41 protein-coding genes, 9 tRNA genes and 1 riboswitch are annotated in these 57671 nt (G+C 46.3%); of the genes, 22 read left to right on the top strand and 28 right to left on the bottom strand.

Going from position 1 to position 57671, the window contains the following annotated elements:
- Window positions 1–338 precede the first annotated feature (338 nt).
- The 5 genes from MD588_RS02570 (at window position 339) to MD588_RS02550 (ending at window position 6864) form a co-directional block, all read left to right on the top strand.
- Window positions 339–2582, top strand: coding sequence for an acetyl-CoA hydrolase/transferase C-terminal domain-containing protein (locus MD588_RS02570; RefSeq protein WP_265695232.1), 2244 nt, complete (start codon window positions 339–341; stop codon window positions 2580–2582).
- Window positions 2583–3163: 581 nt separating this feature from the next.
- A complete protein-coding gene (locus tag MD588_RS02565; protein ID WP_265695230.1) occupies window positions 3164–3772 on the top strand; it encodes a LysE family translocator in 609 nt (202 codons plus the stop codon).
- 298 nt (window positions 3773–4070) lie between these two features.
- Complete coding sequence (locus MD588_RS02560) at window positions 4071–4328, top strand: hypothetical protein (RefSeq protein ID WP_265695229.1); 258 nt, start codon at window positions 4071–4073, stop codon at window positions 4326–4328.
- A gap of 501 nt (window positions 4329–4829) precedes the next feature.
- Window positions 4830–5186: a diacylglycerol kinase gene (locus MD588_RS02555; protein ID WP_265695228.1), complete on the top strand. Its 357-nt coding sequence runs from the start codon at window positions 4830–4832 to the stop codon at window positions 5184–5186.
- A gap of 28 nt (window positions 5187–5214) precedes the next feature.
- Window positions 5215–6864 carry a phosphoethanolamine transferase gene (locus MD588_RS02550; protein WP_265695227.1) on the top strand — a complete coding sequence of 550 codons (1650 nt, stop codon included), beginning with the start codon at window positions 5215–5217 and terminating at the stop codon, window positions 6862–6864.
- An 80-nt stretch (window positions 6865–6944) separates the two neighbouring features.
- Here MD588_RS02550 and MD588_RS02545 read toward each other — a convergent pair whose 3' ends face one another.
- Window positions 6945–8744, bottom strand: a complete 1800-nt coding sequence (locus MD588_RS02545) for an oxygen-binding di-iron domain-containing protein (RefSeq protein ID WP_265695226.1) — start codon at window positions 8742–8744, stop codon at window positions 6945–6947.
- A 351-nt stretch (window positions 8745–9095) separates the two neighbouring features.
- Between MD588_RS02545 and MD588_RS02540 the strand changes: the two genes are divergently transcribed.
- Both MD588_RS02540 and MD588_RS02535 read left to right on the top strand, forming a co-directional pair.
- Complete coding sequence (locus tag MD588_RS02540; protein WP_265695225.1) at window positions 9096–9980, top strand: GGDEF domain-containing protein; 885 nt, start codon at window positions 9096–9098, stop codon at window positions 9978–9980.
- 254 nt (window positions 9981–10234) lie between these two features.
- Window positions 10235–10732, top strand: coding sequence for a hypothetical protein (locus tag MD588_RS02535; protein WP_265695224.1), 498 nt, complete (start codon window positions 10235–10237; stop codon window positions 10730–10732).
- Between the two features lie 103 nt (window positions 10733–10835).
- On the opposite strand, the gene MD588_RS02530 is transcribed toward MD588_RS02535, so the two are convergent.
- The 6 genes from MD588_RS02530 to MD588_RS02505 all read right to left on the bottom strand — a co-directional run bounded on the left by MD588_RS02530 (window position 10836) and on the right by MD588_RS02505 (window position 17085).
- Entirely contained in the window at window positions 10836–11372 is a 537-nt protein-coding gene (locus tag MD588_RS02530; RefSeq protein WP_265695223.1) for a methyltransferase domain-containing protein, read from the bottom strand.
- A gap of 128 nt (window positions 11373–11500) precedes the next feature.
- Window positions 11501–12811, bottom strand: a complete 1311-nt coding sequence (locus MD588_RS02525) for a rhodanese-like domain-containing protein (protein ID WP_265695222.1) — start codon at window positions 12809–12811, stop codon at window positions 11501–11503.
- A 111-nt stretch (window positions 12812–12922) separates the two neighbouring features.
- Window positions 12923–13249, bottom strand: coding sequence for a hypothetical protein (locus tag MD588_RS02520; RefSeq protein ID WP_265695221.1), 327 nt, complete (start codon window positions 13247–13249; stop codon window positions 12923–12925).
- Between the two features lie 35 nt (window positions 13250–13284).
- Window positions 13285–13881, bottom strand: a complete 597-nt coding sequence (locus MD588_RS02515) for a cytochrome b/b6 domain-containing protein (RefSeq protein ID WP_265695219.1) — start codon at window positions 13879–13881, stop codon at window positions 13285–13287.
- A complete protein-coding gene (locus tag MD588_RS02510) occupies window positions 13878–15524 on the bottom strand; it encodes a tetrathionate reductase family octaheme c-type cytochrome (RefSeq protein ID WP_265695217.1) in 1647 nt (548 codons plus the stop codon). Before MD588_RS02510 ends, MD588_RS02515 begins: the two co-directional genes overlap by 4 nt.
- A gap of 661 nt (window positions 15525–16185) precedes the next feature.
- Complete coding sequence (locus tag MD588_RS02505; protein WP_265695216.1) at window positions 16186–17085, bottom strand: AraC family transcriptional regulator; 900 nt, start codon at window positions 17083–17085, stop codon at window positions 16186–16188.
- Window positions 17086–17252: 167 nt separating this feature from the next.
- Window positions 17253–17423, top strand: a riboswitch (Lysine riboswitch).
- An 89-nt stretch (window positions 17424–17512) separates the two neighbouring features.
- Between MD588_RS02505 and dapA the strand changes: the two genes are divergently transcribed.
- The 5 genes from dapA (at window position 17513) to MD588_RS02480 (ending at window position 23426) form a co-directional block, all read left to right on the top strand.
- On the top strand, window positions 17513–18439 hold the full coding sequence (gene dapA / locus MD588_RS02500; protein WP_265695215.1) for a 4-hydroxy-tetrahydrodipicolinate synthase: 927 nt from the start codon (window positions 17513–17515) through the stop codon (window positions 18437–18439).
- Window positions 18424–19194 carry a 2,3,4,5-tetrahydropyridine-2,6-dicarboxylate N-succinyltransferase gene (locus tag MD588_RS02495; RefSeq protein WP_265695214.1) on the top strand — a complete coding sequence of 257 codons (771 nt, stop codon included), beginning with the start codon at window positions 18424–18426 and terminating at the stop codon, window positions 19192–19194. Before dapA ends, MD588_RS02495 begins: the two co-directional genes overlap by 16 nt.
- Window positions 19194–20402, top strand: coding sequence for a PLP-dependent decarboxylase (locus tag MD588_RS02490; protein WP_265695213.1), 1209 nt, complete (start codon window positions 19194–19196; stop codon window positions 20400–20402). The genes MD588_RS02495 and MD588_RS02490 overlap by 1 nt, the downstream gene beginning before the upstream one ends.
- A 142-nt stretch (window positions 20403–20544) precedes the next feature.
- Window positions 20545–21651, top strand: a complete 1107-nt coding sequence (locus MD588_RS02485; protein ID WP_265695212.1) for a succinylglutamate desuccinylase/aspartoacylase family protein — start codon at window positions 20545–20547, stop codon at window positions 21649–21651.
- Window positions 21652–22244: 593 nt separating this feature from the next.
- Entirely contained in the window at window positions 22245–23426 is a 1182-nt protein-coding gene (locus MD588_RS02480) for a DUF3103 domain-containing protein (protein WP_265695210.1), read from the top strand.
- A gap of 158 nt (window positions 23427–23584) precedes the next feature.
- Here the strand turns inward: MD588_RS02480 and MD588_RS02475 are convergent, their stop codons facing one another.
- Together MD588_RS02475 and MD588_RS02470 are read right to left on the bottom strand one after the other, a co-directional pair.
- Window positions 23585–23896: a hypothetical protein gene (locus tag MD588_RS02475; RefSeq protein WP_265695209.1), complete on the bottom strand. Its 312-nt coding sequence runs from the start codon at window positions 23894–23896 to the stop codon at window positions 23585–23587.
- A gap of 41 nt (window positions 23897–23937) precedes the next feature.
- Entirely contained in the window at window positions 23938–24618 is a 681-nt protein-coding gene (locus MD588_RS02470; RefSeq protein WP_322784222.1) for an FMN-dependent NADH-azoreductase, read from the bottom strand.
- Window positions 24619–24950: 332 nt separating this feature from the next.
- On the opposite strand from MD588_RS02470, the gene rbsD reads away from it, so the two are divergent.
- From rbsD to rbsB, 4 genes are all read left to right on the top strand, one after another.
- Window positions 24951–25370, top strand: a complete 420-nt coding sequence (gene rbsD / locus MD588_RS02465) for a D-ribose pyranase (protein WP_265695208.1) — start codon at window positions 24951–24953, stop codon at window positions 25368–25370.
- A gap of 40 nt (window positions 25371–25410) precedes the next feature.
- Window positions 25411–26925: a ribose ABC transporter ATP-binding protein RbsA gene (rbsA, locus tag MD588_RS02460; protein ID WP_265695207.1), complete on the top strand. Its 1515-nt coding sequence runs from the start codon at window positions 25411–25413 to the stop codon at window positions 26923–26925.
- Window positions 26922–27893 (top strand): ribose ABC transporter permease, encoded by a 972-nt coding sequence (gene rbsC / locus MD588_RS02455; RefSeq protein WP_265695206.1) that lies wholly within the window; start codon window positions 26922–26924, stop codon window positions 27891–27893. The genes rbsA and rbsC overlap by 4 nt, the downstream gene beginning before the upstream one ends.
- An 84-nt stretch (window positions 27894–27977) precedes the next feature.
- On the top strand, window positions 27978–28856 hold the full coding sequence (rbsB, locus tag MD588_RS02450; protein WP_265695204.1) for a ribose ABC transporter substrate-binding protein RbsB: 879 nt from the start codon (window positions 27978–27980) through the stop codon (window positions 28854–28856).
- 277 nt (window positions 28857–29133) lie between these two features.
- On the opposite strand, the gene MD588_RS02445 is transcribed toward rbsB, so the two are convergent.
- From MD588_RS02445 to MD588_RS02400, 10 genes are all read right to left on the bottom strand, one after another.
- Window positions 29134–29207 (bottom strand) — tRNA-Cys (locus MD588_RS02445).
- A 29-nt stretch (window positions 29208–29236) separates the two neighbouring features.
- Window positions 29237–29323: transfer RNA gene (locus MD588_RS02440), tRNA-Leu, on the bottom strand.
- Window positions 29324–29409: 86 nt separating this feature from the next.
- Window positions 29410–29483, bottom strand: a tRNA-Cys gene (locus MD588_RS02435).
- A 29-nt stretch (window positions 29484–29512) separates the two neighbouring features.
- Window positions 29513–29599 (bottom strand) — tRNA-Leu (locus tag MD588_RS02430).
- A gap of 139 nt (window positions 29600–29738) precedes the next feature.
- Window positions 29739–29814: transfer RNA gene (locus MD588_RS02425), tRNA-Gly, on the bottom strand.
- 19 nt (window positions 29815–29833) lie between these two features.
- Window positions 29834–29907 (bottom strand) — tRNA-Cys (locus MD588_RS02420).
- A gap of 263 nt (window positions 29908–30170) precedes the next feature.
- Window positions 30171–31304: a carboxynorspermidine decarboxylase gene (gene nspC, locus MD588_RS02415; RefSeq protein ID WP_265695202.1), complete on the bottom strand. Its 1134-nt coding sequence runs from the start codon at window positions 31302–31304 to the stop codon at window positions 30171–30173.
- A 175-nt stretch (window positions 31305–31479) separates the two neighbouring features.
- Entirely contained in the window at window positions 31480–32724 is a 1245-nt protein-coding gene (locus MD588_RS02410; protein ID WP_265695201.1) for a carboxynorspermidine synthase, read from the bottom strand.
- Between the two features lie 91 nt (window positions 32725–32815).
- Window positions 32816–35704, bottom strand: a complete 2889-nt coding sequence (locus MD588_RS02405; protein WP_265695200.1) for a pyridoxal phosphate-dependent class III aminotransferase — start codon at window positions 35702–35704, stop codon at window positions 32816–32818.
- 297 nt (window positions 35705–36001) lie between these two features.
- Window positions 36002–36205 carry a hypothetical protein gene (locus MD588_RS02400; RefSeq protein WP_265695198.1) on the bottom strand — a complete coding sequence of 68 codons (204 nt, stop codon included), beginning with the start codon at window positions 36203–36205 and terminating at the stop codon, window positions 36002–36004.
- Between the two features lie 501 nt (window positions 36206–36706).
- Between MD588_RS02400 and MD588_RS02395 the strand changes: the two genes are divergently transcribed.
- Window positions 36707–37729: a PTS sugar transporter subunit IIC gene (locus MD588_RS02395; protein ID WP_265695197.1), complete on the top strand. Its 1023-nt coding sequence runs from the start codon at window positions 36707–36709 to the stop codon at window positions 37727–37729.
- 91 nt (window positions 37730–37820) lie between these two features.
- On the opposite strand, the gene MD588_RS02390 is transcribed toward MD588_RS02395, so the two are convergent.
- Together MD588_RS02390 and MD588_RS02385 are read right to left on the bottom strand one after the other, a co-directional pair.
- Window positions 37821–39833: a CocE/NonD family hydrolase gene (locus MD588_RS02390; RefSeq protein ID WP_265695196.1), complete on the bottom strand. Its 2013-nt coding sequence runs from the start codon at window positions 39831–39833 to the stop codon at window positions 37821–37823.
- A 21-nt stretch (window positions 39834–39854) separates the two neighbouring features.
- The gene (locus tag MD588_RS02385; protein ID WP_265695195.1) at window positions 39855–41141 is read right to left on the bottom strand and encodes an ATP-grasp domain-containing protein; all 1287 of its coding nucleotides are present in this window, start codon (window positions 41139–41141) and stop codon (window positions 39855–39857) included.
- Window positions 41142–41393: 252 nt separating this feature from the next.
- Between MD588_RS02385 and ftsH the strand changes: the two genes are divergently transcribed.
- Both ftsH and MD588_RS02375 read left to right on the top strand, forming a co-directional pair.
- Window positions 41394–43268, top strand: a complete 1875-nt coding sequence (gene ftsH / locus MD588_RS02380) for an ATP-dependent zinc metalloprotease FtsH (protein ID WP_265695194.1) — start codon at window positions 41394–41396, stop codon at window positions 43266–43268.
- Window positions 43269–43512: 244 nt separating this feature from the next.
- Complete coding sequence (locus MD588_RS02375) at window positions 43513–43932, top strand: hypothetical protein (protein WP_265695193.1); 420 nt, start codon at window positions 43513–43515, stop codon at window positions 43930–43932.
- A gap of 170 nt (window positions 43933–44102) precedes the next feature.
- Here MD588_RS02375 and MD588_RS02370 read toward each other — a convergent pair.
- The 6 genes from MD588_RS02370 to uvrY all read right to left on the bottom strand — a co-directional run bounded on the left by MD588_RS02370 (window position 44103) and on the right by uvrY (window position 47854).
- A tRNA-Cys gene (locus MD588_RS02370) sits at window positions 44103–44176 on the bottom strand.
- A 29-nt stretch (window positions 44177–44205) separates the two neighbouring features.
- Window positions 44206–44292: transfer RNA gene (locus tag MD588_RS02365), tRNA-Leu, on the bottom strand.
- Between the two features lie 84 nt (window positions 44293–44376).
- Window positions 44377–44450, bottom strand: a tRNA-Cys gene (locus MD588_RS02360).
- A 308-nt stretch (window positions 44451–44758) separates the two neighbouring features.
- Complete coding sequence (gene pgsA / locus MD588_RS02355) at window positions 44759–45316, bottom strand: CDP-diacylglycerol--glycerol-3-phosphate 3-phosphatidyltransferase (protein ID WP_265695192.1); 558 nt, start codon at window positions 45314–45316, stop codon at window positions 44759–44761.
- A 43-nt stretch (window positions 45317–45359) separates the two neighbouring features.
- Complete coding sequence (gene uvrC / locus MD588_RS02350; protein WP_265695191.1) at window positions 45360–47210, bottom strand: excinuclease ABC subunit UvrC; 1851 nt, start codon at window positions 47208–47210, stop codon at window positions 45360–45362.
- On the bottom strand, window positions 47210–47854 hold the full coding sequence (gene uvrY / locus MD588_RS02345) for a UvrY/SirA/GacA family response regulator transcription factor (protein ID WP_265695189.1): 645 nt from the start codon (window positions 47852–47854) through the stop codon (window positions 47210–47212). Before uvrY ends, uvrC begins: the two co-directional genes overlap by 1 nt.
- A 974-nt stretch (window positions 47855–48828) precedes the next feature.
- Between uvrY and MD588_RS02340 the strand changes: the two genes are divergently transcribed.
- From MD588_RS02340 to MD588_RS02330, 3 genes are read left to right on the top strand one after another with little or no spacing between them, the layout of a single operon-like run.
- On the top strand, window positions 48829–49380 hold the full coding sequence (locus MD588_RS02340; protein ID WP_265695188.1) for an ECF-type riboflavin transporter substrate-binding protein: 552 nt from the start codon (window positions 48829–48831) through the stop codon (window positions 49378–49380).
- A gap of 3 nt (window positions 49381–49383) precedes the next feature.
- Window positions 49384–51081, top strand: a complete 1698-nt coding sequence (locus MD588_RS02335; protein WP_265695186.1) for an ABC transporter ATP-binding protein — start codon at window positions 49384–49386, stop codon at window positions 51079–51081.
- Window positions 51078–51917 (top strand): energy-coupling factor transporter transmembrane component T family protein, encoded by an 840-nt coding sequence (locus MD588_RS02330; protein WP_265695185.1) that lies wholly within the window; start codon window positions 51078–51080, stop codon window positions 51915–51917. Before MD588_RS02335 ends, MD588_RS02330 begins: the two co-directional genes overlap by 4 nt.
- Window positions 51918–52253: 336 nt before the next feature.
- On the opposite strand, the gene MD588_RS02325 is transcribed toward MD588_RS02330, so the two are convergent.
- Window positions 52254–57671 (bottom strand): cadherin domain-containing protein (locus MD588_RS02325; protein WP_265695184.1); only part of this gene is annotated, 5418 nt, incomplete at its 5' end.

The raw sequence follows: 57671 nt of genomic DNA, 5'->3' as shown, positions 1-57671 counted from the left end.
GAGCCAAATCCTAACAATAATAATTAGATCAATCTTTCTAATCTTTATCATTCGGTGTTACCAAGATCACGCAGCAACAACAAAAGCATTAATAACGAATAATATCAACAACTTACAGGTAGCTCACTATCACCAACCAAAAATTAGAACACTCAACCTAATCACATTTTTTTTATAAAAAATATTATCACTGTGACTAACTTCAATTTATTGAAACAAAACAATCCTCAAATTAGATAAATAGAGTGAGGGCTCTATTCTCAAAATGGACAATGCTTAAACAATAATAATAAAAAAAAGCTTACTACCAATAATAAATATTGAACAAGGAATGCGAAATGTCAGTATTAGAGTTAGTTGATACCAGTATAACTACGTCCCCGATTAATGCCGCTGCTTCACAGGCAAAACCTGCCGCCACAACATTCTCTGAAGCCGACAAATTAGTTGATCGTATTATTGAAGTTGTGGGTAAGGAAATCGTCTTAGGTGCTCCTCTTGCTATTGGTAAGTCTATCACATTTATCAATGCGCTATATCAACGAGCAAAAGCTGATCCGAGCATCACACTGCGCATCGAAACAGGGATTACGTTAGAAAAGCCGGTTGGGAAAAGTCAGCTAGAAAAGAATTTCTTAAAACCTTTTGTTGAGCGCGAATTTGCAGGCGTTCCAGATATTGACTACATCATGGATCTCAGAAAAGGTGTAGTACCAAGCAATATCACCATCAGCGAGTTCTTCTTCAAAGCGGGTAGTTTTATGAATAGCCCGCAGCAGATGAACTACACCAGTACCAACTACACCCATGCGGTGCGTGATTTATTGGACAAGGGGGTTAACGTGGTAACCCAACTTGTCGCCAAACGCACCATTAACGGGGTAACCACCTATAGTCTGTGCAGTAATTCTGATTTGGCGCTCGACTTTGCTCCTATCTTGAGAGAGATGCAAGAGAGTGGCACGCCTGTAGCCATGGTTGCAGAAGTAAACACAAACATGCCATTTATGCAAAATCATGCCGAAGTCGCTGACAACCTGTTTGATTTTGTACTCGACCAGAATTCAAAGCCTGAGCATAAAGACTACCCGTTGTTCGCCGCGCCACATGCAAGTATTTCTCCTGAAGATCATATGATTGGCTTCTATGCCAGTACCTTGATCAAAGATGGCGGCACCCTTCAGGTCGGGATTGGTTCTTTGAGTAGCGCTCTAATTTACAGTACGTTACTTCGCCATCAGGATAACAGCACTTATAACCAGATCATGAACGATCTGAATGTGGCCAAGAAGTTCCCAATCTGCCGTACTGTCGGTGATACCGGTATCTTCAACGAAGGTCTCTACGGCTGTAGTGAGCTAATGGTAGATGGCTTCGTGAATCTCTACAAGGCCGGCATTTTGAAGCGTGAAGTGTTTGAGGATCTTACCGTTCAAACATTGCTGAATAGAAAAAAAATTACCACTGATGTCACTGTTAGCACCCTACTGACCCTGCTTGAGTACGGCGCAATACAGCAACAACTAACATCACAGAATGTTGACTACCTCAAGCGCATTGGGGTGTTCCTGCCATCTGTCGAGTTTGCTAACGGTCAACTACAAGTTGAGCAACAAACCATGTCTGCCAATCTTGGAGATGCAGAAGCGTTGCAATGGATAACCAAGCACTGCCTGGGCGATAAACTTTGTGGCGGTGTCGTTATGCACGGTGCTTTCTTCATTGGTCCGAAAGACTTTTATGACGCACTCAATAACATGAGCGATGAAGATCATAAGAAATTCTGCATGACTAGCGTTAACTACGTAAATGATCTTTATGATCACTTCATTGGCAACCAGCAATTAAAACAAGCACAACGTAAACATGCACGTTTTATCAACTCAGCAATGATGGTTACTCTTAACGGCTCAGCCATTTCAGATGCACTAGAAAATGGCCAGGTTGTTAGCGGGGTTGGCGGCCAGTACAACTTTGTAGCTCAGTCACATCAAATTCAAGACTCTCGCTCTATCATGAAGCTACGTAGTTGCTCATATAGGAATGGGAAACTGAAATCAAATATTCTGTTCAACTACGGCCACACAACGATCCCACGTCAGTTACGCGACATCGTTATTACCGAATACGGCATCGCCGATTTACGTAGTAAGCCCGATCATGTTGTATACACTGAATTGATCAAAATCGCGGATTCCCGCTTCCAGCAGCAGCTGCTCGATCAAGCTAAAGCCGCTGGCAAAGTTGCGAAAGACTATACGATCCCGGTCGAGTTTGGCAACAATACACCTCAAGCGCTACGCGAGTCTTACCAAAAATATGCGAAACAAAATATTTTTGGCCCATTCCCGTTCGGCTGTAGCTTTACTGACGAAGAATTGCAATTAGGAAAAGCATTAAAGGCACTGAAAGCGAAAACAGCAACTCCAAAAGGAAAAATCACCTGTATTCTAAAAGCGCTGAAGGGACCAAAAGCGGATCAAAGCATGCAGCCATTACTAGAACGTATTGGCTTAAATGAACCTAAAAGCTTACAAGACCGTATAACTCAACGTCTTTTAATCGCAGAACTTAGAGGCTGATAAACAGCCCATTCTATGTGAGCAAAGCAGAAAGAGGTAATTCATGACAAAGAAAAACAAGGAAATGGCATTATGTCCCTACGCCGCCATTTGGGGATGTCCCAAATGCCCGGTCAGGAAGGTCTGTCCGGGGAAAACCACAATTGGCGATCAACCACTTAAGCCAAAAGTGAATAAGGCTCAGGATTAATAAGACTGTAGCTAACCTCATTCACAGTTCAAGAAAGAAAGCCTCCGCGCTTTCTTTCTTTTTTCCGCCCTCCCCCGAACAAATATCTGTATTTAGGTATATTGCGGCTACTCTGGCCATTGAGCCGCTCGTTAAGTACCCACTAATAAAATTGTGTATTCAATCCCACTTCTGCAAAATCAATTATTATGCAAAATAAATGCAATCACACTGCATAATGAATCACTTCATTATAAAACCACTAATTTCAACCTTATTATTTTTAATAGTTTTAAACAGCTTATGACTGAAAATTTATTCGAAAATAAACAAGAAATCATATGTGGCACATTAATTCCAACCATGACTATGCTTTATTTAGACGCTCATTTTAAGTTGCCTTGGAGGGCTTATGGAAGTAGTCAAAGCATTTCTGTTTGGCCTAATCTTATCATTATCTATCGGACCTATTGCTATCCTCATCCTCAATAATGGTATCCAGCACGGATACACAGTTGCAGTAAGAAGTGCTATTGGCGCTGCTCTTGCTGACTACTGTTACGCTTTGGTCAGTTTTATGATCGGCACATGGATTATCACCACTTTTGCCCAATTCCATTACCAGATCATTTTACTCTCATCATGGGTACTCATCTTCGCCGGCTTCTATATGATGTTTGGTGCCCTGCAGAACACCAAGCTCCTTGCCAACTTTAAACGACCGACCAAGAAACTCGGCTTTCGTGCAACATTCTATTTAACCATGGCTAACCCCATCGCGGTAATTGCATTATCGGCCTTTATCGGACATTCAACCAGCCATCTAGACTTACTATTTGCCCTACAACTTGCAGGTGCTATTTTCATGGGAAGCTTACTCATTCAATGTGTACTAGCAATTTCAGGTTCAATATTTAAAAGCCACTTTGAGACGCTCACCTTCCCGTTTTACTTACAGCTTCTCGGAGGGTTGATGATCTGCTTGTTCGGTGTATATAACTTCGTCGAATTGGCAAATTAAGGGGATTTACAGTTTATTTGCAACAAAACACATATAATAACAATGAGCAACCAAGTTCATTATAAAGCGTTATCAAAACGATCAATAAAAGTTACAAACAGCAGAATAAACGTTTGCGTAATCGCTAACGCTCCCTTTCCGTAATTTTGCCGGTTCACCCTCACATTCACGATTGTTATAGTTGCAGCATAATTTATATACAAGACCATTCGGGGCAAGGAATCTCCCCCTTTATATCAATCGCAGAATTGATAACAGACTCATGATGAGGTGATTGGCAAAACTAGAGGGTAACATTATGGAATTCAACACGGTTGAACTATTGGGCTATGCATCATCACTAATGGTGGCAATTTCACTTATGATGAAAGACATTGTATGGCTTCGTATTCTAAACTTTGTTGGCTGTGTACTATTCACTACATACGGTTTTATGATCGACGCAATGCCAGTAGTAGTAACGAATGGTTTTATCGCCTGCGTAAATATTTATTTCTTGGCAAAAATGCAACAAGAGCGCTCCAAGCAAGCTAATCTTTCTTGTGAAACCGCTTAGCGAATAGCTAAAATACACTGCCATCAAAAGCCGACAATCTGCCTGTCGGCTTTTTTGTATCCAAAATTTTAACTCTCTGAATCATATTTGGAGGCATATTCTATATAGCCAAACACCTTGGAGTCACTAGGCTACATATCATATAGCTTTTGCTCTTTCTCCAGTAACACCCACCCTTTATTTGGCATATTAAGGATAAGTCGCCCTTCAGCATATAATTCAAACATCCCATATCTCCGTCAGATAGGATGTGGCGAGCCGTCGTTATTACCGTGATTTTACATAACAGAGTCTTACCCAATACATTCGCTTACATTTAGCTGTTCGCTTCCTACATACACAGACAATCTGCTGATTTATTAACGACCGGCACTCCTTTTTAATATTCATCGCTAATTCATGTCAGTCTTGTTTTCACTTTTTATTCACCTGACTGAACTTACCATTACTCAGTCTTAAATAAGACTTACCTTGTACAATGACAATGACAATGAGATAAATATGAAACCAGGAGCAAAAGGGATAACTCGTGTTATTCACGCCACAGGTTATTCGATAAAAGGGCTTCAAGCCGCTTGGAAATATGAAGCCGCATTTCGCCAAGAACTGATCTTATTGCTGTTACTCTCTGCAGCCACCTTTGCCCTTCCAGTTAATAAACTCGAACAACTCGCATTAGTCGGTAGCCTTATTCTGGTGGTGATTGTCGAACTCATAAATTCCGCAGTAGAAGCCGTTGTTGATCGCGTTGGCTCTGACTGGCATGAATTGAGTGGCCGTGCAAAAGACATTGGCTCGGCGGCGGTTTTCATTGCACTTTCTTTCGCAGCTCTGACCTGGGCAGTGATCCTGCTTTAATCTCTTCTTCGCTTTTAGAATAACTATCATGAACAAAATTAAACACTTTATTTCTTCTCGGGAGCTCACTTTAATCAGTTTCCCGCTGTTGCTTGCTGTATATTTCACCCTTGTTGTTAATTTGCCGCTCCTCTCTGAGCTAAGCGCAATTTTAAGCAAACTGGAAAGCGTAAAAATCGGTTTTGTTCTTTCAATACCACTTTTCTTTCTGGCTGCGTTTAACTTTATTTTTAATCTATTTTGCTGGCCGTACTTTGCTCGCCCTTTTTTCATTGTACTGCTTATCGTCTCAAGCATGGTCAGCTACGCAATGTACAACTACGGTGTTATCTTCGACTACGGGATGATTGAAAATATTTTTGAAACGGATACCAGTGAAGCCACATCCTATCTGAGTAGCTACTCGGTAGTATGGACAACCCTGATGGGCTCTTTACCTGCCCTATTTATCTGGAAGGTCAAATTCAAAACCAGTTACGGCCCGATGAAGCTTGTCCTATTCAAACTTATTTCGATGCTGGTATCACTGGTCGTTATCGCAATTATTGCTTTCTTTTTCTATAAAGACTACAGCTCTGTTGGCAGAAACAACAGCTACCTGAAGAAAATGATCATCCCAACCCACTATGTATATAGTGCTGTTAAATATGTCAATAACACATACTTCTCTGAACCAATCGAATACCAACAAATTGGCCTCGATGCAAAACAAGCAGACTCAGCACTGGCTTCGTCAGAAAACAAACCCACCTTATTTGTATTTGTGCTCGGTGAGACCGCGCGTTCACAGAATTACGAGCTTAATGGCTATAATCGTCCAACCAATCAATATACCCGCGATCTTGATGTCATCTCGTTCCAGGACGTCAGCTCATGCGGAACAGCTACAGCGGTCTCTGTTCCCTGTATGTTCTCCGCAATGCCAAAACGTAATTACAGCAAACCCATCGCCAACAACCAAGATAACTTTTTGGATATTATGCAACGAGCGGGAATCTCGTTGCTGTGGAAGGAAAACGATGGCGGCGATAAAGGTGTCGCAAAGCATATTCCAATGCAGAAGATCGAGCGCAAAGAAAAGAATGAGTATTGTAATGGCAGCACCTGCTACGACATGGCGCTATTAGACAACTTCGAAAATGATATCGAAGCCATGCAGGGGAACCGCATGTTGACAATGCATCTTATCGGCAGCCACGGACCGACCTATTATCAACGTTACCCAGAGGATAAGCGCTTCTTTACCCCTGATTGCCCGCGCAGCGATATCGAAAACTGCGGCGTTGATGAAATTATTAACACTTACGATAATACCATCTTGTATACCGACTATGTACTCAGTGAAACAATTGCCAAGCTGAAGAAGCTTGAGTCCCGCTACAATACCGCGCTACTGTACATTTCAGATCACGGTGAGTCACTGGGTGAAAATGGCCTGTTCCTTCATGGGACACCATATAGCCTTGCACCGGAGTACCAAACCAAGGTCCCGATGATGGCTTGGTTTTCCGAAGGCTTTAAGCAAAGTAAACATATTAATGCCTCATGCTTGAAACAAGCAGCGAAGCAAAACAGTTATTCTCAAGATAATATCTTTCATTCCATGCTCGGCATTATGGATGTTGAAACAGATGTTTATCAGGCCGGTATGGACGTATTCAGCACCTGTCGCAGCTAATTAACCATTAGATACCAAGCGGTTTTGCTTAAACATTGCCGCTTGGTATCACCATTAAAGTTGAAGTAACCAGCCCCCACTTACTTCACATTAGGCTGCTCTTCCTCATAAACACATGTTCGATTCCTACCGCTATGTTTGGCCCGGTATAAAGCAACATCGGCACGCGTAATCAGAGTATCCAGTGATTCTTTAGGTTCTCGGCAGGCGACTCCAAAACTAGCCGTCACTCTCCGGTCTTTGGACAGCCCCTCCCACTGGATACTTTCAATTCTCTGACGCAGCCTTTCAGCAAAAGTCAGTGCATTGCTACAGTCCGCCTGGGAGAAAATAACGAACTCCTCTCCACCAAGCCGGATCGGTATATCGGCACTACTGCACAACTCTAAAATTGCCGAAGCAACACCTTGCAACACGGCATCGCCCTGGCTATGGCCATAGGTATCATTAATACTCTTAAAGTGATCAATATCCACCATAATCGCGATCTCATTAGCGCCTTTTTCCCTATCCTGCTGATCAAACAATTTTTGAACAACATCTTTCATATAGATACGCGTATATAAATTTGTCAAAGGATCGCGAATTGACCGCTGATAGATTTTTTCACGCTCTTTTTCCATATCTCGATAGATCATCTCTCTCTCTATCGAAATCTGGAGTGGCAGGTGCATCTGTTCTACCACACGCTGAATTTTCTCCTGATCATTATCAAGGCTTTCCAAACTGATTAGAATGACGGCTTGGGCAGCTCCCTTACCAGGCAACACCAGCGGAATAAGCAAGCTTTCACAAACCACGCCAGACACTTCTATTGTCTTAAGCTCATAACGTTCGTTGCCATCACGCGTATCTGGTATATCTTCCGCTTCGAATACCTGAGCAACCATCTCTGGAACGTGGGTTACCGCATGGCCGCGATAATGATTTTTCTCAGTAAAATGAAGCATATCGCCATCGGTATCCCGAACGTAAAAGTCCAGGCTCTTAATCGATATTTCACCTTGGATCAGCTTGAACAATGCCGCCGCTATTTCTCTGAAATCTCGGTATATCGTCATTGTTTTGGTAATGTTCTTGAGTGTTTCGTTAAACTTCGCCAGCTTATTGAAATCTGTCGTTCCACGCAGCAGTAGATATAAGCCGCAATCGAGTGACTTCAGGCCATCTATCATATATGGGATCAGATGCTTTGGAATAATCGAACCATGCTGGGGTGCAATCATTCTCATAGGATATTTTTCAATCTCACTTAGCACATACTGCAAGATGTCGTTACTCGGAATGTAGTGCTGATGAAAAGGCTTCATACACTCCAAATAAGCTTCATCTTCTGCAAACAATGAAAACTCTTCAGTAAGCCCTCCGAAAAGATCACTCGAGAACATAATCCCTGATTCAGGATCGAACGTAGTAAACGCGCCAGGGAAATGCGCATAGGGAGTAAAACAGAAACTCAGCGTCCGATCATCCAGTTCCAGTTGCCAGTCATTGTCTTCTATCAGCCAGAAGGGGATCGCAAAACCATAATGCTTAAGCAGCATCTTAGTCCGCCAATGGGTTACAACGACGGCGTCATCACGACAGAGCAGCTGTTCAATTAACGGAATTGCACCTGTAATATCAGGATCCTGGTGCTGGCATACAAAATACTTGATAGAGGTAAACGGAATAACCTCATTAATCTTTCTTAGCGTATTGGCAAAGGTCAACTTCGAACCGGGATCAATCAAAATCGATTGATCGCCTTGTTCGATGAGATAAACATGACATTGGAATGGATCGCCTTCCTGGACATGGCCAACCCACCACACGCGAGGAGCAAGTTCAATCGCATGATTCGTATCAATATTCTCTAACTTTTTTTCTAGCCCCATCATCTGAGTGGCCCTTATTAGCAATCGTAATCTCAATCCGACGCAATCATCATACATTACTTAAGTGTATAAATTGATACAGATCATCACCACTTTGCATACGAACGCTAACAGTACAATCGTTCGGTTTACCGCAAGAACATTAGAAGCTAAAAAACGTCATGCTTGAAAAATGGAAACTATCGTCATGTCCAATCAACCAGACACTCAATAATTAATTGCCTAGAAAGAAGGTCAAACTTTGTTTTTTTGTCCATAAATTGCTAACTGTTAGCCTTGTACAACCAGTTTATCGCTGATGTTTGATACTATTTATATTCTAGAATGCGATAGGTTCATCAAGGACTAATTTAAATGGTCAATGTTTTAAAATTCAAAATTCAACTGACTATTTTGTCGATTCTTTCCTTATTGTTCGCTTATGTTTGGGTATTCCATCCAGCAACAGAAGCGACTAATTACCTAGATGTATCCATTGAAGGTACGATGACCGCCAGCTGCCTGTTTATGATGCTCAGCGCCGAAAACTTGAAGGGTTCACGTGAAATGTACTGGATTTTTCTAGTGTCTTCATCCCTGCTATTCATGGGCCACTTTCTAGATCTTATCGACGAGCTCACGATGACACTACCCATTCTAGATATTTTAGAAGGCATATTTAAGCCATCCGGTATTTTACTGTTGCTTGCCGGCACCTACCGTTGGGTAGAGTTTCAAAACAAACAATCTCAATTAATGCGCCATCTAGCAGAAATCGATCCGCTCACTGGACTCTTGAATCGCCGGGCATTGACCGACAAGGCCACGTCGCTAATTCAACGTTCTCGCCGAGACACCAGACAGATAAGTGTCATTATTTTTGATATTGACCACTTTAAACGGGTGAATGATAGCTTCGGGCACCTATTTGGTGACCAGGTGCTTGTGGACGTTGCAACAACCATCAAATCAATACTACAGGAAAACAGCTATTTTGCTCGATTGGGTGGTGAAGAATTCATCGTACTTTTAGGCGATACCAGCACCAAGCAAGCGACACGAATAGCCGAAGAAATCAGAACAAGTGTAGAGATGTTAAAAATATCCCACAACCACCAAAAAGTGACGTGTACAGTAAGTCTTGGGATAGCCACTGACTATGTCAGTGACGGCGGGATAGAAACACTCATTGAGCAGGCAGACAAATCACTCTACGAAGCCAAAGCTCTTGGCAGGAATTGCTGGCGAGTTGCCCAATAAGCCTCCGTAGGATATTCACAAGCTTAAAGTTTTCAGCCATAACTGAAGGCGTTTTATGGCGCTAAGGACCACAGATTATCAATCCGCGACATCGTCCCTCTTCAAGTCCCCAACATAAAAACAAAGCGAAATTTATAGATGCCCGACTTAATGTTTCTGGTATCTGACGAATGTCTATACTTATACCTCAGTCAGTACAGCTGAGCATGACGCTCACACTATAGAAAAATAGACAGACAAGAAGCGGAGCTAACATGAAAGACCTGCTTAAAGAATCCATAGAAAAATCCCGTGAAAGAATTCAGGATGTATCAAAAACAATAGATAGCAAATCGACAGAGTTATCCGAGGACACCAAGCAGTTGTGGCAACATGCCAAAGCACGCCTTTCTGACATCAACGGAAAACTGGGTGAAGCCTCAAACCACCTTGCCAGCAAAACTGATGATGCAGCTCTTCAAGCCCATCTGGCAGCCATGGAGGCACACGATAAATGGCAAAGCATCAGCCAATCCTTTGAAAAGTTAGCTGACCAAACAACACGTCGTGCCAAGAGTGAGCTCGATCATGCGGCTCTGCAAAGCCACTTAGCCAAAATGGATACGAAAGACTTTATGGAAACAACGGGAAATAACATCGTCCATAATTTTAATATTTCTCGAAATAAGGTCGAAACAACAACCATGACTTCGGTAAAAGATATGGAGCAATATTTTAGCCAGATTGCCAAAAAGATCCGTCACGATGAATAGTCAAGCTATAGCCAGCTCCAGACATCAACAACCAGCTTTTAGCTGGTTATTGGTGTCATGGCTTTTATAACTTACAACAACGCAGCTTTGCCCTTCTTCGCGGCTAACGACATGCAACTATCTGTGAAATAGAGCTTTGGGGGGCACTGGTTATCCCTTCAAACTGATGAAGAATTTTCCAGCCTTCGAACTCTTCCTGCAATTCATTTTCCCTTAGCAAAAAATCAGGGTTACGTGGCCTGCCATAGACTTTTTGTCCCTGGTTGAAAGTCTCATAGATCACTAAACCTGAGCTAGCCGTGCTGGTTTTGATTGCTTGAAATAGGGGCCTGTGCAAATAGCGAAAGACAATAACAGCACCAAAACATTTATCCGCCAAAGGCGAGCCCGTTTCAAGATCGACTAACCAAGTCCTTGCCGAAAGCTGCTCAGCCTGAATAATATCTTCAATCTGGTTTAACTGCTCCTGATTCTGATCGGCAAACACAACAGAGATACCCTGCCGGGCCAAATACAGCCCGTTACGGCCACTACCACAGGCGAGATCCAAGACCTCACCTAGCTCGGAAGCTTGCCTCAACTCACGAACAAACTTCTCCACCAGCAATGAATGCGTAGACTGGTTATGATGGATTGCCATATCGTTATTCACCTCTTAATACCGTGCTTGTTATTATGACATTCAGTCTGTTACGAAGTGCACATGAAATCTGCCTGTCAACTTAACAGACAGGCACGATTCCTTGTCACATGTTGTACAGTCTTAAATTATATTTGAGACTTCCCATCGAGCAGGGTTATTCCATTCTCTTTCACGACATCTTCAAATGTATCATCGAGGAATTTCACATTGGTATACCCTTTTTTGGTTAATGCCGTATAAGCTAGCGATGCGCGAGCACCACCAACACAATGCAGGACAACCAAGCCTGTTTTAGGAATACGATCCAAGTGCCGTTCAAGCTCATCGAGTGGAATATTCATTGCGTTTTTCAGGCGGCCCTGGCTGGCTTCGTCAGCGGATCGGACATCAATAATCATTGCCTTGCCAGAAGTCACCGCATTGACAAAATCTTTCTCGTCAATTGCGCCTGTAGCCAATTTCTTAACATAATTGAGCTCTGTGGCAATCTTGCCACTTTCAACCGGCAGCTGCGCTTCAGACCACCCGACAAAGCCTTCATTTAATATGGCAACATTTTTGAACTTCCAGAATGTCAGTATCTCGTAGGCTTCAATGGCTTCGTCGCTTGAGTCACTGTTCGCAACGATGGTAATAGGCGCTTTTTTATCTCTGAGCGTGAATATCGTGCGCTTTTGAGTTGGGTATTTTTCCTTATTCCACTGCTCATGCATCTGTACCAGCTCTAATGCCGGAAGGTGAACCGAACCTTTAACAAAGGATTTCGGAGCTGTTCTTACATCAAGAATAACATGATGAATATCTAGGTTTTTCGCCAACCATTCTTGATTGACATGAGAGGGGTAAACATCTGCTTTCCAGGCCGGGAAGCCATCAACATAGGCCCTGACATTCTGGTAACCGTTCGTCTTGGCAATTTTTAATGCCTTGGGGCTCAGCGGGCAAGTTACACCGCCGCAATAAAACACCAACGGCGTCGCTTTATCTTCCAGTAGCCAGTTAAGATTATTACCAAGTTCGCTTGCCGGTGACGGTTTCGCCCCCGGTATATGGCCAGTATCATATTTGCTCTTAGGGCGAGCATCACCGATATAAAGAGGCTGACCACTCTCTATCAGCTCAGCCAGTTCATCAGTACCAATTATCTGATCTTTGGGTAAGTTGACCAGAACACGCTTTATCTTGCCGGCAACCATATTGTCGTCAACCGTTGCCTTAAACTTGGTGTTGACCATCAGGTCTTTGAAAGAATCAGCACTCTCAAGCTTTGTTTCCTCTGTGAACTTAAGAACGCTGACCTCGTTAGTCTTCGGGTTAATAAACTGAATAACTTTTCCTTGTATCGAAATCGATTGGATCTTACCGATAATTTCTTCGGCCATTGATGAATACGGCATAGTAAATAGAACTAATAAGAGAGCAGCTTTCTTAAACATGAATATTCTCCATAAATTCACAGTAAAACTCCGTGATTATCACTTTCACATTCGTTGATACCTGATGTAAGCCTTGTACTCCGTTAACAGCTTTGACTTGAAATTCAGAACTTAATTACAACTCGGTAGCTCTCCGCTATCGGCCGCATATTTCATTGCAAAGTCTTTGATATGTGGTGCCATTTCCAGGAACTTTTCACTGCCAAGAAACTCAGCTGATTCCGGATGCTTCTTGCTGTATTTCTTGATAAATCTTGCTGCATCCTTTTTGAAATAGCGCTTCCACTCAACTTTCAAGTGCTGAGCTGCAAACTCCTGGCCGTTATAGCCAAAATGTGGACGTAGGTATTCCAGGTAGTATTCCTGACCTTTGGCAGGGTCTGCCGAAGCACCGAAAGGGGCCAAGGCGAACATCAGTACAAGAATCAACTTTTTCATCGTAGGTGCCTCTTTAAATAAATAGTGAGATATCGTTATTCATCCACAGTCTCTTTCCCTGTGAGCATCGTTTTGATATGACTCGACAGTTTCGCGCCCAAGGTGATCAGGTAAAGGTGCACTATCAGAAACGCGAGGATGGCATAAGCCGAGAATGTGTGGATCACAGCCACAGCCCCTATCTGATCGATATAACCTGCAGCGCGTAACTCAGGGAAAAAGAAGAAAATTAAACCGGTAATAATCTGGACAGGGAGCAATCCAAATAGCAGCCCCAAATAAGCCAATCGCTGTAGCGGATTAAATTTATTTTCCAGCGACATACGGTGCGGATGATCTTCACCGACAAAGACCCCGTAAAGGTAGAAGCGTATGACTCCGTCGATCCCCTTCATGTCAGGAACAAACTGTTTCCACTCCCCGGTTGTAAAGACCCAAGTGAAAATCAGGATGACAACAGCAATCCAGATAAACCCTGCCCAGTGATGCAATGTCGTGCTCAGCTCAAAACCGAACAAAGTCATAATTCCGTGAATTTCCAGGCCCGTCAGTAGCAACAGCAACACCAATATTGCCTGCCCCCAATGCCAGAAGCGCTCAAAACGTTTAAAAATAACAGTTGTCTTTTTCATGATTTTTTCCCGTCTTTGTTCTTCTGGCTATCTGCCGCCTTCACTTGTCTACGACGTACTGTCACTATGCGGGTAAGCGCGTGTAACAGCACACCGGCAAATCCCCCCCAGATCGCGATAGCACCAAAATATTCAACCAGGGAGTTACTATCTCGGCCGACGAGATAAAAATCATTGAGTCCAGCCAGACGGCTTTCCCGACTATGACAAGATTCACAGGCAACGGCTTGCTCCTTACGAGCAACCATGTGTTTGATAGGCCAGTAACCGTTGGTTTCAATAAAAGCGTAGCTACCACTAAATTCCACGCTGTTAAGCTTGGCTCCGGCAGCAAGTGCCTTGCCCCAGTCATACTCAGTCCAAAATGCGCCCGAACCAGGTCGACCGTAAAGCTTGATTGGCAGCATACGATTAAACTCAGTATCGTAAGGTTGTTTTCCGCGATGAATTTTGAATGGCCAGATACGAGCATCTGGATCACTGTAACTGCCTGATGGCGGATTGATATCGATTGGCGCCTTGTCTGGGTCAATGGTGTCAAGCAGTGTCATCTGCTTTAGCTCGCCTTTATACCAGCGATATTCCGGTACCACATTACGCCCCCAGGTGAAGGTCCCCTTCTTGCTCATATAGGCATGGTTGACCACACCATCAAATTCCTGGTCGAGGGTAAATGGCTTGCCGTCTTTCATTTGTCCCGCCGTTGACCAATCCCAGGAAAGCTTGGTCAGGTAGGGGCCACGAGCCATCTCGGGAATATGACAGGAGGTACAGGCAACCTTGGCTGTATGATTATCGATGATTCGCGCTTGGTGAGGCGTAGCGCTATGGCAGGATTCGCAGGAGACGTTGTTGCCTTTGCGAGATACCCGGCCTTTGTTAAGATCATGGTCTATAAAAGCTTTTCGGTCATTGTAACGGCCGGAGATTTTGTGTTCGCTGGCGGTATGACAGGTCTGACAGCTGAAATTGAGCTTTTCCGGACTCATATGTACATCCAGCTCAAACGCTGGATTGATCAGAGACAGATCCGTATCACCATGTTTAACCCCGTTACCGCCCCCACCTACGGCATGACAGGCAAGACAGTTATCACGATCCGGGCTACCGACATGTTGAGCGACATATTTCAGATCAACTGCTTTCTGCTGTTTGCCGCCCACCTTTATGTCTTCATAGTAAGGATGACCAGAAGAAGCCGCTGATTTCTTGTAGGTCTCTGTCTGGTCATGACACACCAGGCAGTCAACATTCTCTTCGGCGTCAAACTCGAAATCTTCATTGCGCCAACCATAGCCAATATGGCACTGGGTACAACTCTCATTGCCCCTAGCGGACACACAGTAGTTATTGAAGCCGTTTATCCCTTTACCTACTTCGACACCATCGACCTCTTTTGACCAGCTCCAGTGAAAGGTCTGGTGGATCTGTTTAGATGCCTCGGTATGGCAACTGAGGCATGCCTCCGTCACATCCGGCGCGTAGTCAAAGTCCTGGTTAAGGATCTCGAAGGTCGAATGGTCTGCCGTGCTGGCTATCGACGAGACCTCATGCATTCTGCTCTCTGTTTCTTCTCCGCCAGAAGCGTAAGCCGGAGTCATCCAACATAAAAGCAGCATCAACAGTGTTGTTTGAATTTTCATCTTTACAGGCCACCTTTAGCAACAAGATTCTAACCTGCTCGATTACGCCACTCGCTATCATCCTCAGAGTGAAAACTATAGACACACAACAACCATCAGCTTTCAATAATATTCTAATGTACCTTGGTAATCTTTCCCTCCAAGGTTGTCTTGTACAGTTCTAAGCATCAGGTAATAACGTTAACCAAGCAAACTTTAGCAATTACTAAAACACTAAAAGCTTATACAGCTATTGCTAACATAGTACAAAAACCACAAATTACCTATGGTTATAGGGGCATTTATTCGTTCCTATAACTTGGATCACAATATTTATTTCCTAGCCACAAGCTAAAAAACTGACCATCAGTATTAACGCAATATTTAACAAATAAAAACAAACACTTAATAACAAATTAGAATCATTGCATAGGCAGACATCATAAATCAGTAACAACAAGTAAAAGTCATAAGCCTCAAACACCTAATCGAAACGTTAATCCACAGTAACGAAATTCAGAGAGGTAAACGAATTGTCCAAGATGTATCCTGAGCAGCTAGAGCATATGAAGCAGGCACTCATTGAATGGTAGGAAGCGAATGAGGAGCCTCAATGGGGCGGCAAGGCTAAAAATAATCTGCCCCTTCTTTAGCAAAAAAAGAGGCATTAATCGGAAACGGATTATTTTATCGCACTACAAAAGCTTACATCTGCGATGTCTTTCTCGTTATCGTAGCTGTGGTAAAGCTCAAAGCAAGGTCTGTCATCCATCTCAATACCAAGTTCTACAATTTGAGAGATATGTTCGTTCCACGCCGGGCCATATTGAGACTTGTCTGTAATAGTTTTACGCAATGTCCCGTACGCACCACCAGGAAATGCTTGTAGCTCTACATCTCCTGACACTTTGGCGCTTTCTCGAACCATTAAACAGATGTCTGTTCGACACTTTTCAGGTGGTGTCAGCTCAGGGTTATCATGGTAGATAAATATACAAGTCGCATCGGCTACGCCTTCTGCTGCTGCCCACTGATAGAGTTTATTTAATGCTTGTTCATAATTTTCACCATACGGACCTGTGACACGAATATAAGCCAGAGTACCTTGTTCAAACTGTTTTCTTTCCATTGTTATTCTCCATTGTTTACGGTCAGGAGAAGTATATGAATTAAGAGCTTGATAATCGTTTCCATCCTTGCTCAGTTTGTTTCCAATCTTGCTATTTTGTATCGCCTCATAAAACAGTTTGATATTTGTGCAATTTCGGATGTCGGTTGGAGATAGGTTAAAATGTTTACGAAACGCCTTAGCGAAATTTTGTGAACTGGAAAACCCATGTTCCAACGCAACCTCAATAACCGCAGGCTTATTATAAAACAGGTCTTGTGCTGCTTGTTGTAACCTTAGGCGACGCAAATATTCATTAAGTGTTTCCCCTGTAACGGCTTTGAATACACGGTGAAAATGATATGGAGAGAGTAAAGCTAAGCGTGCCACCTCTTCTAGATTTAGCTGAGAATTATAATTCTGCTCTAAGTAGCGAATTACAGGTTTAAGTTTTTGATGGTAGTTGGTTTTCATCAGGTTTTCGCTTATAGAGATGACAATAAACAACAGTATGGCTAGATACTGATTTTATGTACAGTGATTTTATGGCTGCACATCAGCAAATTTGGCATGCATAAATATTCAAATATTATTGACACATCTCCACGTTTGATGTTTGAATCAGGTCATCCCAGATTTATGGGATCAGAAGAGGTGCGTTAACCAGGTAGTCTGTTCGAGGTATCCAAATACCCACGACCACAGATAAGGGGGATTGACGCCGAGGTAAGTTTGCGTTTGGAAGCATGGCTTATCGGTTGCTGGGGCTGAATCCTCAGGACTGTCACCTATGGTGGAGAGCTTCTGGTGTTTGTGTTTTCTCGCCTCACGTGGCTCATTGTCATTGGTGCCTTCGCAAAACCAAGCTCTCTGAACTGATATCAAAAAGTTCGGATGAGAGATGCCTAATCAAAATTCTATTCCCACAGCCGGGAATGAGCGCTTACAACAAACCACATTATGGACGGCCCTCATCACCCCGTTCAGCCCCGATGAGTCTATTGACTTTACTACCCTGACCCAGTTAGCCAAAGAGCAAGAGGCCGCGGGGAATGGGATCCTGCTCCTCGGAAGTACCGGCGAAGCATTGGCACTGACAATAACAGAACAGCAGGAAGTGATCCGTCATATCTGTGCTCTGGAGCTTTCTGTACCACTCATGGTGGGGGTCGGCGGCTTCCAGCTGCAACAACAAATTCAATGGCTGGATTTTTTAAACGATTTTCCTGTCGATGCTCTGCTGATACCAGTCCCGCTATACGCCAAGCCTGGCGCCACTAGCCAGCTGAAATGGTTTAACAACCTACTTGATGCCAGCCACTGGCCATGCATGCTCTATAACGTACCTTCACGCACCGGTGTCGCGCTTGACGAACAAACTTTAAGCTCACTGGCAAACCACCCCAACGCATGGGCCGTGAAAGAAGCCAGTGGAAGCGTCGAGGCTTTCACCCGCTACCGAAACGCGGCTCCATCACTGCAGTTTTTCTGCGGTGACGATGGGCTGCTGGTTGATTTTGTTGCCGCTGGTGCCTGCGGCCTGGTATCTGTCGCCGCCAACGCCTGGCCTGAAGCCACTGCCCACTATGTTCGCCAGAGCCTTAACCTGGCTACGCCTAACTTCAAAACCTTGTGGCAGCAGGCTGGTAACAGCTTGTTCTGTGCTGCCAACCCGATTCCGGTAAAGGCTCTGATGCAATATCAGGGACGCCTTAAGAACGCCGGTCTGCGTCCCCCTCTTTATAGTGAAGAGCTACAAGAATTAACCCCTGTTTTAAATGCCGATACGGCAATACACCAATGGATGGAAACATGTCAGAATCAGTAGTAACCCCGGACTGGACGATTTTACTTGATCAGCTTGAGTGTGGCGAAGCACGCACCGCTACCCAAGACCAACAAGGAAACTGGCACGCTGATGCCACTGTGAAGCAGGGGATCCTAGCCGCTTTTCCAGCAGGTGAACTGACCAGCTTCGGGCCGGAGTACCCTGGCGCAGTTGACAAACATAACCTGGCTCCACGCCAATTTACCCCAAAAGAACAGGTTCGTCTGGTACCGGGAGGATCCGCAGTTCGCCGCGGAGCTTATATCGCTCCTGGCGTTGTGATCATGCCGCCCGCCTATATTAATATCGGCGCCTATGTCGACAGCGGTACCATGGTAGACAGCCATGCCCTCGTTGGCTCTTGCGCCCAAATTGGCAAAAATGTCCACCTCTCTGCCGGTGTACAAATTGGTGGTGTGCTTGAACCTGTTGGTCAAACACCCGTGATCATTGAAGACGACGCATTTATCGGTGCCGGCTGCGTGATTGTTGAAGGGATTATTGTCAAAAAAGGCGCGGTCCTGGCGCCAGGAGTGACGCTGTCTGCCGCTGTGCCGGTATATGATCTGGTCAATGAGTGCCAGTTACCAAAAGGCACACCAATTCCGGAAGGCGCCGTAGTTGTTCCGGGTAGCCGCCCGGCCAGCAGCGAATGGGGCAAAAAGATAGGCCTGAGTGTACAGTGTCCTGTGATCATCAAATACCGGGATGACAGCAGTGATGCTTCACTCATTCTGGAAGAGGCGCTTCGTTAATGGGAATGACTAAGCAAGTACGTAAGACGCTACAACTCGCCAGCAAGCAGCAATCGCACTCGTTTTATGCCTATGATCTCGACGGTCTGGATCAGCACTTGGCAGATCTTGCTAGTGCTCCGGCCAAGCTATGGTACGCCGTTAAAGCGAATCCGTTATCGGCCATCATTCAGGCCCTTGACGCCAGAGGCTTTGGCTTTGATGTCGCGAGCGTAGGCGAGCTAAAACAGGTATTGGCGCAAGGCGTCGATCCCGCCCGTATTTTAAATACCGGCCCAGTAAAAACACCCGACCACCTGGCTGAGTTTGTCGAGCTCGGCGTGCGTATTTTTGTACTGGAAAGCCACCAGCAGGCTGATGATCTGGCCAGGATCGCCCGCGCCAGGCAAATTCGTCCTCAAGTGCTACTACGAGTACAACTGCCATGGACTAAAGACCCCGAAGAAAAGATCAATGTATTAGGGGGAAGCAGCCCGACCCCATTCGGGCTGACACCTGAGCAGTGGATGCCTGATGCCTTCACTTTGCCTAATGAGTTTGAGCTGCTGGGTGTACACTGCTTCCAGTGGGGCAATATTCTTTGTGCCGAAACCCTGCTGCAAACCTGGCAGGCAGCTATGCCTAAACTTGCTAGCTTGCTGGATGCCTGGCAAATATCAGCTCCTGTTGTCGACTTAGGCGGTGGGCTTGGTATTCCCTATGCAGAACAACAGCAGGAGCTTGACTGGCAGCGAGTTTGTCAGGGGCTGGCTCAGCTGAAAAGCCAGTACCAGCTTGGCGAATGCTGGATGGAACTCGGCCGCTATGCGGTTGGCCCATATGGCTACTACGCAAGCAAGATTGCCGATATCAAAGACAATCAGGGTGTTCGTTTTGCTGTGATTGAAGGTGGAAGCCAGCATCTGCTACGTCCTGCGCTAACAGAACAGGCTTTTCCTGTAGAAGCGCTGCAATCAAGTGATTCACCGCTTACCTCTTATCAGATCCACGGCGCCCTCTGCACCGGGCTAGACTGCCTTGGCTGCTTGCCACTGCCAGACAACCTGCAGCAGGGTGAATGGCTGATTTTCTCTCAGGCGGGCGCATATGGTTTTACCGAAAGTATGCCCTACTTCCTGTGCCACACCCTCCCTGCCGAATTAACCTTCTCGAAATCAGGGATTGAAGTTTTGCGACCGAGTTCACCAGCCAGTCATTATTTAGCTTGAATCTAGATAGCGTTTAGAGTCAGCCAATTCGGCTGACTCATTATCAACAGTTATCGGCACCTGCATACACAGCGCCCCACCAGCTGCTATGCTGTTGCCAACACATGGAAAGGAGCCGGATCAAACATATCCGATAGCGCAAATGATAAAGACAACCACAGTCAAAGTTGGCGAACAGCCGACCGGCGATCCGATGGAAGTGCCGGTGATCCATATTCAAGGTCAGGGCAATGGCCCGCGTGTTTATATTCAGGCCAATATTCATGGCGCAGAGGTACAGGGAAATGCCGTAATTTACCAGCTGCTGGAGTTTTTCCGTCAGCATCCACCGCAAGGGGATGTGTTGATGGTGCCGCAGGCAAACCCTCTGGGCATCAACCAAAAAAGTGGGGAATTTACCCTTGGTCGTTTCGACCCGGTCACAGGCATCAACTGGAATCGCCAGTATCATTTTGACAGCGCCCTGCTTGAGCCGTTCAGCCAGGAGTACCTTAATTCCGATGAAGCCTTGATCCGCAATGCGTTCCGCGAAAAGCTGAGAGAGCAACTCAATGAGCGTCAGAGCTCACCGTGGGGCCTGACATGTGGCCAACATTTAGCCATCAACCTGCAGAGAATGGCGATGGAGGCAGACATCGTTCTTGACCTTCATACCGGACCGATCTCAGCCCGTCATCTTTATGTGCCTGAATATGCGCGCGAGCGCGCCCGCCATTTTAATATTCCACTAAATATCCTGATCCCAAGCGACTTTGACGGCGCAATGGATGAAGCCAGCTTTAGCCCTTGGTGGCAGTTAAGCCAACAATTTGCAAGGCTTGGCCGAAAACTACCGGTGATGGTGGATGCCTTTACCATAGAGTTAGGTTCGCAAGAGCTGCTGGACGTTAACGCAGCCGAGCGAGATGCCCTGGGGATTTGTAATTACCTGCAGCACCAAGGTATGTGGCTAGACAAGCCATTCATTTGTGACCCTGTCGCACTCTACGCCTGCGCTCTGAGTGACTATAAAGCCTACCATAGCCCTGCTGGCGGGCAGGTCGAATATCTTGCTCAACTGAATCAGCCACTTTCAGCTGGCGAGCCACTGGCAACACTTTGGCACTTTAATACCCTCGGCAGTGAGTCTTGCCTGAGTCGTGAACTTCGCTTGCCCTGTGATAGTATTCCTGTCCTGCACTTTGCCTCGGCAAGCGTACAACAAGGAACAGAGCTGTATAAGGTACTAACCAATACATTTATGCTCTAGAGCAGATAAGTCAGACTTAATTGCTTAGTATTCCAATATCAAGATATGAGTCTCTTCTATAGGGAGGCTCTTGCCTCCCTTCTAAATAACGCTCAAAACCCAATATAATAGTGATGTAACATTCATTCCCCGTGAACCTCAACCAATCGAGCATAAAATATTATTTTATTATAATTTTCTTAATTTCAGACAAAAACTGTTAATAGACACTCTCATCTTATTAATTTCGATATGCTCAATCTAACCACCATATTTTTTGATGCTGAACTACTTGTACTAAGAGTGTTCAATGTAAACGTGATAAGTCGAGTCATGCAGCCTCGTATCGTGTAACTACCCATTAATATGAATATATATTTACAGATATATTTATTACCGAGCGACTCATTATCTTCTGCTCACAATTGATAGGTTCACTCTCATCAAAAGACGTTTATGATATTCCTCCCATTTTTAATGAATAGTATTCATTTAATACCCTTCACATATTAATTTCCGTAAAATTATTCATATTAATTATGGCTTATATCGTGGTAGCCTAATGATGTTAGAGCTATAACTCTAACACCATTAGGATACTTTAGAGGCATACAATGAATAAAATAACACCAACATGCTTATTATTAACTTTAGCGCTTGCCGGATGCCAGTCTGATGATACAACTGCGCATCAATCACCAACTAAAAACGCCGATACCATTACGCAGCAAAAACAAGGATTAGCCAAACAACTAAGTGTAAATTACACTGATATTGAGCAAACCCTCAAATCACAAATATCCGAGCAGAAATTAAGTATTTCCCTATCAACTTTGTTGGCAGAAGAACCACAATCGTCATTCACACAGCAAATGCAAAAAGCCGACACCAATATTCGAACAATAAAAGGGGTCTCGAATTACACCGATGAGTTGCTTGAACTAAGGCTTGCTGACACATCTATGGTGCAGGAATGGAAGGAAGGCGAAAGTCCTTTGTTTGCTTTTGAACCTACAGGCGATGACGAGTCATGGCAGTACATTGAAGCCTATGATGTCTATGGTCAGCTTCACCAGCTAGATGTATATCAAATGCCTGAAGTACCAGTGTTTGTTGTTGACAACAATAGCGCTAAGGAGCTCAAAGCTGGACTGCAAGCAATGCAGGCCGAAATGACAAAATTGGGGCAACCTGCTGCCTTGCATAACTATGATGAAAATGCACAGCAAGCTCAATTCAAAACCAATATTCGCAGCGCTTCAGCAGCACCTATCTCAACCACGGCAATTAAGAAGATTCGTTTATCTGATGATGAAGAACCGTGGATTTCAGGTAAAGCCGAAGTGTATGCAATCGTAACCGGCGTTAATCCGAGCCGAGACGAGCCAACCCTCGACTTAGTAGAAATGCCCTACCTAGATTATGACAATAAGGATTACTACCCTAACCAGATTGTTATTCATTGGTCCCGTTATCGCTGGGGGGCTGCTGATATGATCTTGATGGAACAAGATGACGGCACTGACTACAAAGAGTTGGCCAAACTTTTAGTGCAAGTCGCAGAAGAAGTATTGAAAATGATCCCGGATCCTGAAGTTCAAGCTTACGCGATAATTCCACAAATCACAGGAAAGATCATTGCGGCAATCCCTGATGGGGTACTAGTTAACGATGATGATTTTGTCGATGTGTACTACACACTATTACAAGATACTTCTTATGTTGACCACCCGGCTGCAGGTGGTAATGCAGTTGCAACATTAGAGCCATTAACCATCTCACCGACACGTCCATAGCTTCATTTATTTGGGCACTACAAATTGCGTAGTGCCCAAATAGTCCCAATCAAAGATTATCTCTCACCAATACAATGACCAGTAAACCTCAATCATTGCTATCGCTTTAAATATACATGAGAAAGATAACCAACAGGCTAAACTCAGCCTAAATATTGTTACCGTTTACTATCACTGTGAAATGCGAAACGGCTATAGACTATCCCTTCTTGTGTTACGGCTTTAAACTTAATCGAACGGGAATTATTGACAGAAATAGGGATAAATACCCGACCATTCTCTCCTGTTTGGAATGTTTGCCCAACCTGAGGATAATTCTCTAAGGAAACCGTTGCATTAACTGCTGGCTGGCCATTATCAGTTACTTTTACCCAGGCCCCATTTTGCGTGTCAGTTACTCTTATATCTGCAGAAGATGTCGCCGAGAAAGTAAGTACCGCAGTAGCTAGAACAAAATGTAATTTTTTCATTTTAGTTTCTCCACCATTCAGTTTCTCAGTTACTAGTATCGTTAATTTAGTCCCAGTTTGCTAAGTAGCTTTTTCCACACCGGAGGTTGCTGCTGGGAAAGTTCTATTTCTGGCTCGCTCTTTGCTTGTTCTAAACTAATACTTTCCAATGATTTTTTAGCCTGAGAAATCGCCTTCTCTGCCATTTCAGGCCCCATTGCCAATGCCTCTCCATAAACAACATCAACATCCGTTAGGCCGATAAAGCCAAGAACTGTTTTCAGATATGGGATCATTACATCAGTTGGACCATCTTTATGCATCCCACCACGAGTGGTCACCACAACGACCTTTTTATCTTTGATCAATCCGACAGGACCTGTTTCGGTATAGCTAAATGTCACACCGGCACGTGCAACCAAGTCAATCCAGTTCTTTAGCTGAGTCGGAATATGGAAGTTATACATTGGTGCTGCGATCACAAGGGTATCATGCGCCTTCAACTCTTCGATTAGTCGATCAGACTGTGCCAGCACTTCTTCTTGGCGTTCAGACAAATCATCGCCACCGCGAAGCCCTCCCGCAATTTCTCCATCCAATACCGGCAGAGGATCTGCTGCAAGATCACGTTCAGTAACCGAAGTAACATTACTTCCCCATGAGGTAACCAGATGATCAATTAGGCCATTAGACTGTGAGTAGTCACCAAGAATACTTGATTTCAGAACGAGAACTTTAGACATATCGCTACCCTTACTAGATTCATTCATTTGTTGTTGAAGTAACTATAGGGAGAGTGACCTGATGAAGATAGCGTAAAAATCAGCTGTAGTTGTTCAATTTATTCGAACAACCAAAGCTTCGTGACACAACAACAAAAGCCCTTTAATAATAACAACTTATCAGCAGCAATCAGGATGAAACACCTGGTGTGCTACAATTTGGCCTGATTTCACTTCTGATAACACACCAATTGGTAACGTTAGATAGCCCCAAAGCAACTAACTCAGATCATTTGCTAAGCTTTGCCTAATAAAAACCACCTTCACGATGCCCAATGGTTAAGGTTGAGTCCATGAAGAAAAGTACGCTTATCAACCCAGAGCTGTCTTACCTTGTTGCTACCATGGGACACACCGATGAAATCACCGTTTGCGATGCCGGTTTGCCCATTTCCGATCCTAACCAACGTCTTGATCTGGCTCTTGTCCCCGGGATTCCGACTTTCCTCGACACAGTAAAAGCCCTATTGGCAGAAATGAAAATCGAAGGGATTGTTCTTGCAGAAGAGTTCAAGCAGCTAAGCCCTGATTTACACCTGTCATTAATTGATGTTATTCGCGAAGAAGAAGTGAAAACAGGCCACAAAATTTCTATTAATCATATCAGCCATGAAGCGTTTAAAGCTCGCACTCAAAACAGTAAGGCCGTCGTCCGTACCGGTGAGTGCACCCCTTACGCGAATGTCATTTTCCAGGCTGGCGTTGTTTTTTGACCCAGCACGTTTAACCAATAATACGCTGACAGGAGCTGATATGAGTCATCCTCATCCTATATTGCAACTTAGCGGTATTGATAAAGCCTTCCCAGGTGTCAAGGCTCTGGACAACGCTTGCCTGAAAATTTACCCGGGGCGTGTCATGGCACTGGTAGGAGAAAACGGTGCCGGCAAGTCTACTCTGATGAAGGTATTAACGGGGATCTATGATAAAGATGCTGGCTATATCCACTACGAGGGGCAACCAGTAAGCTTTGACGGTCCGCGACACTCACAGGAAGCCGGGATCAGTATTATCCACCAGGAATTATATCTGGTCCCCGAGCTGACGATTGCTGAGAATATCTACCTTGGTCGCGAGAAAACCAATATTTTTGGCGGTATCAAATGGTGGGAGATGTACAACGATGCCGATGCCCTACTGATACGACTCAGCGTCAGCCACGACTCGAGGATGCTGGTCGGTGAGCTAAGCATTGGCGAGCAGCAGATGGTCGAAATTGCCAAAGCACTTTCATTCAAATCCAAAGTCATCATTATGGATGAACCGACAGATGCGCTGACCGACAATGAAACCGAATCGCTATTTAGGGTGATCAACGAACTGCGAGATGAGGGGTGCGGTATCATTTATATCTCCCACCGCCTCAAAGAGATCTTTGAGATCTGTGATGACGTGACAGTGTTACGCGACGGCAAGTTTATCGGCGAACGCCCTGTAGCAGAGCTCGATGAAGACACGCTGATCGAAATGATGGTCGGCCGCCGCCTTGATGAACAATATCCGCGAATAGACATCCAGCATGGTGACACCTGCCTGGAAGTAAAAAAACTGACCGGCTCTGGTATTCACGATATCAGCTTTAGCCTGACCCGGGGTGAGATCTTAGGTATCTCCGGCCTGATGGGCGCTGGCCGTACCGAGTTAATGAAAGTGATTTACGGTGCCCTACCGCGCACATCCGGCGACGTGATCCTTAATGGCAAAACGGTTAATGCCGTATCTCCGCAAGATGCCCTGGCCCACGGCATTGCCTACATATCAGAAGACCGTAAAGGTGACGGACTAGTGTTGGGCTTATCAGTGAAAGAGAACATGACCTTGTGCGCCCTTAGCCACTTTACCCAATATGGCTTGCAGCTCAACCACCGAGACGAGATCACCACCGTTGAGGACTTTATCCGCCTGTTTAACATCAAAACACCGACCCGTGATCAAATTATCGGCAACCTCTCCGGCGGTAATCAGCAAAAGGTCGCCATCGCCAAGGGCTTAATGACTAAACCTAAGGTCCTGATCCTAGACGAGCCGACCCGAGGGGTCGATGTCGGCGCAAAAAAAGAAATCTACGAGCTGATTAACCAGTTTAAGGCAGATGGTATGAGCATCATTCTTGTTTCATCGGAAATGCCGGAAGTGCTGGGAATGAGCGACCGTATATTAGTCATGCATGAAGGACGTATCAGCGGCGAATTTATGGCTCAAGATGCCGCTCAAGAGAAACTCATGGCCTGCGCCGTTGGCAAAAAAATTTCTGAGGTCGCCCCATGAACAATGAAACTATAAAATCGCACCGCCCTAAAGTCTTCAGCAAGGCCTGGCTGATTGAAGAAAAATCGTTAATCGCCCTGGCGCTGCTGATTATTGTTGTGTCATTCCTGAACCCGAACTTTTTTACCGTCGACAACATCCTTAACATCATGCGCCAAACTTCCGTTAACGCCATTATCGCGGTCGGCATGACCTTAGTTATTCTGACTGCAGGGATTGATCTCAGCGTAGGTTCGGTCCTCGCTCTATGCGGTGCACTTGCAGCCTCCATGATCGCTATGGAAATACCTGTCGTTGTCGCCGTGCCCGGCGCGCTGCTTGCAGGTACAGCTCTGGGGGCTATCAGCGGTATCATCATTGCCAAAGGGAAAGTACAGGCCTTTATTGCGACTCTCGTCACCATGACATTGCTGCGTGGTGTAACTATGGTTTACACCGATGGTCGTCCTATTTCTACCGGCTTTACCGAGGTCGCCGACAGCTTTGCATGGTTCGGTACGGGTTATCTATTGGGTGTACCTGTGCCAATCTGGCTGATGGTTATCGTCTTTGCCTCTGCCTGGTACCTGCTTAACCACACCCGTTTCGGCCGTTACGTTTACGCCCTTGGCGGCAACGAGGCGGCAACCCGCTTGTCTGGCATCAATGTGAATACTGTCAAGATTGGCGTCTATGCAATTTGCGGCCTGCTGGCAGCCCTTGCCGGCATAATTGTGACTTCCCGGTTGTCCTCGGCTCAACCTACTGCAGGTATGGGGTACGAGCTGGATGCGATAGCCGCTGTGGTTCTTGGTGGTACCAGCCTTGCCGGCGGTAGAGGGCGGATCATGGGTACCCTGGTTGGTGCACTAATCATCGGCTTCCTCAACAACGCACTAAACCTGTTAGATGTCTCATCCTACTTCCAGATGATCGCCAAAGCAGTCGTCATTCTGCTTGCGGTACTGGTTGATACCAAGAACAAGTAATATACCCAAGCTACCTCAAAATACAGGATTCAGCATCTTGAGGTAGTTTGGGTATATTCACCCCCTACATAAAGGAATACAACAATGAACAAGTTCGTAATGCTTCTCGCTGCCGCTGTCCTTTCAACTTGCTTCAGCGCAATCGCTGCAGCACAGGACACAATGGCGATGGTGGTTTCAACCCTGAACAATCCGTTCTTTGTCACCATGAAAGAAGGTGCTGAGAAAAAAGCACAAGAGCTGGGCTACAACCTGATTGTGCTTGATTCACAAAATGACCCGAGCAAGGAACTTTCAAACGTTGAAGATCTCACCGTGCGTGGTGTTAAAGTCATTCTTATCAACCCGACAGATTCTGATGCGGTATCTAATGCCATCCGCATGGCAAACCGCGCAGGAGTTCCGGTGTTGACCCTTGACCGCGGAGCAAGCCGCGGCGAAGTGGTGAGCCATATCGCTTCTGATAACGTCGCTGGCGGTAAAATGGCCGGTAACTATATTGCTGAGAAAGTCGGCGCCAAAGCAAAAGTCATTCAGCTAGAGGGAATTGCAGGTACATCTGCCGCTCATGAGCGCGGAAAAGGCTTTATGCAGGCAGTAGAAACGAACAGCTTAAATCTATTGTCCAGCCAACCTGCTGACTTCGACCGAACGAAAGGTCTGAATGTCATGGAAAACATGCTAGCTGCCAACCCTGAAGTCCAGGCTGTTTTTGCCCAAAATGATGAAATGGCACTGGGTGCAATACGCGCTGTGCAGGCTTCCGGTAAAGATGTGCTAATCGTCGGCTTCGACGGTACTGAAGACGGTATCGCAGCTGTAAACCGCGGTCTGATGAGTGGGACTGTAGCCCAACAGCCGGAACTAATTGGTTCACTTGCCGTTGAAACGGCGGCTAAAGTGCTTAAAGGTGAAAAAGTCGAGGCTTACATTCCCGTTCAGCTTAAGCTCATTAAGAAGTAAGAAAAGCCTTCGAGGAGCATTAACCTGGGAGCTGGGGGCATGATCAGTAAAGAAGACGCAGGCAAGCAAGTTGCTAGGGTGAAGCAATTCGCTCCGCCCATTCCGCATTTAAAACAAGTGGAACGCTTTCTTGTAGAGCCTAGCTAATATAAAACGGAGTCTCTGCGGTAGTGGGAAATAGACACAAAAAAACCAGCACAAGGCTGGTTTGACTGAGATGGTGATAACTAAATGAATCCAACACCATCGCTGATACTGATTAACTCAATATTGAATATGGAGGCGCGTCCCGGAGTCGAACCGAGGTCCACGGATTTGCAATCCGCTGCATAGCCACTCTGCCAACGCGCCAAATTTTTATTCTCAAAGCCAAGTTGAGATGGTGCCCCGGGCCGGACTTGAACCGGCACAACGCGAACGTCGAGGGATTTTAAATCCCTTGTGTCTACCAATTCCACCACCAGGGCACGCAAATTTTTGATTGCGATGCTATTAACTGATTTAGTCAGACACCATCTTCGATACCGCTATCTAAGCCATATCGCAATTTGTATGGAGGCGCGTCCCGGAGTCGAACCGAGGTCCACGGATTTGCAATCCGCTGCATAGCCACTCTGCCAACGTGCCAAATTTTTATTCTCAAAGCCAAGTTGAGATGGTGCCCCGGGCCGGACTTGAACCGGCACAACGCGAACGTCGAGGGATTTTAAATCCCTTGTGTCTACCAATTCCACCACCAGGGCACGCAATACTTGCGATGCGCTAACTGAAAAGTTAAACACCATCTATTTCCCATCGCTTTCGCCATGAGACTTTAATTTGGAGCGACGCGGCCGGCTAGGTACACGAGGTTCCTCGTTGCTAACCACATCACCTAAAATTTGGAGCGACACACGAGGTTCGAACTCGTGACCTCAACCTTGGCAAGGTTGCGCTCTACCAGCTGAGCTAGTGTCGCATTTCATTCTCGATAAGAATGGAGGCGCGTCCCGGAGTCGAACCGAGGTCCACGGATTTGCAATCCGCTGCATAGCCACTCTGCCAACGCGCCTAATTGTCTTTCGACCGACCGCATAACAGGCCTCCCTGCTGCGGTACGTGATGTAATTTACTGATTTTAAATAATGAGTCAATGAAAAAGTGATGATTTTATTTTGACTGGTCAAAAAGCAACAAAAGCAGTTAAAAACCACGCCAAAATTGCTTAAATACACAACGTGACTAATTTTAGACTCAATAACTGCAAATTGGTGAAGTCTATGAACAAAAGAAGAAAGGCCGCAATGCGGCCTTTTTCATGATACTTGAGACTAATTAGCTCACGCTCCACTGAGACAGTGAGCGTTTGAAATCGTCATAGCCAAATTCATTGAGCTTTTCAATGTCACCGTTCTGGCGTTGGCAATAGACCGAAGGCATCTTCAAGCCGTTGAACCAGTTCAGCTTCACCATGGTATAGCCCGCGCTGTCGAGAATATGCAGACGCTGACCTATCTCCAAAGGTTGCTCAAACTGGGTCACACAGAACTGATCACCCGCAAGGCATGAGCAGCTGCCTATCACATACTGGTGATCGCCCGTTTCGCTGGCTTCCGCGATAGACGCCGGCTCATCATAAATCAGCGTATCAAGGCGGTGTGCCTCGGTTGCACTGTCTACGATCGCGGTTTTCATTTCATTTTCGACGATATCAACCACAGTAACGACAAGATCCGTGGTCTTGGTAATAATCGCTTCGCCCGGCTCAAGATATAGCTGAACACCGTGCTTTTCAGAGAATGCCTTCAAAGCCGCAGCCAGCTTCTCAAGCTCATAGCCCGGCCAGGTAAAGAATACACCGCCGCCCAGGCTTACCCAGTCGAGCTTATCCAAATATTGGCCAAACTGCGCTGAAATTGCATCAAGCAAGCTGATAAACGCATCGGCATCTTTGTTCTCACAGTTCATGTGGAACATCACACCATCAAGGCTATCAAACGCAGCGGGATCGATATGGTCAGCCTGCACACCGAGACGCGAGAATTTACGCGCCGGGTTCGCCAAGTCCTGACCGGCATAGCTAACACCAGGGTTCAGGCGCAAACCCAGAGAAGCCTTGCCTTCGACAAGATGACGATAAGCCGCCAGCTGGCTCTGAGAATTAAAGATCATCTTATCGCAGATATCGGCGACTTCTTTTACGTCATCTTCGCTATACCCGACACTGTAGGCGTGCGTTTCACCGCCAAAAGTCTCGTAACCCAGTTTGACTTCATACGGGCCACTGCTGGTTGTGCCATCCAAGTAAGGTTTGATGATGTCGAAAACACCCCAGGTCGAGAAACATTTCAGTGCCAGCACTAACTTGGCACCAGACAACTCTTTCAGGCGTTTTGCTTTTTCAAGGTTAGCGATCAGCTTCTCTTCATCAATCATGAAGAAAGGCGTTTTTAAATCTTGTTTCTGCATCTTAGTTACCAACAAGCCGATGTCGTACCCGACACCGGCTTTATTAGACTTTATAAGTGAATATTGACTCTGCGCGCAGGAATTTTTCTTGAGGGCAAGGCGGAAGCGCAAAATTTACGTATGTAAATGAGCACTTCCAACACAGCAATCAAGCAAAATAACCAGCGCAGACCAATTATTTGAGGATATTGATTAGAGGCTGCCCAACTTCCAGCTCCTGAACATGCCAATCAAGGCCGATGCCAGGCATTGTTTCTAGGAACGGATCTGGGTCTAGCTGTTCCATGTTGAACACGCCAGCTTCTGCCCACGTACCACGGAAGAACTGTAGAGCTGCTGAAATTGCCGGTACACCTGTGGTGTATGAAATCGCCTGATGTTCAACATCTTCGTAAGCCACTTCATGGTCAGCGTTGTTGTAAATGAACACACTGCGCTCTTTACCGTCTTTCTTACCCTGTACCCACGTACCAATACACGTTAGGCCTGTGTAGCCAGGTGCTAGAGAGGTTGGGTCTGGCAGGATAGCTTTCAGTACTTTTAGCGGCTCAACAACGGTGCCGTCTTGCAAAGTTACCGGATCTGGGCTTAGCAGGCCGATATCGCGCATGCAGTTGAAGTAGTTCAGGTATTTATCACCAAAGCCCATCCAGAACTCGATACGTTTGGCTGGGATGAACTCTTTCATCGAGCGAACTTCATCGTGCGCCATTGAGTAAACTTTGTGGGTACCACAATTAGGGAAATCAAACTCCATCATACGGGTATGACACGGTACTTGTTTCCACTCACCGTTTTCCCAGTAGAAAGAGTCGCCCTGGATTTCCAGCATGTTGGTTTCTGGATCAAAGTTAGTCGCAAACTTCTTACCGTGATCGCCGGCATTAACATCCATCACATCGATAGTGTCAATTTCATCGAACAGGTGCTTCACAGCATAAGCAGCAAATACGCTTACTACACCCGGATCAAAGCCTGCACCCAGGATACCTGTAATACCTGCTTCCTTGAATTTCTCGCGGTAGCCCCACTGCCAGTCATACGCTTGTGGCACCTGCTGGCCTTCAGAGCATAGATCTACGGCAACAGACGTATCTAGGTAAGAAACCTTAGCCTGATAACAAGCTTCCATGATGCTCATGTTAACCCACGGAGGACCCGCATTAATTACCAAGTCAGGCTGTACTTCTTTGATCAATGCTACCAGTGCATCGACGTCATCGGCGTTAACGGCACGTGCTTCCAGCTTCTTTGAAGGATCTTTCAGGTTGTTTTTTTTCTGGATCGATTCAATGATCTTTTCACACTTAGATACGGTGCGAGATGCAATGGTGATATCACCAAGCACTTCGTTGTTCTGAGCCGCTTTATGCGCGATAACCCAACCAACACCACCAGCACCAATTTGTAGAATTGCCATAGTCGTTTTTCTTCCGTTAATAATCAGAGTCACTGTCGTTGCTTGGCCAACAACTTCGGAGGCCAAGCAAGAACACTTCTTAATGAGTCAATTAGTTAACCAGCGAACGTGCCAACTGGTTAATGTCGTTTAGTAAAGATTCGAAGTCTGAAATCTTTAGACACGGGTTTAATATCGTGAATTTGAGCGCAACCTGGCCATCGACAACCGTTTCGCCAAGTACCGCTACACCTTTTACCAAGGCTTCAATTCGTAGTTGCTTGTTAAGCTGATCGGTATCAATTGTCTGATCGCCGATGCAGCGGAACAACACGGTCGACAATGCAGGTGTAGCCAACAACTCAAAGTCATCAGACTGGTTAATCAAGTCTGCAACCTGCTGAGCCTGACCAAGCAGATGGTCATACATCGAACCCAGAGCCTGCGTACCGACACACTGCATCGTCATTAGCACTTTCAGAGCATCAAAGCGCTTGGTGGTAGCGATCGACTTATCAACCAGGTTCGGCAATAAATCATCTTCACGATTCAGGTAATCAGCATGGTGCAGCAGGTACTTAAAGTTTTCCTTGTCTTTAAGCAGCACAGCCCCACAGCTGATTGGCTGATAGAACAGTTTGTGGAAGTCCACGCTCAATGAGTCGGCTCGTTCAATACCGTGCAAGCGGGTTTTATGGCGACTTAGGATCAATGCACCACCGTATGCGCCGTCTACATGCAGCCACAGGTTGTGTTGTTCCACGATATCGGCCAAACCACTCAGATCGTCAATCGCACCGTGGTCAGTCGTTCCTGCTGTTCCCACCAGAGCAAATGGCATCAGGCCATCATTTTTCAGCGTCTCTACGGTTGAAACGAGTGATGCCAGCTTGATCGTACCGTCAGGGTTGGTATCCACACACTCAACGGCATGTTCACCTAGCCCCAGCAGCGATGCTGATTTTTGCACCGTGAAATGCGATTTCTTCGAGCAAAGAATACGTAGTTTGCCCGCGTATTCTGGTAAACCGTTTTTCTGGATGTTGTGGCCAGAAATAGTATCTGCCGCCCAGTCACGTGCCAGCAATAGCCCCATCAGGTTGCTCTGCGTGCCACCACTGGTAAAGATACCATCAGCCTGCTCACCCAGATTGTATACACCACACAACCAGTCAACGACCTTCTGCTCTACATAGGTAGCGGAGCTCGCCTGATCCCAAGAGTCCATTGACTGATTCAATGAACTGATAAACGCTTCAGCAGCAACAGCTGGCAGTAGCGGTGGTGTATGCAAGTGTGCAATACAGTTAGGATGCTGCACCATGATAGAGTTCTTGGCGATCAGCTCACCGGTTTGCTCAATCACGGTATCCAGAGGCAACTGCTGGTCATCAAGATCAATGTTGTTGATAAGATTCTTGAGTACCAGTGGCTCTAGTCCTGAATAAGGCGCATCTGTTGCTTCGAAAACTTGTTTAAGTACCTGAGTCGTCTGGTTTAGTGCCGTTTCAAACTCATCCGCTCCACCTTCACCGGTATGAATGAAGTAAGAACGCCACTTGTCTTGCTCTGATTTCGCATCAGCCTTCGTAACTTTTGCAGGCCCTGCGGTTGCAATAATAGCCTTGCTCAACGCATCTAATGCGAAATCAATTTGCTCATAGCTGATGATCAGCGGTGGCAGGAAACGTAATACCGAACCCTGACGGCCGCCTTTTTCGATGATCAGACCACGCTCCAACGCCGCACGTTGAATATTGATCGTCATTTCCGGATCGGCTTCCGGCTCGCCAAACTTATTCTTCTTACCGTTCGGCTTGACGATCTCGACACCCAGCATCAAGCCCTTACCACGCACTTCAGCAATACAGTCGGTATAACCGGCAATGCGCTCTAAACCTTCGCGCAGGTACTGACCAGCTTTCTGGGCATGCTCTACCAGGCAATCGCGTTGGATAATCTCCAGCGCCTTGGCACCGGTCGCCATTGCAAGTTGGTTACCACGGAACGTACCGGTATGCTCACCCGGGCGCCAGGTATCGATTGATTTATCAAACAGCAGAATTGACATCGGCAAACCGCCGCCAACCGCTTTTGACAAACACAGGATATCAGGAGTAATTCCCGCTTCTTCAAACGCGAAACGATGGCCAGTTTTACCGATACCACACTGAATCTCATCGAGGATCAACAAGATGCCATGTTCTTTAGTGATCCGGCGCAATTCACGCAGCCAAAATGCTGGCGCAGGGATCACCCCACCTTCACCCTGAACCGGTTCAACAATGATCGCAGCAGGTTTCTGTACGCCACTTTCATCATCACTCAGCATACGCTCGATATAACGGATACTCTGCTTGGCACCTTCATTGCCTTTCAGGCCAAACGGGCAGCGTAGGCTATATGGGAATGGTAGGAAATGAACGTCAGCCATTAGGCCCTGGCGTCGTTCTTTCGTGCCAAGGTTACCCATCAGTGCCATCGTACCGTTTGTCATACCATGGTAAGCACCATGGAAAGCCGCCATAGTATTACGGCCTGTCGTTTGCTTGGCCAGCTTAATTGCCGCTTCTACAGCATCGGCACCCGAAGGGCCACAAAACTGAATTCGGGCATTTTCAGCAAAATCTTCCGGCAGGAAGTTCATCACTTCTTTGATAAATTTATCTTTCGCCGGTGTTGTCATATCCAGAGTCTGATACGGCAGTCCCTGGTTTAGCTGGTCAATAATCGCCTGGTTGATTTCTGGGTGGTTATAGCCAAGTGCTAATGTACCCGCACCGGCCAGGCAGTCTAAAAAGAGTTGTCCGCGGCTATCTTCCACCAGTGCGCCTGATGCTTTCTTGATAGCAAGCGGGAGTCGTCTTGGGTATGAACGAACTTCTGACTCATAATGCTCCTGGCTAAGCAGCAGTTCGTCAGGTGTCAAATCATATAATTCGTGCACAACAGGCACATCTGAGGCTAGCTTGATATCGTCTAAATCAAACACATTACTCATGGGTGTCATCCAAAATTTCTTACGCCATTACATGACGTGCGGCAGTTCCGATTTGATATCCAACTCAATGACACAGCACAAGGCTAACTTCATAACGTAATATTGTTATGGTCATGAATTATCATCAGGTAGTCGTATTCTGCCGGTAAACGCAAAGATACCATCAGCGCAAGGCCAATGAGGTAACAGGGTTTACAGCAAAAAGCTGAAGTGATTTAGATAGAAAATATCAAGGCTCAGTAATAATACTGCAGTTTGGCAAGACAAAGCTGATTTGGATTTTCAATACTTGAGTTTTCACTGTTGGGTTCCTTCAATATGCGCCTGCTCTACTTCTTGGCAGGTCCGCGCTATTAATGCCCTTCTACTGACGATGGGTTCGCCAGTACCTACGGCACGTTGTGACACAATCAGCTTGAATTCATCACAACGCATATGCCTCAGTACAATTTGCCCCTGAGATTGCGCAGAAAAGTAACACATTGTTGATGTGGATGCCAACAGTTATTTCCATAAACAATTACGGACAAATTAGACGTCATATGATGACAGTTCACTATAGAGTTCAGCACGTTGGCTACAAATAAGCATTGCAAATATCACTCCCCGTCAGAATATATTTTCAGCAGATATTTATACTACAAATTACGTTTGATTTAAGAATATGAAGCAGCTCAAAAATCATACAGCAGGGTTATGTTAGGTTAATCCTAGAGCTACAAAAATTTTATCTCGACAACGGTGACCTTTATGCACAATCGTTATCTAATAGAAGACACATTATCGCTTTACGTTAACTACCTGTATCCCTGAGCGAATTATCACGCTGACAGTCTGTACAGCACCCGCTCCGCCATCTCTCCCGCAAAACTCTATTTCCACCTCAATATAACCATTCCCGATCCTGGATAAACCCAACCTCATCTTTCTCGCAATTTAACGACAACATCAGGTATGGCTCATGCCAGATGCACCTGTAATCAGTAATGGTAAGGAAATGATATGGAAATTATTTTGGGTATCGCTGCGTTACTGGCAGCTTTATGTCTGTTTTCGTTATTCAGTTTCAAGGCACCTAACGGCAGTGCCGCAATGAGCGGCCTGGCCGATGCGGCCATCGCAACCTTTCTTGTTGAAGCCATCCATAAATATGTAATGGGAAACCTATTCGGCATCGGCTACCTTGCCGAGTTCGGTAATATGGTCGGTGGTATGGGCGGAGTCGCAGCAGCCACGTTGGTGATGCTACGAATGGGAGTTCAGCCTGTTTATGCCATAGTCACAGGTTTGGCAATGGCTAACCTCGGGATCCTCGAAGGCTTTATTGTCGGCTACCTGTTCTCGTTCGCGGCACCACTATTCAAGAAATATTTACCCGAAGGGGTCGATGTTATCGTCGGTGTCTTGACCTTGGCACCGTTAGCAAGACTGGTGGGCATTTTCATCAGCCCGGGGCTGGATATGCTAATGGGCACCTTGGCCAATATGATCACCGAGGCAACCATGCTCTCACCACTGGCAATGGGCTTTATGCTTGGCGGGCTGATCAAAATGGTTTGTACCTCACCACTTAGCTCGATGGCTTTAACCGCCATGCTCGGCCTAACCGGCCTACCGATGGGGATTGCGGCCATTGCCTGTGTCGGCGGCTCGTTCACTAATGGCTATATCTTCCATACCCTTAAGCTCGGCAAGTCGAGTAATACCGTCAGTGTCATGCTTGAGCCACTTACCCAGGCCCATATCGTTACCCGGAACCCGATACCGATCTTTATGTCGAATTTCATCGGCGGTGCACTGGCAGGAACCATTGCGGCCTACTTCGGTATTATCAATGATGCGCCAGGTAGTGCGGCCCCTATTCCGGGCCTACTCGCTTCTATTGCCTTCAACGATCCGCAAACGCTATTTATGGCAACGATAGCAGCGGCCTTTGCAGGCTTGGTTGGCGGTGTAATCGGCCGTCAGATTTACAAGCATCTATTGGCCGAGCGTGTGCCACTGCAGCAGTTTGCCGATGGTTAACACCAACTGATGACATAACAATCACACATCAGCATAGACGAAAAAGGCTTACCTCTCGTAAGCCTTTTAACTGCAGTGAAGATTAACGACATCACACCAAGTTACGCTTAATGCGCAAATTCCAGTTCTGTGAATACACCCGTTTTTCGCCTTCGTAGGCGTCGAGCTCAGCATCCAGGTAGAAATAGGATTCATCGCAGTGCAGTAAGGTACGGGTAACACTTTCTACCGACCAATCACCTCGTTTAAAACCCCAGCGCCAAAGGGTTTTACCTTTCGGCGAAGTAAAGTCATCACACTGATAGGAATACCACTCCCTACTCTGACGCTTTACAACCATATTGATATCTTCAAGCCGGTAGACACCTGCATCGTTAATAACCTCCAGGGTAGATAAGTCCTTGTCCAACTCGCGGATCACTCGCCAGTTATGATGCCCTTCTTGAAGTTGCTGCTTGGCACTGCTGGCAGAGGCCTCCACAGGTGGAAAGGAAATTGACTCTGTACGCGGTGCTCTGATAGGCAAGATCAACTGGCTACTTCCTGTGAAAATATTAAGCTTCGCTGACTCGCAAGAAGGCCAGGCTAACGGAAAGTACGAGGAAGAAATTGCGATCCTGATCCTGTGCCCTTTAGGAAAGCTTTGCGCGACATCGTTGAGTTGTACCCGCACACGATAGCGCTTACCGGGCTCCAACGGTGTCGGCTTTTCATGGCTATCCCTATGGGTGAGGTTAAGCAGGCCATAGGTAACCCGTGTGCTCTTGTTATCTGGGTGTACATCAGATAGGCGAACGGCCACCATCGCTACCGGTTTATCTGCCGACAGCTCCAGCTCGACCACCGGAGCTCCGAGGATCTCAATAGAACTATCAATTGGTTCAGTTGTAAAGACTAAAGCGCCACCTTCTTCTTCACGCTGATCGTGAGGAAGATCCGGTGTTGCACTATATGAACACCACTTTCCTGCAAACAAGCCATTGCTCAACGGCGATTGCAGGCACAACTGCTGTTCTTCAACTTCTGCCTTCACATCAGCCAAGCAATACTTATCGAGCTTGAAAACCTGTGTTCCAATATTTTCTGATGGCCAAGAAGGCTCACTGACCCAGCGCCCATAGCGCTGATGGTAAAAGGTCGACGGCGGCATACTGTCGAGCATCCATGTCCGTAGCATGGGCTCCTGCATAATGTCGGTCTCAATCCCCTTCAGCCATTTATCCCACCAGCGCAGGCATTCCTGCAAAAAGCCAATCGCCGGCCCCGGGATGCCAATATGGGGATATTTGTGGCTCCAAGGGCCAATCAAACCGAGTCGCGGTCCTGTTAGATTACTGAGCAGGCGAAAAACGGCATTACTATAGCCGTCAGCCCAACCACTTACCGCCATAACCGGGGTTTGTACCTTGGAAAAATCTTCGCAAATTGACCCATGCTGCCAATACGCGTCACGATGTTGATGCCTGAGCCAGGTGTCTAGCCACAAACCGCTTCCCTGAAGACGCTCAAACCACATTTCACGCCACTTATCGCCGACGATTTCCGGATCCGGCGGCAGGGAGTTATACGCGAACATGGTCGAAGCCCAAGAAAGATTATCTCCCAGCAGGCAACCGCCCATATAGTGCACATCATCGGCGTAGCGGTCATCGGTAGAACAGACACTCACTATCGCTTTAAGCTGTGGCGGCTGCATAGCGGCAATCTGCAGCCCGTTGAAACCTCCCCATGAGATCCCAATGATGCCGACATTGCCATCACACCATGGTTGCTGGGCCAACCACTCGATGATGCTGACACCATCATCAAGCTCTTGCTGTAAATACTCGTCAGTAAGCACTCCTTCGGAGTCACCACTACCACGAATATCGACCCGTATACAGGCATAGCCGTGTCCGGCAAAATAAGGATGCATAGTTTCATCACGCAACCGCACCCCATCACGTTTTCGGTAAGGAATATATTCGAGGATTGCCGGTACCGGCTCGGTCTCTGCACAGTCTGGCATCCATAGACGGGCTGCCAAACGGGTACCATCAGGCATGGGGATCCAAACATGCTCAACATGGCGGATTTTATTTGGGAAACGTTCGACAACGGCCATTTTTCCCCCTTGCTGTTTAAGTTATGTAAGTGGTTCAAGCTCCAACTGCATCGCCTTCTGAACATCCTGGTATTTTTCCAGCAATTCTTGCTGAGTATCGCCAGCGATAAAAACCACTGCAATCTCATAGCTGTAGCTATCCTGATAGCTAAGATCTGACAGACGCATCCCCTGCCGTATATGCAGTTGGATTTCAGTACCTGCGATACGATGGCTGATAGCCCGTATCTCTTCTTCCGTCGGTACCCTGATAACCATAGCATCTGAATATACCCGCCACATAAACTTGGCTGCGTAACGGAATGCCCCCTGACGATAAGGGTGCGAGGGCGGTTTACCCAGCGCTAAATCCAGCATGACCTGATGATGGGACATCCCATCGACATCTTGAAACAAAGGACAGTGCGACTTAGATATCCGGGTATTGATCTCAAGCAACCAAATGCTGTCATTCTCCTCATCCCAATAAAACTCGATATTGAACGGCCCATTATCAAAACCAATATGGTCGAGGAAACGCTTGGTAACGGCGTTCATCTTCTTTTGAATCTGTAACGGTATCAATGAGGGATATTGATAACGTGAAAAGCTGGAACTATGCTCACCTTCTCGAATTGAATCGACAGCCCCATAAATACATACCTCACCATGATAAACATAGCCCTCCAGCGTACACTGCTGCCCGCGGGAGATGATCCCTTCGGCGATACAGTGATACCCGTCCACATTGGCGATCACATCCGGTAGCTCTGCAAATTGCAGTAAGTAGTTGAACGGCTTGGCAAAACGGTATATTTTTTTTCGTATCTCCTCAATAGCAAAATCCAGTTCATCGTTATTACGCACCATAAACCCAAGGTGTGACGAAGCTGCCTTCACTGGTTTGATCCAAAACGGATAATCGAGAGTGATCTGCTGACGAGGATTATCTCTGAAAGGATCGACAACACAGAAGTCAGGGATATACTCAGGGATCACGCAACGTTGCTCTAACCGACTCCAGTATTTATGCTCACACTTAAGTACCGCCTCAAAGCTGGGTGAAGAAAGCCCAAAAGGATGACGTAATAGTGGAAGCATAGTACTTACCGGAAAATCCCAATAGCCAACAATTGCATCAACCGAACCCGGATAGCTTTCCAACTTCTCGAGTCCAGTTTCATACAACATTTTGACTGGAAACCCGTCAGCCCCCTTTACTTCGCTGTAATGGAAAAGCACATGAAAACAATACTCTTGTCCCCTCTCCATCGTTCGCATCAGTGAAAGGTTGAATTCATCTGCACCAAAGACAAAAATATTCTTCACCGCCCGCCCCCACTCAGTGTCGTTCACCCCTTCAGCGGTGTGAACACCATAATCAACAGCTGATTAACGGTCTGTAATGACCGAATTGATGCTAAAAACCATAGTTGATAGCTATTTTTCTGTCGATTAAAAGCAAGAATCCATCACCAATTGAGCCTTTCGGCGATCTCGTTCATCATTTTGGAAACACCCAGTCGCCCTCGCATCCTATAGACTAAATTTAATGGCTAATGAAGCGGAGCAGGAAGACTAATGCCTGAATCTCAACCTCCGGAAAAATACCCTGTCCCGAAAAATTGGATCATCAATGCTGTGATCATTATTGCATTGATAATGCTTTATTTTTCTCTGACACAAAGGTCGGCAACAGGATCTGCCTATGTCATACCCTACAGTGAATTCAAGCAACTGCTGAATGAAGGCAAGCTGATGTCACTCACTCTAAGAGGCAATAAAGCGGAAGGTACATTACTGCAAGAAACAAACATCGGCCCACAAAAAGAGCTAAGCCGCTATTTCAAAACCCACATTCCCGATATTGGCGATGAAAGCCTATTACCCTCTCTAGAAGCACAGCATGTTGAATTAAAAGTATTTCCGCCTGAAGACACGGCGGGCATGAGGTTAATACTGCTTGGTCTGTTGCCATGGATATTAATTATTGCTTTCTGGTTCTGGGCTCTTAATAGGGTACAGCGCAATGTTACTGGCGGGCTGGGCGGCAAAGGCGAGCTGAGCAAGTTTCTGCAGGGCTCAACCAAGACGGCTGAAATTCCCGATATCACTTTTGATGATGTCGCGGGTCAGGATACAGCCAAACGTGAGGTCACCGAATTAGTCGAATTCCTCAAACACCCCTCTCATTTTCGTCAACTCGGTGCCGAAGTGCCTCGCGGTGTACTGCTGATGGGGCCACCAGGAACAGGCAAAACACTAATGGCCAAGGCTTTGGCCGGAGAAGCTGGAGTCAGGTTCTACTCCATTTCAGGCTCAGAATTCATCGAGGTTTTCGTAGGTGTCGGAGCATCACGTGTTCGTCACCTATTTGAGGAAGCCAAAAAAAACTCACCGGCAATTATCTTTATTGACGAACTAGATAGCGTTGGTCGTACACGGGGAACAGGACTTGGTAGCGGCCATGATGAACGCGAACAAACCCTTAACCAGATCCTCGCAGAGTTGGATGGGTTTAGCGGCCATGAAGCCATCATAGTGCTGGGTGCAACCAATCGCCCGGATGTACTGGATCCGGCTATTTTACGACCAGGGCGCTTCGATCGACATGTAGTACTGGAATTACCAGACCGAAAAGATCGTATTGCCATTCTTAAAGTTCATACTCGTAAAGTTCCTTTGGGTGACGATATAGTTTTTGAGCAAGTTGCATCCGGTACCCCGGGTTTTTCAGGCGCCGATATCAAGAACCTGGTAAATGAAGCGGCTATGCTGGCTGCTCGTGATAAAGCAACTAAAGTTGGCATGACTCATTTTGATGAAGCACGAGACAAGCTCATGCTAGGCACGGTGCGCACCCTGGCTATCCAACCCGATGAGCGACATCGCCTGGCCGTCCATGAATCCGGTCACGCACTGGTTGCCCACTTTCTTCCCCATGCGGACCCTATATATAAGGTAAGTATCATTCCTCGAGGCAGGGCTTTAGGTGTAACTCATCAATTACCCGAACACGAGCGGTACACGCTACCTGAAGATTATTTGAGAGAACGGTTAGTCGTGATGCTGGGAGGGCGAAGTGCTGAACAGGTACTTTTAGACAGCGTCAGTTCCGGAGCCGATGATGACATTGCACAAGCGACTGCACTGGCCCGTGCTATGGTCTCCCGCTGGGGTATGTCGAAGGAAATTGGTCCTGTAGATCTCCGCGATAGTGAAGAACACCCGTTTCTAGGCCGGGAAATAGCTCAGCCACGTCACTTTTCCGAAAACTCAGCACAATTGGTGGATAAGGCGGTAAAAGAGTTCCTTGGCAAAGCTGAAACAAGAGCAATGGATTTAATAATAAGCCACAGGAAAGAGCTGGATAATTTAATTAATGAACTGGAGGAACATGAAACCCTGAATGAAGAACAAATTGAGGCGTGTCTGGGAAAGAAAAGGCTCCCCTAAAAATGAAACGTTCAAAGTACTATATTCCATAGTTCTTTTATCAATAACTTCAGAACCTCTCCCCTACTTCATAGCAAAAAAAGTCAATATCACTCTTTTCCTGCACGTTTACCAAACCCTGTCTATAGTTATTCAATGTGCTGATATATTGAAAGATATCCTTATACATTTAGAGGTTAATTTTTTATTTCAGCCATAACTGAAAACAAAATAATTCAAGCCGATTTATTCTTGGAGAAAGTATATGGATCGTAGAGACTTTATTCGCTTTAGCATTGTTGGCGGCGTGACTGGGATAGTTGCCCCAAAACTGGCGCTTGCTGGTGTTCCGGATTCACCGTTTGCAGGCTCGGTTTTTTACACAAAGGATGCGCCTGGTCGCTGGAGCAAAAAAGTCGGTGGTCACCTACCAAATCTAGAGATCGACAAATCCGCCGGCCTCATTCAGGTGGTGACCGGACACGAAATGCGAGGGTTTGATCATTACATCGTCAAACATGTACTGCTCGACAGGAATTATCAGCTCATTGATGAAAAGATGTTTAATCCAATGACAGATAAAACACCAATCTCTACCTTCAAACTCAATGGTTATAGCGGGCCACTGTATGCACTAAGCGTTTGCAATAAACATGATACATGGCTGAACCTTGTTGAGGTTTAATACCAATTCCACTAATTATCTAACCATTCGGATAATGAGTGAAATTGGTATAATAGCCTTTGGTGAAACGTCAGGCACGAAAAAACCAGCACTAGGCTGGTTTAATTGAGATGCTGTTAACTAAATGAGTTAAACACCATCGCTGATACTGATGAAACCAATATCGAATATGGAGGCGCGTCCCGGAGTCGAACCGAGGTCCACGGATTTGCAATCCGCTGCATAGCCACTCTGCCAACGCGCCAAATTTTTATTCTCAAAGCCAAGTTGAGATGGTGCCCCGGGCCGGACTTGAACCGGCACAACGCGAACGTCGAGGGATTTTAAATCCCTTGTGTCTACCAATTCCACCACCAGGGCACGCAATGCTTGATTGCGATGCTGTAACCGATTTAATCAGACACCATCTTCGATACCGCTATCTAAGCCATATCGCAATTTGTATGGAGGCGCGTCCCGGAGTCGAACCGAGGTCCACGGATTTGCAATCCGCTGCATAGCCACTCTGCCAACGCGCCAATTTTTATAACCGTTTGGGCTTTACCCTGTTCGGTATGGCGGCCATTTTACAGACTCTACGCAGGCTGTCACGAAAAAAATCAACAAAATGAACCTGTTCGGTTCAAAATCCATCAAAACAGTTAAAACACCATCCAACTGATCGTTTTGAATTCAGCTCTCTTTACATTTGTTCAAACAGACAAATAACCAACACTGTAACTGCCATAATGCATGCTACTGAGATCCGGTTCTGTAAATTTCCCCCCTACAACTAAAAAAGCGACCTAAGGTCGCTTTTTATCATTAAATCTCGCTGGCTTTCAGATCATAAATCTTCAGAGTTTAGCAGGTCATCTTTTGCAGCTTTCAGGTAGATATACATTGACCAGTAAGTCAGTACCATAGCTACGTAAAGTGCAATATAGCCAATCCATACCAGCCACTCTGTTGGATGCCATAACAGCACCAGCAGCGCAAACATTTGTGAGCCCGTTTTCACTTTACCAACCCATGAAACAGCAACACTTGAGCGTTTACCCAATTCCGCCATCCACTCACGCAACGCAGAAATAATGATTTCACGGCCAATCATAGTTACGGCAGGAATGGTTACCCATACAGAGTGATAGTGTTCAACAACCAGCACCATTGCAGCTGCCACCATGACTTTGTCAGCTACCGGATCAATGAATGCACCAAAACGTGTGGTTTGGTTCAGTTTTCGGGCTAGATAGCCATCAAACCAATCGGTAACACCGGCGATAAAAAAGATAAGAGCAGTAGCAAACGGAGACCAGCTATATGGCAGATAAAACGTGATCACAAAAAATGGGATAAGCAATAGCCGGATGAAGCTTAGAATGTTCGGAATCGTTAAACGCATAGTTCTTAGTTCTTATGATTGTCTTCATTAGAGTGCCGCAAAGCTAACTGTGTTGCAATGCGTCATATATTTTTTCTGCCAAGGACTTACTGATACCAGGTACTTTGGCAATTTCTTCTCTGCTTGCTCTTTTTAGTTCTTGTAATCCACCCATATACTTCAATAATGCCTGACGACGTTTCGGGCCAATGCCTTCTACATCTTCCAATGCACTGCGTTTTCTGACTTTGGCGCGCTGAGCACGATGGCCGCTAATCGCATGATTGTGACTTTCATCACGAATATGCTGAATCAAATGCAAAGCAGGTGAATCCGATGGCATCGAGAACTCTTCCCCAGTAACCAGAAGTAGAGTTTCCAGTCCGGGTTTTCTGGTTGTTCCTTTTGCTACCCCCACCAACATCGAGCGCTTCGGCCATTCTTGCATCAATGGATTAACTACATCATACGCTCTTGAGAGCTGACCTCTACCCCCATCGATAAAAATTATGTCGGGAATCTTATCTGGATCTAATTGTTTTCCATACCTTCGTTCCAAAACTTGTGCCATTGCAGCATAATCATCACCACCCGTAATACCTGTAATGTTATATCGACGATATTCTTGCTTCAGTGGCCCTTCTTGGTTGAATACCACACAAGAAGCCACTGTTTTTTCGCCCATGGTATGACTGATATCGAAACATTCCATCCGTTCTAGCGTAGTTACCGCCAGTGCCTCACGCAGTGCCGTAAAGCGTTGCTGGATAGTCATTTTATGATTCAGCTTACTAGTAAGCGCCGTGCTGGCGTTCGTTTGCGCTAACTTCTGGTAGCGAGCGCGATTGCCACGCGATTGTGTTTTCAACTCAATCTTGCGGCCTGCAAGTTCTGACAAGGTACTCGCGAGCAGTGATTTCTCCTCCCCCAATTCGGCACCGAGCAGAATAACCGACGGAATCACGCGTCCTTCGGCCTGGTTGAGATAAAACTGGCTGACAAAACTGGATAAGACTTCTGTTTGGTCCGCATCATTGGGCATCTTAGGAAAATAGCTTCGACTACCTAGGATCTTGCCCTGGCGGATATAGAGGGCATGGATACAGGCCATTCCGCGTTCGTGAGCGATACCAATAACATCCATATCATCATCACTGTCGTGGCTGACAAACTGCTGTTCCTGAACTCGGCGCAGCGCCTGAATTTGGTCACGATATGTCGCCGCTTTCTCAAAAGCCAGTTGTTGACTCGCCTGTTCCATCTTTTCAACGAGGGAGGCAATTACCTGGCGGTCTTTGCCCTGAAGAAACAGGCGAACGAAGTTAACCTGCTCTTGGTAGTCTTCCTCGCTAACCAGTCCCTTAACACACGGGCCAAGACAACGGCCGATTTGGAACATCAGGCAAGGGCGACTTCGGTTGGCATACACCGAATCCTCACACTGGCGAATAGGAAAGATTTTTTGCAGCAGATGAAGACTTTCGCGCACAGCGCCGGAATCAGGGTAAGGGCCGAAGTACTCCCCTTTGCGCTTCTTTGCACCGCGGTGAATACTCAAACGGGGATGGGCGCTACCACTAAGAAAAATGTACGGATAAGACTTATCATCGCGCAGTAACACATTGTATTTAGGCAAATACAATTTGATGTAGTTATGCTCGAGGATCAGCGCTTCTGTCTCAGTGTGGGTCACTGTAACGTCAACCTTTCGGATATTCTTGACCAAGGCACGGGTTTTCTCCCCGGCAACGTTGGTACGAAAATAACTCGACAGGCGTTTCTTTAGATCTTTCGCTTTACCGACGTAAATAACCTCACCAGCCTCATCATACATTCGGTATACGCCAGGCTGGTGAGTAACGGTTTTCAGAAAGCTCTTTGAATCAAAGCTTGTTTCGTCAAAGGCTTCGGACACTACAAGGTCTCTGTGTCTAGCATTCCATGACGAATAGCAAGGTGGGTTAGCTCTACGTCACCATTGATGTCCAATTTATTGAACAAACGATATCGATAGCTGTTTACCGTCTTAGGGCTTAAGTTCAACTGCTCCGAAATCTCGGTCACTTTCTGCCCTTTGGTGATCATCATCATGATCTGTAATTCACGCTCAGAAAGGTCTTTAAATGGATTCTCAGAGTCTGGCGCAAACTGGCTCAAGGCCATTTGCTGCGCAATTTCAGGGGAAATATAGCGTTGGCCGCTATTGACCATACGGATCGCATTCACCATTTCATCTGGGCCAGCCCCTTTGGTCAGGTAACCGGCAGCCCCCGCTTGCATAACTTTAGTCGGGAACGGGTTTTCGGTATGAATAGTTAAAACGATAATTTTTACATCGGGATTAAAACGTAGAATCTTACGGGTAGCTTCAAGGCCACCGATTCCAGGCATATTCATATCCATAAGAATGATATCCGCATGTTCACTGCGGCACCATTTTACGGCTTCCTCACCACTGTCGGCTTCCCCTACCACTTTAATACCACGGACATCTTCAAGAAGACGTCGGATCCCTGTGCGAACCAGTTCGTGATCATCTACAAGGAATACATTAATCAAGCTGTATCTCCAATATGATTTGGCTCTGCACCCAGCCGGAATTGGCAGGATAGCTATTACTGATATTACCCAATTTTACCCTAACTTGATATCTGAACTCATACTCTTTCTGTGTATCAGCGCAAATTTTCACATCAAGTTATATCTTGACAAAATGGGTCCTAAGGTAGTTTTTTACATGCTTCGAAATAAAACAACCTGAGCAGCAGTATTTACCATATATACAAAAAAATAAAGTAGAAAATTCAAGATATCCAGATGGTTAGATCTCATACAGAAAAATCGACTTAAACTAACAATCTTGTCATTAGCCTTGGCAACAATTTATCACTTCTAACCGTCGCTCTTTGTGGAATAACTTCCCCTTGAGAGTCATAATGTCATACAAAACACAACTTATTACAAATAATCAACTAGTTATAAATAAGTAATATCAAGTTATCCTTTAGCTGCCCAACCCTAGAATGACCAATTATTAATACAATATTAGCTTAAAATGCCTAATAAATAAGCAGGCACATTCTACTTTTTACCATCAATTAGCAGAAACATGTGTCAAAAATACGGTAATTTTGTCACATAATCTGTACAAAGCAGGCTGTCTCGTTCGACAGACAATTCAACACGCGAACATAATCTGATTAATTCTATGCTTAAACCACTGCAAATTGCTTTAAATCCAATATTTTGGAGTAGCTTTTAGCTCCTGAACTTGGTTCAAACACCGACAAACCGTACAATAGTTAGACGTCTAGATGTAAAGCGTTCCTTTCGAGCTTACCTTGATGTATGATTGCGGCCGCTTATGTCTACCGACATAACTGCTCTTGCTCAAAAAGGATATTTGCATACAGGCCACAAACACACTTCAGGTGTGTTTTTTTAATCCTGTGGATCACAGATGCACTGCAGTTATTAACTCAAGGCCGGCATAGCATGCAAATACCCATAAAGAGTAAATTAAAGGTTATGTCATGAATCTTTCCGCCAAGACTGTGGTTCTTATTGCCATCGGCGCTGCCTTATATGGCATAGGTGGACTACCTATGTTTGGTATCCCTGTCTTTGCTAACACAACCCTGAAACCAGCAATGGCGGTGCTTGCCTTGTTCAGCGTACTATTTGGCCCGCTGGTAGGTTTTCTTGTCGGCTTTATCGGCCACTGGGTAACCGACCTCTTCGCTGGCTGGGGTGTTTGGATAACTTGGGTGCTCGGCTCTGGTATCGTTGGCCTATTGATCGGGCTATATCCGAAAATTACCAAAGAGCGCCTGGAAAAAGGCCAACTTTCCAAACTGGATTTTACCCTTTTCGTCATTTTGGCTTTCATCGGCAACGTAGTCGGCTACGGTTGCTCGGCTTTTCTCGACGCCATCCTTTATGCTGAACCGTTTACCAAGGTATTGGCTCAGCTAACAATTATTGCTGCTGGCAACACCCTTCTTATCGCCATTGTAGGCCACTTCATTTTATCCGCCGTTGCCAAGCGGAAACAGCAAAGCTACAACCTGAAAGAGGCTTATTAAAGCATGACAATTGAGTTTTCTAATTTCTCGTTCAAATATTGGGCGTTAGAAAAACCGACCCTTAAGAACATCAATCTAAAGATCGAGAAAGGTGAAAAGGTTGTCATCGTTGGCCCGAGTGGAAGCGGTAAATCAACACTCGGCCAATGTTTGAACGGACTCATCCCATTCGCAGTCAAAGGTGATATCACCGGTAAGTTGTCAATCAATGGGCATGACACCAATAACATGGATCTACATCAGTGCACCAATATGGTGGGCACTGTCCTGCAAGATACCGATGGCCAGTTTGTCGGCCTGAGTATCGGTGAAGACATTGCCTTTGCGCTTGAAAACCAGATGGTTGAACAAGGCAAAATGCACGATATCGTCAAAAAAACGGCTGAGATGGTCGATCTGGAAGAGATGCTTCACCTCTCGCCTTTCGATCTCAGCGGCGGACAAAAGCAGCGGGTATCGCTGGCTGGTGTCATGGTTGATGATGTCGACATCTTACTGTTTGACGAGCCTCTTGCCAGCCTTGACCCGCAAACCGGGAAAGCAACCATCGAAATCATCGACCAGTTGCACCGTGATAGCAGTAAAACCGTGATCATCATTGAGCACCGACTAGAAGATGTACTCCACCGCCATGTAGATCGTGTTATCCTGATGGAGCGTGGCGAAATCGTTGCCAATATGACCCCAGACCAATTATTGGCAAGCCCCTTGCTAAGCCAACATGGAATCCGCGAGCCTCTTTATCTATCAGCACTGAAAGCAGCTGGCTGTGAGGTTAGTGAAGCGGACAAACCAGCCTACATGTCCACCCTGAACCTGGATAGCTACAAACCACAGTTGCTTGAATGGTACCAGCAAGGCGAAACGACAACCAAGCCAGAGGCCGGGCAACCCTTGTTATCGGTAAATAATCTGAGCTACTCCTATGATGATCAGCGTAAAACTCTGGATGATGTCAGCTTTACCATTAACAAAGGTGAGTTTGTTTCAATCTTAGGGAAAAACGGCTCTGGCAAATCGACAATTACCCGTCTGATCATGGGCGTACTGGAACCGGATAACGGCACTATCGAGTTTAACGGCCAAGATCTTGCTGAATGCACGATATTCGAACGGAGCCAGAACATTGGTATCGTGCTGCAAAACCCCAATCACATGATCTCTCACCATATGATTTTTGACGAGGTCGCATCGGGTCTACGTAACCGTGGTGTTGCCGAACCTGATGTCGAAAAGAAGGTGCTCGAGATTCTCGAACTGTGCGGCCTGGGTAAGTACCGCCACTGGCCGATTGAAGCCTTGAGCTACGGCCAGAAAAAACGGGTTACCATTGCCACGATCCTGGTGCTCGAACCAGAACTGTTAATTCTTGATGAACCGACAGCAGGCCAGGATTACCATCACTACACCGCTATGATGGCTTTCATTCGCGAGCTTAACCAGAAACTGGGGATCACCATTCTGATCATCTCGCATGATATGCACTTGGTGCTGGAATATACCGACCGCGCAATCGTGATAGCTGACAGCAAGCTTCTTGCAGACCAGCAGGTCAATGCTATTTTCAGCCAGCCGCAACTTCTCGAGCAAGCCAACTTGACGGTAACCAGCCTGTACACCTTGGCAAAAGAGCTTGGCATTGAACGAATCGACAACTTTATCCGTTGCTTCATCGACCATGAGGCAAATAGAACTGCATGAAAACAAATAAAATAAAATTCGGTATCAGCTATGCCAATACCGGCTCTGCGTTACACGCACTAAACGGTATCACCAAGTTTGTGCTGTTTATGGGCTGGGTGACGATGGTGTTAATCACCTTTGATATCCGCGTGATCTGCGGCCTGATCCTAGTTGGCTTTGGTCTGCTAAATATGACCAAGGTCCCTTTTGCGGCATACAAACCGCTGATGATTGGCACCGCTACGGTATTGCTAATGAACGCCTTGTTTATGTTCCTGATCGCCCCACAACAGGGTGTCGAGTATATGGGCAGCGAAACCGAACTGATGTCACTGCCGGGTAGCTACACCATTACCACAGAAACTCTATTCTACCTGCTGACGGTAACCCTGAAATATTTCAGTATGTTCCCGATTGCACTGGTATTCGTGTTTACGACCCACCCGACTGAGTTTTCAGCGAGCCTTAACAAGCTTGGTGTGCCCTACCGCATCGCCTACGCTGTTAGCCTGACATTACGTTATCTGCCGGAAGTGACCAAAGACTTCATCAATATCATGCACGCCCAGCAGGCGCGTGGGGTAGATATATCCAAGAACGCACCGATACTGACCCGTATAAAAAATGTCGCCAAAATCCTTGGTCCGCTGATATTTTCCAGCCTTGATCGCGCAGATGTGATTTCCAATGCCATGACGCTGCGTGGATTTGGTCGTAACAACAAGCGATCCTGGTACAGCCTAAAGCCAATGGTAAAAGCTGATTTTATGGTGCTGGCACTTATTACCGGGGTACTGGTTCTGGGTTTCGTCAATCGCTACCAGTCCGAACAACTGTTCTGGTATCCATTCTAACGATACACATTGCAACTCCAGCCTCTAAAAGCCGCTTGATGCGGCTTTTTTATTGCTCGTAGCCGCACATAGCTTACTAAATGTAGTCATATCACCTACGCACAGCTATGACAGATGTAATACCCATTCCATTACTTATCTAACCATTCAGAACTTCACTGGGAGAATAGTGATTCTTTTTTGAAATCGCTAGGCATAGAAATGGCTTTAAGTCGCGCTACCACTTGCGAGTTTAAAGTAGGGGGGCTCTGTTGGATACAGAAAAAAAGAAAGCCAGCAATCATCGATTGCTGGCTTCTATCATGCCTATTTGGCTATCTCTTCAGATAACAGCGATTAATCGGTTTTAAACGCCTGATGTTGGAATAGCTGATTAACAATATCACTTGAAGATGCGCCAGTATCTAAACTCAACGCCGAGAGATCGACATTATCCAGCAGAATATTTTGCTGTTGGCCTGAATCCTCGGTTATCGTCAAATTAACGTTACCATCTTCGTTCACCCCCGCTTCGAGGTGGCCAAGCAATGCATTCATATCTAGGTTATCTTCTGCGATATCCGGCAGAATATCAGTCAAATCAAGCTTATCGGTATCTAACTGGAAATCTGTGATCACATCATTCTGCGGCGTATCTCCCAGTGATGATGCGTGCCAGGTGAACACATCACTGCCTTCACCACCAGTCAGAATATCATCACCCAGTCCGCCTATCAGGGTATCGTCACCGCTGCCGCCAACTAGGATATCGTTGCCAGCACCGCCATCAAGGGTATCTTCCCCGCCTTGCCCCAGCAAGATATCATCGTTATCAGTGCCAGTCAGGATATTAGCCTGCTCATCACCGCTCTGTGCATTCTGCTCAACCTCTATCGGCTTATTATCGCCGCCGGTTCCGCCTGTCAGGGTCAAGGTAAATACATTGTCGCTGACACCGCCCTTACCATCCTGAACTTCGAACAAGAACTTAAGATCGGCCTGTTGCCCGTCCGTCAGCGGTGAAGTCTCACTCTGGGTAAAGCTATAACTACCGTTGGCAGCAACCTCTAGGGTTCCGAATACGGTTGTTACATTCAGCTTACCTTCAATGAGCTGAGTATCTGTCACCAACGGTCCGTTGACATCAGCGCCATGCAGATCCGCGCCAAGCAGGGAGAAGTCACTGGCATCAAGAGATACCGTCAGCGCATCACCATCGGCATCAGTACTGCCTGCCAGCAACTCACCGGCCACAGGCTCAGGCGAGAAGTGGTTAAGGTAGTGGGACAGATCAGCACCTGAACCGACATACACCACTTCATCGCTGATCTGGTGCAATGCCTCATCCACCTTCTCATTGCCTTCTGTAGCGATACCGATGCCATACACCTTGGCATCATTCGCTTCGATATATTCCTGCCAGCGCTGATCAAGATCATCAGCCGCGACCGCGCCTTCTTTTGGATTCGGCGAGCCATCGGACATGAAGAAGATGGTATCAACGCTGTCTACTGGTTGCTCGTTTAGGTACAAGTCCCAGTCAAATTCACCGTTCTCATCCAGGCCATCCTGCCACGGATAACCCAAACCTCCTCCCATACCACCATCGGGCTGCATCACGCTTTCCAAAGCTTGTGCATAGTCGGTATTAAGTCCTCGACTATCAATCCAGCACCAGTCGCTGACATATGAATTCACTTCCATCAGGTAATCCGGGTCAGTCAATTCTCGTCCGCCTAGTTCTGGCGGTTTGGTTTGGTCATACAAACTGTTAAGCTCAAACCAGCCCAACTTTTGAGCCTCTCCACCGAACTCAACCAAACGAATATAAGTGTTAGACTCTCCACCCTCCGCGATCATATTGCCAATCATATTATGCAACGCCTCGGCGGCCAGATAAGCCCGCGACTCGTAACGCGGAGCCAACACCTCATCCGGGTTACTATGGTCTCTAATCGTATTGGTGCCATCAAAGGTACGAGTCATGCTGCTGGAGAAATCGAACACCACGGTGATCTTGTTAATTGGCTGTTCCTGAACCTCAGCGTAGCCATGCACAGGTAGACTTTCCGGCGCGTGGTTCTCACTGACATTCACCGTCACATCCGCAACATCAGTATCGGTGCCATCGCTAACCTCAACTTTCAGCTGATACTGTTGCTGCTGATCGTAGTCAAGCTCAACGCCTTCTTTCAGCCAGATCTCACCGGTACTCTGATTAATCTCAAATTTATCAGCATCACCACTAACCAACTCGTAGCTCAGCTTATCATCACTATCTGGGTCAAAAGCCTCGACTTTACCCACCATCACGCCGGATTCTAGCTCCGCAACATCGAAGCTGAAGCTATCATCTGTTTGCATTCCGGACGCATCAGTGCCACGTTCCTGATTGGCATCGTCAGGGCTAATAAATTCAGGAGCGCGATCCAGCACATCAATAACAATCTGGCTATCAACCACGTCACCATCAGCATCGATCAATGTTACATCGAACGTATCTTGCTGGTTGCCAGTAACATTCTTAGCCTGATAATCATACTTCCCTGTCTCAAAGTTCATAACCAAACGGCCAGACTCTGTTTCCACAGTAAGTAATGGCGTATCAGACACTTGCAGCTTGGAACCATCAGCGTTTAATTTCGAAACCGTACCAGAATCCTGATCAAACTGATAAGTATCATCTCCGGCATGAAGTGTTTCTACCCATTGCGCTTCCGCGCCATGTACAGAGCTAATTTCATCCTGAAGCTGACCGGGAACTGAAGAGATAAGGACATCAGCAAATTTTGCATCATCTTCTACGACGATAGCCGAACCTTTATCGGTAGCCAATGACGTTAGATATTCGAGTGATGCGCCGCTGCCAACGCCCAAAGACCAAATGTTATCAAACGGCTGATTATGATCGGTCAGCTCCTTCTCCATCGCGCTTTCCAGCATAAGCTTCTGCTCTGCTTCAGTCGGCGGAAAGCCACGCAACAGGTTATCGTAACGAACCTGCCCGCCCACATCCTCAGGCTCAAGCCCTGCCATCATGGTATCGCGATTATCCTGAAATCTTGTCCAGTCATCATATCTAAAGTCTGTTGGGTTACCGTCGGAGATAAAGTAGAACTGACTATCAGAGCCCGCCATCACCTGCTGACTGTCCGCATCGTCTAGGATCTCACCCAACTGATCCAACGCCTTATAGTAAGGAGTCGGGCCAAAAGGCGAAACACCACTAAAGAAGTCTTCAAGCTCGGCAGTAGAGCTAATCCAGTTCGAGGTTTGACTCTCCGGGCGCCCGGCAAAAGTCGTGATCTTGAACTGCACGTCTCCCAGCTCATCGTATTGCTCGAACATCGTCTTGATTGAGTCTTGGGCCAGTTGCCAGCGGGTTGTCTCCTCACCATTCAGCCCGGTAACCTTATCGCCCATCGAGTCGGACAGATCCAGAGCTATCACAACGGAGTTAGACTGCGGCTGAATATCAGAAATCGTATGGTGCTGAGGCGTAGCTTCTGGCACAGTATCGACAACATCTACGTGCAATACTGCACTGTCAGTCTGGGCTCCCGCTGTCAGGGTAACATTCAGATCAAGTGTTAACTCATCCTGTCCCTGCTGCTGATGATCAAGCGGCGTATGCAGCTCAATATTGTAACTACCGGTACCGCCATCAATAGTTGCCTCTAGCACTTCAACCCGACTGTCGCCTTCCCCAACATAACCTTTCAGGGTATGACCATCGCTACTGACTTCGTAGTGCAATTCCTGGCCACCGCTGGTCAACCCGTTAAAACTCTGATCAGCATCAAACTGGTACTCTGCCGTTTCAGCCGAACCCAGATCAGCGGTCAGCTGACCTTCAACATGCTCGCTACCATCCGCTACCAAGTCAGACTCATGCAATAACGCGTTACCGTCATTTAGCACGATAGTTTCGCCAATCAAGGTTACCGTCACTTTAGCCGTGTCGGTTAAACCATGCTCGTCTTCAATGGTATATTCAAACTCCACATTTCTGACTTCACCGGCTTTCAAATCCTGATCATCTGCCGCCAAGGTCTTCATGTACTCGGCCGCATCAAATACCAACTTACCATCCTGCAGAGTGACGTAACCCTCTTTCGGATAATCAATAATTGTCAGCCGATCATTTTCCGGATCGGTATCATTTCCAAGTACATCAATGGCCAGCGAACCTGTTTCATGGGTCTGGTAAGCTTGATCAAATGTAGTTAGCTTTGCTTCTACTTTAGTAATGAAATAGTCAGAACTATCAGCGCCCTGAACGCCATCACCGTACTCTATCGCTGAAAACTCAATATTATCGAAATACTGATTTCCGGTATCAATACCCAGAACCCGGTGGCCACTGCCACCCGCTTCAGCAGGAGCAAGATCACTGCGATCAAAGACGCCAGTCGCGACCAGGCTACCTTGGTAATACGCCTTCCATACTCCCTGCTCATGCTCCCAGGCCTTCCATAGGTTTCCGATAGAAACATCAACATGATTTGAGAGCTGGTTGTCTTCAAAGCTAAAACTCATCGCTTCACTCTTGCCATCGACATGAGCCAGCTGCTTCGTCCAGTTTTCCGGTGCATTCGACTGGGTGTTATCCAACTCAGAACTAACACCATACTCATGAGAGCCTTCACCAGTAAAGTCAGCCTTAGTGGCATCCGCAACTTTCTCACCGGTGGCAGTATCAATCACATAGTAGTCAACCTTGATATCGTCGCTAGTATCCCAGTTGGATTCATCCAGAGTCTTCGTTTCAACAACAATCCCCTGATCTTGAACCGCATCAGGCGCTTCATTGATATCACTGACAGCCACTTCTACGGTCGCCGTATCTTTCAGCCCGTCGGTGTCACTAACCTCAACTGACAGGGTATAGCTATCGAGGGATTCATGATCCAGCGAAACTCCCTCTTTCAGGCTGATCACCCCGGTCTCGCTGTCAATTTCAAACAAATCGGTGTGGCTAGTCAGGGTATAGGTCGGCTTGTCTTCCGCATCTGGATCGAAGGCTGCAACCTGACCGATCTCAGCACCCGCAGCATTTTCATTAACAGTGAAGCGGTAGCTATCTACATCAGCCTGACCCTCACTATCCAAACCGTGAGTGTTGTTGGTTCCGCTGATAAATTCAGGCGCTTCATTAGTATTTACCAGATCAAGATCCACCGACAGACGGTTACTGCTCGCGCCATGATCATCATAAACATCCAGGCCAATAGACTTCTTGGCATTAACGCCTACTGGCTCATCAGCGGTATTTTCATACTGCAGTGCCTTTAGAGCTGCCTCAAATTCGGCCTTCGGCAAGTTACCTTCGGCTTTTGGTTCCAGATACCATACTCCGGTAACATGGCCGGCAGGATCCGTATAATCATTCTGAACCAGCACAAATTTATCGGCCAGAGAGTCAGGTAAAGTAAAACTGTCATGAAGCGGATCATAGGCATTCTCACCGTTATCGTCATTATCCGCAGTAATGGTAATAATGGCTCTGCTCAGATTCTCGCTGTCGATATCGGTAATAGAAACGTCAGAGAACACACTCTGTTTACCAGAATTTTCCTGGTAACTTTCAGAAATCCACGTATTCGTCATACCAGGGTAATCAATCACCGGCGCATCATTGGTACCCGTAATATTCACTGTGATCTGCTGCTCAGTACCATCAGTCGCCTTGAAGGTGATGGTATCTTCGACCTCTTCACCCTTCGCTAGCTGCTGCACCTTGGACTGGTCCAGGGTGTAGGTCCACTCGCCGTC

Source organism: Photobacterium obscurum (genome assembly GCF_026191635.1).
In the GTDB taxonomy this organism is placed as follows: Bacteria; Pseudomonadota; Gammaproteobacteria; order Enterobacterales; family Vibrionaceae; genus Photobacterium; species Photobacterium obscurum.
Note: the sequence above shows the minus strand (reverse complement) of the source record. Positions and strands in the feature narration are given on the sequence as shown.

Excerpts from the sequence above, each read along its gene's own strand:
- MD588_RS02505 (WP_265695216.1), bottom strand. The coding sequence starts at position 17,085 with ATGAAAACCAACTACCATCAAAAACTTAAACCTGTAATTCGCTACTTA.
- nspC (WP_265695202.1), bottom strand. The coding sequence starts at position 31,304 with ATGCAGAAACAAGATTTAAAAACGCCTTTCTTCATGATTGATGAAGAG.
- MD588_RS02470 (WP_322784222.1), bottom strand. The coding sequence starts at position 24,618 with ATGTCTAAAGTTCTCGTTCTGAAATCAAGTATTCTTGGTGACTACTCA.
- MD588_RS02335 (WP_265695186.1), top strand. The coding sequence starts at position 49,384 with ATGACAATTGAGTTTTCTAATTTCTCGTTCAAATATTGGGCGTTAGAA.
- MD588_RS02510 (WP_265695217.1), bottom strand. The coding sequence starts at position 15,524 with ATGAAAATTCAAACAACACTGTTGATGCTGCTTTTATGTTGGATGACT.
- MD588_RS02530 (WP_265695223.1), bottom strand. The coding sequence starts at position 11,372 with ATGGCAATCCATCATAACCAGTCTACGCATTCATTGCTGGTGGAGAAG.
- MD588_RS02490 (WP_265695213.1), top strand. The coding sequence starts at position 19,194 with ATGGGAATGACTAAGCAAGTACGTAAGACGCTACAACTCGCCAGCAAG.
- MD588_RS02555 (WP_265695228.1), top strand. The coding sequence starts at position 4,830 with ATGAAACCAGGAGCAAAAGGGATAACTCGTGTTATTCACGCCACAGGT.
- MD588_RS02495 (WP_265695214.1), top strand. The coding sequence starts at position 18,424 with ATGTCAGAATCAGTAGTAACCCCGGACTGGACGATTTTACTTGATCAG.
- MD588_RS02535 (WP_265695224.1), top strand. The coding sequence starts at position 10,235 with ATGAAAGACCTGCTTAAAGAATCCATAGAAAAATCCCGTGAAAGAATT.
- MD588_RS02560 (WP_265695229.1), top strand. The coding sequence starts at position 4,071 with ATGGAATTCAACACGGTTGAACTATTGGGCTATGCATCATCACTAATG.
- dapA (WP_265695215.1), top strand. The coding sequence starts at position 17,513 with ATGCCTAATCAAAATTCTATTCCCACAGCCGGGAATGAGCGCTTACAA.
- MD588_RS02540 (WP_265695225.1), top strand. The coding sequence starts at position 9,096 with ATGGTCAATGTTTTAAAATTCAAAATTCAACTGACTATTTTGTCGATT.
- MD588_RS02390 (WP_265695196.1), bottom strand. The coding sequence starts at position 39,833 with ATGGCCGTTGTCGAACGTTTCCCAAATAAAATCCGCCATGTTGAGCAT.
- MD588_RS02480 (WP_265695210.1), top strand. The coding sequence starts at position 22,245 with ATGAATAAAATAACACCAACATGCTTATTATTAACTTTAGCGCTTGCC.
- MD588_RS02570 (WP_265695232.1), top strand. The coding sequence starts at position 339 with ATGTCAGTATTAGAGTTAGTTGATACCAGTATAACTACGTCCCCGATT.
- rbsA (WP_265695207.1), top strand. The coding sequence starts at position 25,411 with ATGAGTCATCCTCATCCTATATTGCAACTTAGCGGTATTGATAAAGCC.
- MD588_RS02395 (WP_265695197.1), top strand. The coding sequence starts at position 36,707 with ATGGAAATTATTTTGGGTATCGCTGCGTTACTGGCAGCTTTATGTCTG.
- MD588_RS02475 (WP_265695209.1), bottom strand. The coding sequence starts at position 23,896 with ATGAAAAAATTACATTTTGTTCTAGCTACTGCGGTACTTACTTTCTCG.
- MD588_RS02375 (WP_265695193.1), top strand. The coding sequence starts at position 43,513 with ATGGATCGTAGAGACTTTATTCGCTTTAGCATTGTTGGCGGCGTGACT.
- MD588_RS02525 (WP_265695222.1), bottom strand. The coding sequence starts at position 12,811 with ATGTTTAAGAAAGCTGCTCTCTTATTAGTTCTATTTACTATGCCGTAT.
- ftsH (WP_265695194.1), top strand. The coding sequence starts at position 41,394 with ATGCCTGAATCTCAACCTCCGGAAAAATACCCTGTCCCGAAAAATTGG.
- rbsC (WP_265695206.1), top strand. The coding sequence starts at position 26,922 with ATGAACAATGAAACTATAAAATCGCACCGCCCTAAAGTCTTCAGCAAG.
- MD588_RS02515 (WP_265695219.1), bottom strand. The coding sequence starts at position 13,881 with ATGAAAAAGACAACTGTTATTTTTAAACGTTTTGAGCGCTTCTGGCAT.
- MD588_RS02485 (WP_265695212.1), top strand. The coding sequence starts at position 20,545 with ATGATAAAGACAACCACAGTCAAAGTTGGCGAACAGCCGACCGGCGAT.
- MD588_RS02565 (WP_265695230.1), top strand. The coding sequence starts at position 3,164 with ATGGAAGTAGTCAAAGCATTTCTGTTTGGCCTAATCTTATCATTATCT.
- MD588_RS02550 (WP_265695227.1), top strand. The coding sequence starts at position 5,215 with ATGAACAAAATTAAACACTTTATTTCTTCTCGGGAGCTCACTTTAATC.
- MD588_RS02520 (WP_265695221.1), bottom strand. The coding sequence starts at position 13,249 with ATGAAAAAGTTGATTCTTGTACTGATGTTCGCCTTGGCCCCTTTCGGT.
- rbsD (WP_265695208.1), top strand. The coding sequence starts at position 24,951 with ATGAAGAAAAGTACGCTTATCAACCCAGAGCTGTCTTACCTTGTTGCT.
- MD588_RS02340 (WP_265695188.1), top strand. The coding sequence starts at position 48,829 with ATGAATCTTTCCGCCAAGACTGTGGTTCTTATTGCCATCGGCGCTGCC.
- MD588_RS02545 (WP_265695226.1), bottom strand. The coding sequence starts at position 8,744 with ATGATGGGGCTAGAAAAAAAGTTAGAGAATATTGATACGAATCATGCG.
- pgsA (WP_265695192.1), bottom strand. The coding sequence starts at position 45,316 with ATGCGTTTAACGATTCCGAACATTCTAAGCTTCATCCGGCTATTGCTT.
- rbsB (WP_265695204.1), top strand. The coding sequence starts at position 27,978 with ATGAACAAGTTCGTAATGCTTCTCGCTGCCGCTGTCCTTTCAACTTGC.
- MD588_RS02405 (WP_265695200.1), bottom strand. The coding sequence starts at position 35,704 with ATGAGTAATGTGTTTGATTTAGACGATATCAAGCTAGCCTCAGATGTG.
- MD588_RS02410 (WP_265695201.1), bottom strand. The coding sequence starts at position 32,724 with ATGGCAATTCTACAAATTGGTGCTGGTGGTGTTGGTTGGGTTATCGCG.
- MD588_RS02330 (WP_265695185.1), top strand. The coding sequence starts at position 51,078 with ATGAAAACAAATAAAATAAAATTCGGTATCAGCTATGCCAATACCGGC.